Source organism: Methylobacterium sp. 37f, from assembly GCF_023093475.1.
Taxonomy (GTDB): domain Bacteria; phylum Pseudomonadota; class Alphaproteobacteria; order Rhizobiales; family Beijerinckiaceae; genus Methylobacterium.
In genome coordinates this window covers 1-57,386 of sequence record NZ_JAGHKN010000022.1, presented here as the reverse complement: position 1 = coordinate 57,386, position 57,386 = coordinate 1, and the positions used below count along the sequence as shown (strand labels likewise).

The window sequence follows — 57,386 nt, the reverse complement described above, 5'->3', positions numbered from 1 at the left end:
GCTCGGGCGCTCCTTCAGGCTGATTCGGATGGTTGCACGGCGCGCCACGCGAGGTCCTCGGACAGAAGACGGCATGGACGAAGCCGATGATCTCCCGCGACCCATCGGCGTAGCCGTTGGAATGCATCGCATCAGAGTGGCTCCAACGATGGATCTATCGGGTCTAGATCATTGCCACCGGCCCCGTTCGTCCCTGGGGCCTGCCCCGATGCCTCCCGGAGTTCCCCCGTGTCCCAGACTCTCAGTGCCCACGCCACGCCCCTGTCAGGCGGCCGCAACATCCTCGCCTGGTCGCTCCAGGTCCTCCTCGCCCTCGTGTTCCTCGCTGCGGGCGGCGCCAAGCTCGCGGGCGCGCCGATGATGGTGCAGATCTTCGATCAGATCGGACTCGGACAGGGGTTCCGCATCGTCAGCGGCCTCGTCGAGGTCGTCGGCGCGGTCGCCCTGCTGGTCCCCGGCCTGGCCGCCATTGCGGCGATCTGGCTTGGAATCACCATGGTGGGTGCCGTGCTGGCCCATATCCTCGTCCTGCCGACACCGGTCGCCCCGGCCCTCGTGCTGCTCGGTCTCGCCGCCCTCCTGGCCTGGATGCGCCGGGGACAGGTGACGACGCTCCTGGCCCGCATCCGCTGACGCACCGTCCGGCTCCACGACCCCTCCGCCGGGAGGGATCGGCTGGACGGGATCGTTCCGGGGGGCCGCCCCCACGATCCCGACGCACAACCGTGACCCTCCGGCTCCGCCGGGTTTGGCGGAGCGCAACCGCCCGGCGGCGGCGGGCGTTCGAAGGCTCCCCTCACGGGCGATCGCGAGGCCGGGCGATGAAATCCACGAAGGCCCTCAGCGGCGCCGGCAGGTGGCGACGGCCCGGATAGTACAGGAACGGCCCCGGGAAGGGCTGCCACCAGGATTCGAGTACGGGCTCCAGCGTCCCGCTGGCGAGATGCGGGCGCAGCCAGTCCTCGAACAGGGTGATGATCCCGGTCCCGGCGATCGCCGCGGATACTGCCAGGTCGGTGGCGGCCCCGGCCCGGACGATGAGCGGTCCGCCGGGTTCGACGCGCACGACCTCTCCGTCGCGCTCGAACTCCCAGTCCGTCATCGCGCCGCTGGCGAAGCGCCCGCGCAGGCAGGCATGGGCCAGGAGGTCGCGCGGGTGGGCCGGACGACCGTGGCGATCGAGATAGGCCGGCGCGGCCGCCGTGGCGAAGCGCTGCCGACGCGGGCCGATCGGGATGGCGATCATATCCTGCTCGAGCCGGTCGTCGTAGCGAATGCCCGCATCGCACCCGGCCGCCAGAACGTCGACGAAGCTGTCCTCCGCCACCACGTCGAGGCGGATCTCCGGATAGGCGGCGAGGAAGGCAGGCACGATCCCGGGCAGGACGAGGCGGGCCGCGCTCACCGGCACGTTCAGCCTGAGGGTGCCGGCCGGGCGATCCCGAAGCCCGTTGACGACGTCGAGGGCCGCTTCGATCTCACCGAGCGCCGGGGTCAGCCGCTCGAGGAGGCGCGCGCCCGCCTCGGTCGGCGCGACGCTGCGGGTGGTGCGATGGAGCAGTCGGACGCCCAGCCGGGCTTCCAGGCGGCGCACGGCTTCGCTGAGGCCGGAGGCACTGAGGCCGCTCGCCCTGGCGCCTTCGCGGAAGCCACCGGCACGGGCGACCGCCACGAAGGCCGCGAGGTCACCGAGATCGGCCGCCATTGTTCGCCCTTTCGCACAGCCCGTGCCGATTGGGGCATGTTATCACGCAACCCCCATCGGCCTACATCCGCCGTCACCACGACGGAGAGAGACCATGACCGACATCGCACGCGCCGGGACCTATGCCCTGGGGGACCGCACCGTGAAGCGCCTGGGCTATGGCGCCATGCAGCTGGCCGGCCCGCAGGTGTTCGGGCCGCCGAAAGACCGGGCCGAGGCCGTCGCGCTTCTGCGCGAGGCTGTGGCTTCGGGCGTCGACCATATCGATACCAGCGACTTCTACGGCCCGCACGTCACCAACGAGATCATCCGCGAGGCTCTCCATCCGTATCCGGACGACCTCGTGATCGTCACCAAGATCGGGGCGATGCGCGGCGACGACGCTTCGTGGAACCCGGCCTTTTCGCCCGAGGCGCTGACGCGCGCGGTCCATGACAACCTACGCAACCTCGGTGTCGAGGCCCTCGACGTGGTGAACCTGCGTCTCATGTTCGACGTCCACGGTCCGGCCGAAGGCTCCATCGCGGCGCCCCTCGCCACCCTGGCCGAGCTTCAGCGCCAGGGCCTCGTCCGCCGGATCGGGCTCAGCAACGCCACCGCCCGGCAGGTCGCCGAGGGGCGGACCATCGCGGAGATCGTCTGCGTCCAGAACCAGTACAATCTCACCCACCGGGCCGACGACGCGCTGATCGACGACCTCGCCGCCTCGGGCACGGCCTACGTACCGTTCTTTCCGCTCGGCGGCTTCACGCCGCTCCAGTCGGCGACCCTGGACGCGGTCGCGGCCGATCTCGGCGCGACCCGGATGCAGGTGGCGCTCGCCTGGCTGCTCGCCCGCGCGCCCAACATCCTGCTGATCCCAGGCACCGCGTCGCGTGGGCACCTCCGCGAGAATCTGGCGGCGGCCGGGCTGACGTTGCCGGACAGCGCCCGTGCGGCCCTCGACGGGATCGCCGGCCCGGTCGCTTGAGGGCGGGCCCCCGTTCCACGGGCTGTGGCGCCGTCCGCTGCAAAGCACGCCATGGCCGGATTACGAGCCGACGAGAAGGCTCGCCGACTGGAACATGACGAAGACGAGGGTGCAGAGGGCGGCCGCGGCCAGGGCGTAGGACAGGCCCTTCATGAATTTGGTCACGTTCGGAGATCCGTTCAGCGAAGGCGGGCATGGCCCGGGAGGCGTCCCCTCCTGGGCCGTTCGCACGTATCGGAGGGGATGAGAGGTGGATCCGCCCCCTTCCGGCCGGCGCCGCGCGGCGCCGGCCGGGTCGGGAGGGAAGCGTCAGGCGGGCTTGCGGCCGTCGGCGGCGTAGCGGTCGATGGCCGAGGGAAGTTCCCGCGAGAGGCGCGCCAGCAGGGCCGGACGGCTCAGACCGGTCTGCTGGGTGAGATGGTCGAGGGTGTCCGGGCCGATGGCGCGCTCGAGATCGGCCTCGGGGATGTCGCGGTTGGGGCCGTGATTGACCCAGGAGGTCGCCGTCTCGCCGTGGCCGCCCTTGGTGAAGTGGTCGACCAGTTCGCTGAGGCCATTGGCGATCAGGCCGCCGATGCCGGCCGTACCGACGCCGCCGAGGAGGCTGCCGAGATTGCCGAGGCCGCTGCCGCCGGACTGTGTGCTGGTCGAGGAGGTGTTCGGAAGGTGCGGGATCGAGCCCTGCGTCGGGGTGCTGTCGTGACCCTTCAGCAGTTCGGCGAGCTTGTCGCGGTTCTGGTAGCCGGCCACGGCCAGCAGGCCCAGCAGCGCGGTCATCGAAGGATAGCCCTTGCTCATCGTCGGTCTCCGTTTCGGGTCTGTAACACTTGGTTTCGGGATCGGTTGGTTTCGGGATCGTTTGGTTTCGGGGTCGGTCCGGGCTGGGGCGCCCGGGGTCTCGCCGTCAGCCCGCCGTGGCGGCTTCCGTCGATGTCGTGCGCCCGGCCAGATCGCTCGGTTCGGCGGCGTACTGGCTGGCGGCGATGGTGCGCTTGACCGTGGAGCGGGCCGCGTCGATGGCGATCGCGGCCGCCGACAGGGTGCGGGCCTCGGTCGGGCGCTCGAGCGCGTGCTTGGCGATCTCGCCGGCCAGATCGTCGATCTCGCGGGCCAGATGCTCCAGGCGCGGGGCGTCGGTGGTGTCCTGGGCTTCCTGCCGGATCTCCAGCAGGCGGTCGGTGGCCTCCTCGATGCGCTCGCGGCGCAGGCGCGACAGGCGCTGGCCGACCCAGGCGAGCGCCGAGCCGATGCCGCCGCCGAGAAAGGCCACGAGGTAGATCCAGGTCTCGTAGCGTTCGATGAAGCCCTGCTGCTCACGCTCGAAGAAGTCGACGGCCCCCGGATGGATGGGCAGCCGCGCGCTCGTCGCACCCGCCGTGCTGTCGTAGCTCGGGGCCTGGAGGTAGTCGGCGGCCGGCGTCACGTTGGCCATGCCGCTGCGCATCTCGAACAGGTGCTGGGTCACATCGGCCGCCACCGGGCGGGACAGGCTGGCGCGGGCCATCAGGCGATAGGACGCCCCCACCGTATGGACATCCTCGGCCGGGACCTTGGGACTGCCGCCGAAGGTCTCGGCCGGCATTGTCACGGCCTGGAGGCGTGGCAGGCGCGCGATGATGGCGTCGGCGTTCTCGACATCGACGAAGGCGACCCTGCCGGTACGGCTGACCCGCTGGACGATCCCGACGATGCGTTGCGCGGTCGGCGAGGTCGGAGCGATCACCGACACCACCGCGTCGATGCGCTTGGCGGTGAAGGCCGCGCCGAGGTCGGCCTCTGCCATCTCGACCAGCACGACGTGACGCGGCGGAACCGGTCCCTCGGGCTCCTTGTCGAGCAGCACCAAACCGTAATGCTCGACCATGGACCGGATCAGCGCCTGGTCGGCGTCCCGGTGGGCCAGGATGGCCAGGCGCTTGCGGTCGAGCTGGGGGAACCGGGTCAGGCCGGACCCTTCGGGCGAAGCGATGATCATGGCCTGGTCGCGCAAGATCGCGAGGGTCAGGCCGTTATCGGGCAGATCGACGTCCGGACGCACCACGGCAAGGTCGGCGCGGCCCTCCTGGAGGGCGGCGGCGCTGTCGCGCACGTCGTCGAGGTCCAGGACCTTCAGCCGGATTTCCTTGTGGCGCTTGGCCAAAGCATCCGCATAGGCATGGATCAAGGCGGGCTCGGTGCCGTCCCGCGGGGCGACGGCGACCGTCAGCACCGTGGCTCGCGAGACCCAGTAGGCCACCCCAGCCGCGAGGCAGAGACATACCGTGAGCATCAGGAACACGAGTTCCGGGCGCAGGACGAACTTGGCGAACTTCATCGGTCGGCGTTCGCTCCCTCTCGGCGACCGGCAGGTCCACCTGCCCGGACCTTGCCGGACAGGTGCAGGATGCGAGGCACCGGCCCAATGGGCAGGCGCAAGGCGCGACGCGCCAGCCCTATGGGCAGGCGGAAGGCGCTCGGCGCGGGCTACGGGCAGGTATGGCGGTCGCCGTCATTGCCCAGGTAGGTGCCGCTGGCCGCGTCGTACGAGCGGAAGCGGCGGGCGCAGGCGGCCACCGCCTCGGCGGGGATTCCGCGCGGGGCGGCTTGGGCCTGCGAACTGGCGATGGCGCCGCCGATGATGGCCCCGGCGGCGAGACCGGCGACGCCGGCACCGACGGCCGCGCCGACGCCGGGTCCGCGGCGATAGCCGTAGCCGCGACGATAACCGTAGCCCCGGCCGTAGCCTCGTCCGCCGCGCCATCCGTGGCGGTGACCGAAGCGACGGTACTGGGCGTAGCCGGTCGGAAGGTCACCGCGTACCAGCGCCTCGACCGGCGCAGCCGTGGTGGGCGAAGCCTGGGCCGGCAGCCCGACGAGGGTGGCGACGACGGTCGCGGCAAGGGCGAGGGTCAGCTTCATCGTGGATCGGTTTCCAGGCTGGGTTTCGTGGGAGCGCGGCGGATCAGAAACGCGGATGCTCAGTAGCCCCGACGGTTCGGCGGGGTGGAGGCCCGGCCGCCGAAGCGGCGGCTGACATAGGCGATGACCTTCGGGAGCAGGAAGGCGGTGAGGAGCTTGCGGATCATGGGATGGTCTCCGTGGTGGTAGGATCGTCGGGCGGGGATCAGCGCCTTAGAGATCAGCGCTTCGGACGGGCGAGCCAGCCGACCGCGAAGGCGACGGCGGCAAGTCCGAGCAGGGCCGAGGTTCGGTTGTCGTCGGCGTAGCGCGCCGCCTGTCGGCCGTAGGTCGCGCCGCGGCTGCGGGCCTGACGGGCGTAGTCGCGCCCCTCGTCGATGAGGTTTCCGGCCCGGTCGCGCGCATCGCCGACAAAGTGGCGGCCGCCCTCGATCAGGTTTCCGGCACGGTCCCGGACCTCGTGGGCGAGGTGACGGCCGTCCTCGGCCAGATCTTCAGCCCGGTCGCGGGCGCGGCCATAGGCGTATTGCGCGCCGCCCGCGACCTGGTTGACGGCACCGCGGACCTGGCGGCCCGGATCACCGGTGACGCCGCCGAGGGCAGTCTGGGCGCGACCCTTGAGGTTGCGGGAAGCACCGCGGAACTGATCGCGATTCATGAGTTTCTCCTGATCGTTCGGATGGGATGGGATGGAGCGGCGAGGCCGCCCCATCGGAGCGCGGAGGAATCCGCATAGTGAATGCGGTCGGCGCCTGCCTGCGCCTCAGTGCTTGCCGGTGACCTTGTCGACCACCGAGGCGACGCCGTCCTTGGCCTCGCCGACGGTGCGCTGGGCCTCGCCCTTGAGTTCCTGGGCCTTGCCCTCGGCAACGAGCTTGTCGTTGCCCGTGACCTTGCCGACGCCTTCCTTGAGGTTTCCGACGGCTTCGTTGGCGAGGCCCTTCAGCTTGTCCGTGGTGCTGCTCATGGGATGGCTCCTTTGATGTGAGGGATCGCGATCTTCGCAGAGGGACCGGCCGGTCGCGGGGACCGGCCGGGGATGGGCTCAGACGCGGCGGGCGTCGTAAGCGTCGGCGAGGGTGTGGAGCTTCGGGGCGCCGATCCGGCCACCGAAGAAGCCGGCGAGCGCGCCGAGGATCAGGGCGAGCGCGCCGTAGAAGGCACCCTGGGTCGCGGCGGACTTGGCGGCCACGGCGGCGGCCTCGGCCTTCACCTTGGCGGTGGCGACGGTCTCGTCGTACTGCTTCTTGTAGTCTTGGATCTGAGCCTTGGCCTGATCGACCGGGATGTTCTGCGCCTTGGCGAGAGCGTCGGCGGCGCGGTTCTCGGCCTGGGCCTTCTGGGCCGGGTCACCCGTGAACAGGGCGCGGATGGCGGCCACAGCCGCATCCTTGGCGGCCTGCGGGTCCTGGCCGGCGGTCTGGTTGCGGACCGACTGCTCGATGCCGTCGAGCGGGTTGGTGATCTTCGACAGCGAGGGCGCTGCGGCCTGGGCCGCCGTCTGCACGGTTCCGCCGACGAGCGAGCCGGCGCCGCCGAGCGTGCTGGTCACGCCCGAGAAGGCGCCGCCGATGAGGCCACCGGCCGCCGAGGTCAGCAGGTAGAGCACCACGAGCGTGGTCACCGCCCAGGAGACGAGGCCGTGCAGGCCGGCCGCACCGGTGACGGGCTTGCCCGAGAGGCGGCCGGCGATGAAGCCGCCGGCGAGCGAGGCGACGATGCCGGAGCCCACGAACCAGATGCCGGCGCTCATCGACAGGGTCGAGGCGGCCGGGTTGTCGGCAGCCACCGGGCCGACGCTGGACAGGCCGACGCCGACGCCGACCATGTTGAGGATGACCTGGGTCACCAGGGCGGTGACGGCGCCGGCGAAGATGGCGCCCCAGGAAACCTGGTTCAGCAGGACGGTGCGGGTGTCGGCCGAGGCGCCGGGGGTGGCGAGGGTGGGGGAAGTGGACACTTAGAGGTACTCCGGGTGGTCGGTCGTCCGAGAAGTTCGGTCGTTCGAGGGGGGCGTGAGGGTGGGAGGGCTGCACGACCGCGCGTCAGGCGCGGCCGTGAAGGTCGGGTGCGGCGCTGCGGATCAATCGCGGCCGTGAATGAGGAGGCCGAGGCCGTAGCCGAGAAGGCCGGCCACGAGCAGGGCGGCGACGGGGTGCTCGCCGATCTGGGCAACGGCTTCGCGTCCGCTCTGGCGCAGGGTGTGGCCGCCGTTCTCGTAGGCGTCCTCGGCGTAATCGTAGGCTTCGCGGCCGGCATTTCGGACCGAACGCTCGGCGCGCTCGTAGGTGTCGCCGGCGGCGTCCTGTGCGTGGCGGGCCCGATCCTTGATCGCGCGTCCGTCGGACCCGGCGACGTCGTCGACGGCATCGCGGACTCGCGCACCCACGTCGCGCGCCGTATCGGCGACACGGTCGGCCGCATCGCGCACGGCGTCCTTGGCCTGGCCGTAGAGGTTCTCGGCCGTGCCCTGAACCTCGCGGGCGCGGCCCTCGACCGAGTCCCGGTTCGAGCCGGTCAGGTCGCCGACGGCGCCCTGGATCTTGCCGCCGAGTTCCTGTGCGGCGCCGGTGATCCGGTTGGTATCGACCATGATGTGTCTCCTGTGTGTGATGCGGGTGGATGGGGTGAAGGTCTGCGACGTTCCGGCAAAGCTACGACTTAGGGGCAGTCTTTGTTTTCACGTCGGAGTTCGGTGGTTTCTGGCGAGGCTCGGCTTCATGCCGCGTCGTCAGGTCTTGCTGGGACTTGAAGTCTTGCTGGGACTTGCCTTCCGCCTCGACCCGACCGTCGCCGATCAGCTTGCCGATGGCTTCCTTGACCGAGCCCTTGAGCGTCTCCGAGGTCGGCCCCACCCCAATCTTGTTCTCGGTCCCGGTCTTTATCTCCGTCCCGGTCCTGCGCCCGGTCCTGGATTTCGGCTCGTTCATGAAGGCGCGCTCCTGAAGGACTGTCAGGATCGAGACCCCTGACGCGGGATGGCCTGGACGGGCTGGGCGACACTCGTCCGCACCCCAGGTGGCATCGGAATGACGCCAGACAATGGTTCATTCGTACTAGTACAATGAGTTTTATTAACTAGGTGCGGCGGTCGGAAATCCATTGTTCCGCCCCCACACGATGGCCTCGGAGCGCTTGTGGACATCGAGTTTCCGGTAGAGCGCGGCGGAGTGATTGCGCACCGTGTTCTTCGACAGGTTGAGACGCTTGGCGATGACGTCGTCGCTGAGGCCCTGGCAGATCAGGTCCAGAATCTGGCGCTCCCGCACCGTCATGTTGGGCGAGACCGCATCCTGGTGGTCGCCGCCGGGCTGGCGCAGGTTGGCCAGCTTCTCGATCAGCCCGCGGCTGAACCAGGAGGTGTCGGCCATCACCGCCTCGATGGCCTCGAACAGGTCGCGCTCCGTGCGCTTGCGGTCGGTGATGTCCTGCAGGACGAGGAGCGCGAAGGCCTCCTCGCCGATCTCGACCCGCTCGGCCGAGATCAGGCAGTCGAGATTGGTGCCGTCTTCGTGCTTGAGGCAGGCCTCCAGTCCGAGCACGTAGCCGGTGCGCGCCACCGCCGTCTCGAACCGGATCCGGGCCGCCTCATGGACCCAGAGGCCGAGATCCGCAGGCGAGCGTCCGCTCACCGTGTCGCTGCCGTAGCCGAAGACCCGCGCGAAGGCCTCGTTGACGCCCGTGATGGCAAAGCCTTCCGCCCGCGCCAGGAGGGTCGGCACGGGTGTCAGGCGAAACGCCTTGGCGAAGCGCTCCTCGCTCTGGCGCAGGGCCGTCTCGGCTTTGCGCCGGAGGTCGAGGTCGGCGAAGGTGAAGAGCATGCACGGCTCGTCGCCGAGATCCATGGGCTGGCCGGCTACGATCACGTAGCGGCTTCCGCCATCCGGCAGGTCGAGGCAGGCCTCCATCTGGGGAATGGTGCCGCCCTCGTTGAGCCGCGAGATCGCCAGATCCCGGCTGCGGGCATTGGCCAGGACGTCGACCTCGTAGACGCTGCGGCCGATCACGGCGTCGCGGGTGTAGCCGGTCATCTCGAGGAAACCGAGATTCACCTTGACGTGACGCAGGTCCGAAAGCCGGCAGATCACCGCCGGGGCCGGGTTGGCGTTGAAGGTGGCCTCGAAGCGCGCCTCTGCCTCGAACTGCTCGGAAACATCCTTGAGGATCAGCGCGAGGCAACTCGGGTTGCCCTCGCGGTCGGTGGCCACCAGGCTGCGCAGCGAGTGGACGAAATCGACGTCCGGCCGATCGGTGCGCTTCACCTCGACGATGACGTCATGGAAGCGCTCACCCGAGACCACGCGCTCGATCGGATACTGGTTCGGAGCGTGGTTGTTGCGGTAGCGCAGGGCGAAGCGCTCACGATAGGCGTCCACGGTCTCGCCGAGCTCGCCGACGGTCTCGGCTCCGTGCATCGCCAACGCGGCCTCGTTGGCATACGCGATGGTCTGGTCGGGCTCGACCAGGATCACGCCCTCGCTGAGGCCGGCGATGATTTGCCGGAGTTCATGCCTGTCGACGCCGAGGGTCACGGTGGCTCCCTGGGGACGCTGCCCCGCACAATGGTCCCGCTCGTAACAAGAACGCGGGATCGCAGTTCCGCATCCGAAGCCCGAATGTCTGGTATATCTGGATCATTGACGTGAACGTGATGGCCCAATCACAAGCTGAACGCGGTCTTGTCCCGTAAAGCGACAGGCGATCTGGATCGTGCTCCAGACACAAGGGCGGTCGTTCGTGCTGTCAGATCTCCAACACCAAAATCCTGTTTCGGATGAAGCGGGATTGTCCCGGCACATCCAGGATCGCATCGGCCGACGACTGAGCACGGTCTTCCCATGTCCCGATGCTGTTGAGGACACCTCGCGCCTCGGTCAGGTTCTGCTTCGGCTGGCGCAGGCCCTGGCGGCGGCGCCGGCGGGCAATCCGGTTCCGGATTCCTTCCGGACCGATCTGATCGCCGCCGTGCCGCAACTCCGGCGCTACGCGCTCGCGCAGTGCCGGAACGCCGCCGAGGCCGACGACCTCGTCCAGACGACCCTGATGCGGGCCTGGGAGAACCGGTCGCGGTTCGAGCCGGGGACCCGGCTGATCGCCTGGCTCTTCACGATTCTGCGCAACGCGTTCCTCAACCAGCGCAAGCGCCTCCGGCGCGAAGTCGAGGATGTCGACGGCGCTTTCGCCGCAACTCTGAGCCTGGAGCCCGAGCAGGAGCGCCGCGTCGAACTGATCCAGCTCCAGGCCGCCCTGAACACCCTCACGGCCGAACACCGCGAGACCCTCCTCCTCGTGATGGTCGACGGCCTGCTCCACGAGGAGGCCGCCCGGGTCCTGGGGTGCCGGACCGGCACGGTGAAGAGCCGCATCAGTCGGGCCCGCGAACGCCTCGCTCTAGCTCTGGGCGCGGATTGAGCGACGCCGGGCGCGCCCGGTGGGCGCCGTGGAACTGGTGGGGACGCCGCTTTTCTGACTCGACGCGCCGGTCCCCGACCCCGGAATCGAAGGAGGCGGGAATCGCACAGCCTATTCCGCCCGATCGGCGTGGTCGTTCAGACCGAAAGCCGGAAAGCCGGCTCCAACAGTCCGCGACATCCAGATGCAACCACGAGGGTGCGTCCGTGCTCCGGGTCAGCTTCCCGCTCCTTGGGACTCATGCCCTCGTAGGCACTGGTGATGAGCAGGCGATCCAAGTCGGGGCCTGCGAAGGTGGGGCACGAAGGACGCGTCACCGGCAGGGGGATCGTGCGCACGCGCACGCCTTCCGGGCTGTAGGCATCGATGCAAGCGGCGCCCCAGCGGACGCACCAGATCCGGCCTTCGGCATCGACGGCGGCTCCATCCAGGCCCCCCTCCCCACCGCGATGATCGTAGAGCGTCGTTGGCTCCCCCGTCGGCAGGCCGGTGCGGGAATCGAGGGCCACGCGCTGGAGCAGGCCCACGTTGGTGTCGGCGAAGTAACCGGTTCTGCCGTCGGGCGAGAAGCAGATGGCGTTCGGGATGGTCAGGGCACCGAAGAGGCGCGTCACCTGGGTGCCGGCGACGTGGTAGATCGCGCCGCGCCCCGACTCGGCGTCCCGCCCCATGGTGCTGATCCAGAGGGCGCCGCTGGGGTGGACCCGGCCGTCGTTGGAGCGGGTGCCGTGATCCTCTGCCTCCAAAGGGCAGAGCAGTGCAAGCGCACCATCCTCAATGCCGCGCAAGTAGAGCCCGTTCTCGGCCGCCAGAAGGTGCCGTGTCTTGTCCACCGCGACTACGGTGCTCACCCTGATAGGCAGGCCGTGTACGCGGGCCGCCCCTCCCCCTGCCAAGGGCGCCTCGAACAGGCGCCGTTCAAGGATGTCGACCCACCAGGCAGTGTCGGTTCGCGGGTCGTAGCAAGGCCCCTCACCGAGGTGGCAGCGGGGTGCGTCCAGGATCCTTAGACCGTCCCGGGTCTCCTTGGTCCTCACATCCATCCTCCGGTCATCGCGCTGGCTCGGATCATCATACTCGAGACGGAGGCGGAGAGCCCCTCACCAGAGAACCTCCGACCGATCGGCTCCAGTGCAGGGCTATCGATTTTGTTCGGTAAGCCGCACGACCGGCTGTGACCCCAGTCTCCTACCAGGTCGCGTCGGATGCAGTCATTGCCTGTCACATTTGGCGACGAACGGCTTTAGAATGCTGGGAAAAGTCTTTGTGCGTTTGGCGTCGCGTTGCATCGGGTTGCGAGCCCAACCCTTCCGTCCTCAATTGGGTTCGTTCTGCCAAAACGGTCATCCGCGCGCCTCTATGGAATCTGACTGGCAAAAAGAAAATGAGGCGTGCCATGTGTGGAATATAGAAACGCCGTAATTCTATGATTTTTTTGTGCCAATCGTAAGTCGCGATGGTACGAAAGCCTAAATACGATAAATTCTGTAAAATAGAGATATTAAGTATTGACTTTATAATTGATCTTAAATAATGAGAAATGAGTCCAAGACATGCATTGGGTATAGACTACTTAGACCTCGAATGCACAAAATATCGTATGCTATTTGCAGTAATAAAAAGTCTTTATTGTAGATCTACATTAGTACTTTTATCGAGTTTTATGATGATAAATGATGCTCCGTTTCTACGGTTGTATTATTGATCGCTCGTGGAGGCCTTTAACAAGTCGCGTAAGCCGCGTGTCATTAGCTCGCCAAGCTCAAGGTGTGAGGTTTTTGAGCGTTGGGCAGGCGAACGTCGCCGTATGCGTAATGCTCAAGACTGGAAGCGAACTTCGGAGCAGCGCGTCCGGGTAGCGGTCGGGATCGGATGTCTGGAGGCGCAGGAGTAGCTGTCCTCCCGTTTGCGTAGGATCCGCCTCGAACCAGGATCGCAGGTCGTCGGTGACTGCGATGAGGGGATCCGGGCGACGGCGTCCGCGCTTCGGCTTCAGCGCGGGCTGTGCCGTCGGTCGAACCTCACCCATCCGCCAAGCCGTGCGCAGCCCCGCCAGGAAGTCGGCGACCGGGATAGGCGCGGCCGACGTGTCGAGCGGCAGTATGACGGTGCCCTCTCTGGTTAGTTCGGACTCGATTTCCTGCTGGAGATTCTGCTGACGATCGCGACGCTGAACATCCTCCTGTCGCTGATCGTCACCCGCCGCACCTTCGGCGCTCAGGTCCGATAGGTGGCAGAGGTTGCGCGCGTCGGCTTTGGAAGGCCGCGCCGTGCGATCCAGGCGCACCGCCGGATGCTCAGCCGCAACATTATCCGTTTGCAGCAACTGGCCGAATTACTGGAATCGACGGACGACGGTGCGTTCCATGAGCAAGCCTAGGCAGAGAGATCCCGAACCCCAAGCCATAACGTAGAAATAATCGACCGTGATTCCGAGCGAAGGATTGTAGGCGAGCCGGACCCACTCGATGATCTGGACCACCGGATTCCACTTTAGAAGGTCATAAATTTCGGTTGGAAGCATATGTGGTAAGAAAAAAACGCCGGATGTCATGTATAATAGAATACTTAAGACAATATATCCCCATAGCCATCCGGGGAAAAATGACATGATGCCGATGTTGATGGCACCCATACCAAGTCCCAGGAGAAGGGCCATGAGATAGCCTTCGATTGCTCGAGCCGGATCTTCTGGCATAGGGTCGACACCCAGCAGCAAAAGTATCCCGATGATGATCAGCAGGCCCTGGAAGCCTTTCACAGTTTCGACGATGAAACGCGCGATCATGATGTCGAAGGATTTTACCTGCGGGTAGTACATCAACGGTCTATTGACAAGAATCGCCTTCATCGCTTCGCGAGACGTGTACTGAAAAACTAGAGCTGGAACGGCGCCCGTCGCAACGAACAGGATAGGGTTGTTGCCCATTGGAGATGGCATGTTGCGGAACAACATGATCGTAACCATCAGAAAGATGTGCGCTACGGGCCACAGAACCACGACGACGTAGCCCCAGTAGGACGCGCCGAACCGCGTGCGCATGTCTCGCAGCATCAGGGCGCGAATGACCTCCGCGTACACCGCCAGATCGCTCCGTTTGGTGGAGATGGGTGAGGTCGGTGGCAGCATGTCCGGTCCTGATTGGCGCGCACCGATCAGCATAGATCGGCACTTGGACCAAATTGTGGGTCAGGCACGAAGGCTGACGGCACCTCTGAGGGTCGACGACGCCCGATGGAGACCGGAGTTTGCAGGGTTATGGGTACGCGTCCGGTGATGGCCGCGGTCGACGGCATCGCGCATTCGGCTGAAGCCTGACCTTAATGCTGGCGTTAAGGTCAGCGGGTCGGGGCGATGCGGGTCGAGGTGCTTGAGGGGGCCGAACGACGGCGGCGCTGGTCGTTCGAGGACAAGGTGCGGATCGTCGAAGCTTCGTACGAGGCGGGAGTGTCGGTGTGTTCGGTGGCGCGCCGGCACGGGATCGCCCAGGGCCTGCTGTTCACGTGGCGACGCCAGGCTCGGGAAGGCCGTTTGGGCGGGGACGAGCAGGCCCCGGTCTTCGTGCCCGTCGCGATCACCCCGGAGCCGTCGCCGGCGGTTCCAGTTCTGCGGTCGGATGATCTTGATGTTGCGCCCCAGCCTCGTCGAGCGCGGCGCAAGACCGGGATCATGGAGATCGATCTCGGTGGTGGTTGGCGTCTCACGGTCGACCTAGACGTCGATGCCGCGGCACTGCGTCGGGTGCTCGATGCCCTGGAGGGGCGATGATCCCGCTGCCGACCAACGTTCGGGTCTGGCTGGCGACCGGCCACACCGACATGCGCAAGGGCTTTTCCAGCTTGGGGCTGATCGTCCAGGAGACGCTCAAACGCGATCCTCATTCCGGGCACCTGTTCGTCTTCCGCGGCCGGCGCGGTGACCTGATCAAGGTGATCTGGCACGATGGCCAGGGCGCGTGCCTGTACGTACACCAAGCGGCTCGACCGCGGCCGTTTCCTGTGGCCCTCGGTGGCGGACGGAGCCGTCAGCCGGCCGAGCGTAGGCGTACTCCTTGCCGCTCGTCAGGATGTGCCAGATCATCACCGCGAGTTTGCGCGCCGTGGCGACCGCGGCCGCAGATGCACCGCGCTTCTTCTGTACACGGTTGAAGAAGGCCCGCAGCGGACCTGGCGCCGTCTTGGCCGACCAGGCCGCTTCCACCAGCATCTTGCGGGCGTCGCCGTTGCCTTGCTTCGAGATCCTGCCGTGCCGTGCCGGATGATCTCCGGACTGCCGAACCCGCGGCGTCAGGCCGAAGTAGCTGCTGAGCTTGTCCGGCGATGGGAAGCGCGCGATGTCGCCGATGGAGGCCAGCACGGTCGAGGCTACGACCGAACTCGCGCCGGGGATCGTCATCAGCTTGAGAGCTCGCGGATCGTCGAGCGCCTGCTGGGCCACGACCTTGTCGATCTCCGACAGCTGTTGCGACACACGTTCGAGTTCGGCAATCAGGCGCTGGAGCATCCCGCGCTCCTCGGGTGGGAGCGGCAGGGCATCGAGCCAGCGTTGTCCCGCCTTGCCGAAGAGGTGCCCCTTGTAGGGCGGGATCAGGTTGGCATGCAGGATCGCCTTCATGCGCCCCTTGATCCGGACGACTTGCGCCAGGACGCCGGAGCGCTCGGCGATTTGGCGGCGGCGGCCGTACGTGTCCTCGTCGGCGACCCAAACCTCCGGCAGGAAGCCGGCGGCATGCAGCTTCGCCAGGGTCGCGGCATCCACCTTGTCGGTCTTCACGCGGGCGTAGGCGATCGCACGGACGAGCCTCGGGTTGGCTACGGCGACCCGTTTGACATGCGGGCGCAGGAGACGTTCGACCGCGGCGCTGTTGCCCGTGACCTCAATGACCACTTCGTCGTCGAGGCTGAGTGTCTTGGCGAAGGCGACGAGCGGCTCATGGACGAGTTCGACCCGAAGTTGTTTGGTGACCGTGCCATCCTCCAGGATCGCCACCTGAGCGAACGACCGGTGTATATCCATACCGACGATCTTCATGCTGGATCTCCATTCTTCCTGGAGCCAGTGGCTTGCACGACATCTACGGATCCGCGCTCGCAGCGCAGCCGGGCAAGTCGTAGGGGCGGCCACGTAACAACACGAGCTCACAGCTCATCGAAAGGACGGCCTGCCACCGTTTCATGCTCCAAACGCCCCTATCCCGGCCTGAACAAGCTAACCCAGAAGGATCAGCCCGCGCCACCGAACCGAGGCGCCGGGAGCATCATGCCCTTTAACAATGCTGCCGAACGCTCCATCCGGCCCATCGCGGTGGGCCGCCGCAACTGGACCTTCGCCGGCTCGGATGCGGGCGGCCATCGCACTGCTGCCCTCTACACGCTGATCGAGACCGCCAAGCTCAACGGCATCGACCCGCAGGCGTGGCTTGCTGACGTGCTCGCGCGGCTACCCGACCATCCCGCCGGGCGTATCGACGATCTGCTGCCGTGGAACTGGACCCAGCCTCAGCGCCGGCAGATCGCCGCCTGACACCCCGCCGGGACCACGAACGCGGCCTTCACCGAATGCGTACGATCAAGGCTCTTGGCTTTGCCAAGCTGTCGGTGCGCCCGCGCTACTACGAGCAGGATCCAGCCGCCTCGGCGGCCTTCAAAAAATCCTGCCAGCTGCCGTGAACGCGATCCGCGTGGGCCTACCCCCCCTGAAGCAGCCGTTGGGTAATTACCCACCCCCTTGCGCAGGCCGGATTTCGCTGATTCCTTCGTGGGATGGGCCGAAGCGATCTTGAGCGGCTGAGCCGCGAGGAGCTGATCGAGCTGGTGCTGCGATTGCAGCGCCCTTCGATACCTCGCGCACGTCTTCGAAGCCGCCCGCGACCGACCGCAAGGAGCGACGCGAGCAGGCCAAGCCGGGCGGTGCCAAGCCCGGGCACGAGGGCCATAGCCGCGTGATGAGCGGGGATCCCGATGCTGTCGTCGATCATCGTCCAGATCGCTGCGCGTGCTGCGGCGACGCCCTGCATGAGGATCTTCCCGCCGAGATCGTGAGCGTGTCCGAGCGCGTCGAGTTGCCCAAGGTGGCGCCGACCGTCACCCAGCATCGGCGGCTGGCCGTGCACTGCCCGACGTGCGGAATGCGGGTCGTCGCGCGCGCGTCGGAGGCGGCACGCGGGACGCCCTTCGGCCCACGGCTGCATGCCGTGGCGACGTATGTGAAGACCTTTCAGGCGCTCTCCTACGAGCGGCTGCAGGCGGCGCTGTCGGATCTGTTCGGGCTCACCCTCAGCCAGGGCGGCCTGATGAACCTGCTTCGTCGGGCGCAAGCGCAGTTCCGTCCCGGCTGCGAAGAGGCCGTCTCGACCCTGCGCCGGGCCGCGGTGGTCGCCTCGGACGAGACTGGCGTGCGCATCGAGGGCAGCAACGCTTACCACTGGGTCTTCCATTCAGCCGAAGCGGTCGTCCATCAGGCTTCGCCGACACGCGGTGCGGTCGTCGTGCGGGAGATGATGGACGGGCATCGGCCGGCGGTTTGGATCTCGGACCGCTACACGGCTCAGCAGGGCCATGCGGTCTCTCACCAGACTTGCCTTGCCCATCTCGTCCGCGACGTCGCCTACGCCGTCGAGACCAGCGACGATCCCGTGCCCTGGCGCCTGCAGCTCTGGCTGCAATCCGTGTTCGCCCTGGCCGACCACGTCACCGACTTGGCCGCCTCGACGCTCGCCGCCAAGCGCCGGAGCCTGGATCGCCAGCTCGGCGCCATCCTCGCCACACCGAGCCGCTGCGACCTGACCCGCGATCTGCAGGCCAAGATCGGTCGGGCTCGCCATCAGCTCCTGGTCTTCCTCGCCCACCCCGGCGCGGTCGAACCGACTAACAACGGTTTCGAGCGGCTGCTGCGTACGTCCGTAGTCCAGCGGAAGGTCACCAACGGCTACCGCGCGATGTGGGCCGCCGAGGGCGAAGCCGCTATCCGCACAGTGGTCGATACCGCCCGCCTCACAGGCCGCAGCCCCTTCGGCACCATCCTCAAAACCGTCGGCGCCTGAAACCTGCTCTCAGACGGGTGGGTAATTACGCCGTTGAGCTGCGGTGGCATGGTGAGGCTCGGGTCGGCAAGAAGAACACCTTGCCGCGTCAATGGGCGCGCCGCGGGACGCATCCCTCGGCACCCAAGGATCAGCGTACGGCCTAAACCTACCTCCTAGACGCAATTTGCTCGGAGAAGTGCAAGGGCGCCTGTCCTGCCCCGCTGCAATAGCGAGGCAGATGAGCCTGCATCTGGCCGAGATCAGCAGAAGCATCGCGCCGCGCGCCCATGCCGTGATGATGCTGGACGGCGCAGGCTGGCACGACGACCACGACGTCGGCGTAACTACTCGTGCGTTCATCAACTGCTTCGGATCGAACGTAAAGAGTTCAATCGACCATAAAGAAGCCTGGTAGACGCATTAGATCTATTTCAATGTATTTCAGTAGTAAAAGAAAATTTTCGCCGGTTTATTTTGTGGTAACCTGTCTTTCTCGGAACCGTACTCCAGATCCCCCTCCATTTTCGGGGATAAATTCAAGACCAGCATGTTCAAATGCATTACGGATCGCTCGTGCATTTGCGGCTGTAGACGTAATGGGTCCATCCTTTAGTTCTGCGCGTCTGATGGTAGCAACGCCGAGTCGGGAAGACTCAGCGAGTTCATCTGCGCTCCATCGAAGGAGAGCGCGAGCTGCGCGCACCTGCGCACCTGTGATTATGCCTTCATCTGAAATAGCCATCTTGATCTCCTGGCGATCAGGTGATATAAAATCGATCACTGGGTCGCAAGTGGATCAACGTCATGCCCTCATCCCGAACTCTATCGTGGTCCGTTGCCATACGCGATATTCGTGCAGATCGCATCTATTTCGGTCCAGGTGAACGACAGGCCATAAGCCGGCACCGCGGGTTTGCAGAAGTTGCATTCCGCCGTGCGCAACGCTCTGCTTACGGTCGTTCTCTCCATGTTTCTGGAGCCTACGATCGCAGAGTTATCATGTGCTTAGCCGCGGCTGCTGCAAAAGCTCGTCGTGCTGTGACCGGTGAAGAGTGGCGGGTCTGTATCTCTGCCGCTCTAGAGGGAACGTGGCGAGCCGCCAAGGCGGCTCGCTTAACGGCCGGGTGGCACGGGAGCGGTCCCGTTGTGAGCACGCACAAGACATCGGTTCGTACCGGACCTCAGGCGACGCTGACGGCATCATGCCTGGATGGTGCTTCTAGGGCTGCTAATACGTCAGCAATGCAGCCGCCTGTGATGCGATTGAAGTGCAGCTCCTGGTCGAGACCTGTTTCGGCGGAACGGATCCCCAACTCACGGTTCTAGGCGGGACCGTTGTCGTTAGCCTGGTCGGCGGCTGAATCGACAGCCGGCTGCACCCCTGTCTCGCCTACGCAATCCTCTCAGCTCCACAATCTTTGCCGGAGGCTTCCAATGCCCCACAAGAAACCGCGCCAGCGCGTGGCTGACCCCGTACGTCCAACGGTGACTTCCCTGGGTGTTCAGGTGAAGCTTGTCGCCCGTGAGGAGGATGAACAGCTAAGAGCGCTAATCGAACGATATGAGCAACTTCTGTGCGACTGGGAGCACCTATCCTATCAGGCATTGAAGGCGCTCGCGGACTGTCCGACTTTTAAAAGTGAGCGTCATGATGCCGTACGTCGCGCTTGAGGACGTCGGCACAACAAGACGCGGAGCCTTGTCGAGTCGCCGTCGGCTCCAGGCTTGGGAGCGGACGGGCGGAACTTGTGTGGTTTGCGATCGCCGCATCGACGGTGTGCGGGACCGCTGGATTGTCGAGCATATCCGCGCCCTTGAGCTTGGTGGTCCGGATGAGCTCCAGAACCTCGGGCCGGCGCATGAGGCGTGCGGCCGTGAGAAGACGCGAGGCGATCATGCCCGCGCTGCTGATGCGAAGCGACAAAAGCTCCGGCATCTTGGAGCAGCAGTCATCACGCGTCCAATGCCTGGGTCCCGGGCCTCTGCTTTCAAGCGGAAGGTCGATGGAACCGTTGTCTCTCGAGAGGAGCACCTACGGTCTCGCCGTTCTACCGAGCCCGAACTCGAGAGCAATGAAGCGGCAGCACTTAACGCAAAGCCGATCGTGATAGACGCCACGACGATTCCGACAGATCGCCTTTGTCCGAAAACGATATTTTCAGGTAAGGAGGTCGAGTCAGGAGCAGTGTATCAAATGGCGAACCGAGCGACAACGAAGGCAAAACTGGGCAGCCTGAGCCAAGAGGATGCCTCGGCCTCAGGTGACGTCCTACCCGCGATCCCCGCTCACCTCGACTTTCTGTTCAGCGACCGTCCTCTGCTGCCAGGCGATGACCCGGATCAGTACGAGGCCCTCCTGCGCAGCATCGTTCAACAAATTCGCCCTGTTGATGTCATCGAGGCAATTTGGGTCAAAGACATCACTAATCTCATCTGGGAGGCGAATCGGATCCGACGGTGGCGGAGGCAGATTTTGATTCAGGCTCAGTTGCAAGCAGCGGAGGATTTAATCCGCCCTGCCCTCCAAAGCACGGATCCTTATGGTGTTAGCCACGACGCAGCTTCATCACCTGATTCCCTCGCGGCGGGCTGGGTGGCTGGGCGCAAAGGGCCACAGATCCGCGTCGACGATCTTCTTGAGAAGCGTGGTCTCACAGCAGAAAACGTCACAGCTCACGGCTTCCTATTAAACCTACCTTCTATCGAACGCATTGATCGAATGGCTTCCCTGGCCGATCAACGGCGAGATGCGCTTTTGCGGGAAATCGAGCGCAAGCGAGAAAACTTCGGCCTGCTTGCCCAGAAAGTTGCCGCTGACGTCCTTGACGTCGAGGACACCGACGGGCGGTGAGTCGCTTTATCGAAGCATGATGCTGCAATGACCTCTGAGCGCGCCCGCCTTGCCAACCGACTTAACGCTAAAAAGAGCAAAGGCCCACGAACATCCGTGGGTAAGGCACGATCAAAACAAAACGCCCGCAAGCATGGTCTGTCAATTGAAGGTCTCGATCCACAGACGGAAGCGGATATCGAGATTTTAGCGGGACTTATTGTGGAGAAGTACGAGTGCGATGTCGCCCTCTATGAGGCAGCACGTTCCGCTGCTGAGGCACAGGTTCATCTCCAGCGGGTACAGGCATTCAGGACTGCCCTGCTGCGAAGCGGCGTCGGGGATGGAACGTCGGGAATTGAAGCAGGTCAGCGCTTGACGAGTGAGATCGTGCTGGAAACATCTGTTCAGCTTGAGCGATTAGATCGATATGAGGCTCGAGCTTTGTCGCGACGAAAATTTGCCTTTCGCCGCTTTCTTGTGCTCGCTAATCGTTAGTTGATCCTGGCTCACCGTGCCAGGAGGGTGGCCTGATCTTCCTTGGCGAGCTTGAGCAGGTTCTGGCCGTAGGCGGTCTTGGAGAACAGGTTGCCGCGGGCGATGAGCTGGTCCTTGCCGATGAAGCCCTGCAGGTAGGCGATCTCCTCCAGGCAGGCCACCTGGAGGCCCTGGCGGTGCTGCAGGGTGCGCACGAACTCGGCCGCCTCCAGCAGGCTGTCATGCGTGCCGGTATCGAGCCAGGCATAGCCGCGGCTCATCCGCTCCACGTGGAGCTGGCCCCGCTCGAGATAGGCCTCGTTGATGCTGGTGATCTCGAGTTCGCCGCGCGCCGAGGGCTTCACGGTGACGGCGATGTCGAGCACCTGGTTGTCGTAGAAGTACAGTCCCGTCACCGCCCAGGGGCTCTCGGGCTCCGCCGGCTTCTCCACGAGCCGCAGGGGACGCCCCTCCGTGTCGAGGGTGACGACGCCGTAGGCTGCCGGGTTGTCTACAGGCACCACCCCTTGTCCATCAGCGCATCCAGGGCGAACTGAACCGCCCCGGGTTTCCCGGAGGCTCCAACTCCTGAGAGGATGGAGCCATGACGAAGCGAACCCCACCGTATTCTCCTGAGGTCCGTGCCCGCGCGGTGCGGATGGTGCTGGACCACCAAAGCGAGCATGCCTCGCAATGGGCGGCGATCAATTCGATCGCGGCCAAGATCGGCTGCTCGGGCGAGACGCTCCGGAACTGGATCCGGCAGTCCGAGCGAGACAAGGGCGTGCGGGGCGGCCCGACCACGGACGAACGCGAGCGGATCAAGGCACTGGAGCGCGAGAACCGCGAGCTGCGTCAGGCCAACGAGATTCTCCGGAAGGCCAGCGCGTATTTTGCGATGGCGGAGCTCGACCGCCCTTTCAAACGATGAAGGCGTTCATCGACGAGCACCGCGATGCCTACGGGGTCGAGCCGATCTGCAAAGTGCTGCCGATCGCCCCGTCGACGTACCATGTCTATGCTGCGCGGCGTGCCGATCCCGGGAAGCTACCGGCACGGGCCAAGAGCGACGCGGCGCTGATGGTCGAGATCCGGCGCGTGTTCGAGGCGAACTTCCACGTCTACGGGGTGCGCAAGGTCTGGCGGCAGCTCGGCCGGGACGGGATCGTGGTGGCTCGGTGCACCGTGGCGCGGCTGATGCGGGCGATGGGACTGAAGGGTGTCGTGCGGGGCAAGACGGTCCAGACGACGGTCCCCGATCCGGCAGCGGTCTGCCCGCTCGATCGGGTCAACCGCCAGTTCAAGGCACCGCGCCCGAACGCTTTGTGGGTCAGCGATTTCACCTACGTGGCGACCTGGTCTGGCTTCGTCTATGTGGCTTTCGTGATCGACGTCTTCGCCCGCCGCATCGTCGGCTGGCGGGTCTCTCGGACGGCTCACGCTGCCTTCGTGCTGGATGCCTTGGAGCAAGCCCTGCACGAGCGTCGTCCCGTACAGGGCGGTGGGCTCGTGCACCACAGCGACAGGGGCTCGCAATACCTTGCGCTGCGCTACACCGAGCGGCTCGCCCAGGCTGGTGTCGAGCCGTCCGTCGGCAGCGTTGGCGACTCCTACGATAATGCCCTCGCGGAGACGATCAACGGCCTGTTCAAAGCCGAGGTGATCCATCGACGCGGCCCGTGGCGGTCTTTCGAGGCCGTCGAGTTCGCCACCCTCGAATGGGTCGACTGGTTCAACACCCGCCGCCTGCTCGAACCGATCGGGAATATCCCGCCCGCCGAGGCCGAAGCGCGCTACTATGCCCAGGCCGAGGTCCAAGCCTTGGCGGCCTGACCCAAACCAAATGGCCTCCGGGAAACCCGGGGCGGTTCAGGCTCGTGATTCTGTCCTCTGGTTTTGGAGCCTGAGGATGCGATGGCTGCTCCGGTGCCGCTGCGATCGGATTTTGATGCCGAGGCCCTGCGCGTCTTGGCCAAGGGGTCACGTGATCCGGCCCAGACCCGCCGCCTGCTGGCGCTGTCTGTGATTGCCGCGGGTGGCTCGCGTTCGGAGGCGGCCGGGATCGGCGGGGTCGGGCTGCAGACGGTGCGTGATTGGGTGGGGCCTTCAACGCCGATGGCCCAAGCGGACTAATCGACGGCAAGGCCCCGGGTGCCCGTCCGCGCCTAAACGCCGACCAGCGCGAGGTTCTCAGGGCCCTGGTCGAACAGGGGCCGACTCCCGCCGCCCACGGTGTGGTCCGCTGGCGCTTGTGCGACCTGGCCCAGATCCTGTGCGAGGATCACGGCGTGTCGGTCTCCGAGCAGACCTTGAGCCGGGTCTTGCGGACCATGGGCTACCGGAAGCTTTCGGCCCGTCCACGCCATCACGCCCAGGACCCGGACGCCGCGGCTGTTTTTAAAACGTATGGCCCGCCCCGTCTGCAAGATGCGTTTTGATGGCGATGCGGTCTGCATCAACGTATCCGGTCTCAGGATTGCGTCCTGGCCAAGATGGATATTCGCGCGCCTCGGGTCCTCATAAAGCCTGCGGTGTCCGGCACCGCATTTAAAACCAGGATCACCACGACGCCGGTTCGACCGTTATGCCATCTGTCCGTCACCTCACGCAGACTGCTTCAACGCCGGCCGGAAGGGCCGGTCGCTGTCGATGTGCGATCAGGCCGCCGCAAGCGTGCCCTGATCGAAAGCTTGTTTTCGGCGCAGTAGCGCCCACACGATGCGGGCCAGCTTGGCGGCGAGTGCCACTACGACCACGTTCGGGTGAGAGCGCGCGAGCAAACCTTGCAACCAAGCCCCGAGCGGTGTCGGTTTGGCGGCCAGATGGGGCATCGCGGCGCGAGCCCCATGGATGAGCTGCTTGCGCAGATAGCGATTTCCGCGCTTGCTGATGCCCAGCATCTTCGTCCGACCGCCTGTCGAGTGCTGACGCGGGGTCAGCCCGAGCCAGGCCGCGAGGTCCCGAGCTTTGGCGAACGCACTCGCGTCGCCGACAGCGGCAAGGAGAGCGGTCGCGTTGATGATGCCGACACCCGGGATGCTTGCGAGGCGTCGCGCCTGCTCATCGGTGCGCGTCAGGGCGGCGAACTCCTCATCATAGGCTCTGATCCGCTCGTCCAGGGCCGATGCTTCTTCGCAGAGATCCTCAATCAGCCTGCGGGTTCGACCGCTTACGGGCAGCTCGTCCATTCCGATCTCTCGCAAGCGACGCATCAGGACGAGGCGGCCCTTCGGCAGAACGATGCCACGCTCCAGAAGCACCGCGCGTAGCTGATTGATCAAGCTGGTGCGTGCGAGCACGAGGCGTTCGTGGGCTCGATGCAGGACCTGCAGGTCCAACTGCGTCTCGCTCTTGAGCGAGACGAACCGCATGGTCGGTCGTGTCGCGGCTTCGGCAATCGCCTCCGCATCGCGGTCGTCGGTCTTCTGCGCCTTGACGTAGGGCTGGACGTACTCGGGCGACATCAGCCGGATCGTGTGGCCCCGTGCAGGGAGCGTGCGACCGAGGAAGTGCGCGCCGCAGCACGCCTCCATCGCGACGATGCAGGTCGGCAGGCTCGCGGCGAAGGCAATCACGGCCTCGCGCGTCATGCGGCGCCGAAGCACGACGGCTCCATTCCCGTTCAACCCCGCCAAGCTGCAGGTATTCTTACCCAGGTCGATCCCGAGTACTGCAATCGGTGTCTTGATCATCGATCCTCTCCTCCTGTCGCCAAACAGCGTCGTCAGGATGTGAGGGGCGGGCCATCCCATAAAGCTTCCCCGACCGTTTGGCGCAGATCGCGCAAGCTATCGGGGCCAAGCCCGTAGAGATCTGGTTCTGCGACGAGGCCCGTGTCGGCCAGAAGAACACGCTCACCCGACGCTGGGCCAAGCGTGGAACGCGTCCCTCGGCGCCAAAGGATCAGCGCACGGCCTCGGCCTACCTCTTCGGAGCGATCTGTCCGGCCCGAGGCGTCGGCGCAGGCTTGGTTATGCCCCGTTGCACCACGTCGGCCATAGCCTATCATCTCGAAGAGATCTCCCGAACCGTGGCTCCGGGTGCTCACGCTGTGCTGCTGCTCGATCAGGCCGGCTGGCATACGACCAAGACGCTGCCTGTGCCCGACAACATTACCCTGCTGCCCCTTCCAGCCCGCTCGCCCGAGCTGAACCCCGTCGAAAACCTCTGGCAGTTCATGCGGGACAACTGGCTCGGCAACCGCATCTTCCGATCCTATGCCGACATCCTCGACCACTGTTGCAACGCCTGGAACAAGCTCATCGCCCAGCCCTGGCGCATCACGTCCATCGGACGGCGCCAATGGGCTCATGCATGCTGATCAATGAGAGTTGGTATTAGCCTTCTGGTGCTGATCGAGTCCAGACCCTAGATCTCTCAGCTAAGTCAGTGCAATTGCTTGAGGCGCGTCTTAGGGGGCCAGGGGGCGGCCTGCCGCTAGTCCACTCCATGTCTTCTGTTGCATCATGAACGTTCATAACTGTCAGATGTTGTTATGGAATCTGCGAACCTGACGTTGCAAATCCTCCAACCACGAGAGAACCGTTGGATCCAGCTTCGGCAACGACCCGTCATCGCGTGGCTCACGGGCCTGTCGGGCTCCGGAAAATCAAGCCTCGCCAATGCCGCCGACCAGACCCTCACTGCGCATGGGCGCCACACCATGGTGCTCGACGGCGATAATCTCCGCGTTGGCCTCAACAGCGATCTAGGGTTCAGCGCGGCCGATCGCGACGAAAACGTGCGGCGGGCGGCCGAAGCGGCGGCCCTGATGGCGGAGGCCGGACTGATCGTTCTCGTCTCATTGATCTCGCCCCATCGTGCCGAGCGTGCGAATGCACGCCGCATTGCCCGCGACTTGTCCTTCCTTGAGGTGTTTGTCAGCACTCCTCTGCAGGTCTGTGAGGCCCGTGACCCGAAGGGACTGTACCAGCGCGCCCGCAAGGGCCAAATCCCGGAATTCACAGGGGTTTCCGCGCCTTATGAGCCTCCATGCGGCCCGGACCTGACCATCGTCACCGAAGGCCGCAGCATTACAGACTCCGCCCAGCCTCTGGTGGATGCACTCTTGCGCTTGAGCAAATTGCCCTGATCGATGCCGTTTGGGTTATGCAGCTCGAGGCGAAGGCAAACGGCCGGTCAGGCGATAGTCGCAGGATTAAACGAAAAAACTAAGCGCCATTACGGGGGCCACTGAGTATGATAGCCCAGATTCAATCATGAATTTTTCATTAACAAGCTCAGAATCATGACCGAACAACCTTTAACTGATCTCGTGTTCGTCGGCGGCGCTCCAAGAAGCGGTACGACAATCTTGCATGCGGTTATCTGCACAAGTCCAAATACCAACGACTACATTGCAGAATGTAGCTATATTACAGGTATGCTGCTACCTTATTTCCGAGGATTGGAGTCATGGGATATTCATACAAAGCATTATTTCGAGAATCATGACAAATTTCTATCTTTCCATTCTGGCATCATGTCGAATATTATCAGTATGATACATAATCAACTGGATCGGCCCGCGCGCTTAACTCTCAAAGATCCAATTATGACGAGGTTTTTTCATCACGTCGCTCAAATGCTGCCTCAAGCTCGATTTGTCGTAATATATCGCGATCCTCGAGATGCAATCCTTTCGCGTCTGAACGTCTCTCGTCGACTCCAGAGCGGTTCAGAACCGTCCAAAGCAGAAATCGAAAGCGCCTGTCTTGAATATAATATAAGCTACAGTGGTATCATAGCGCATCCGCATATTTTAAACCACCGGATGATAGTCTTAAATTATAATGACTTTGTAAGCGGAAAAGAACTGTCGAAACTTGAGTCGTTTGGAATTTTCGGAATGGAGCCAGCGAAAGTCTGGTCCAGCGGTAGAACACAAATAAGTGAATACCGCGCTGATCCTTGGTCGACAGATTTATACGGTGTCGCACTAAGCCCTCGCTCTATTAATCGTCATCAGTGTGAGCTTGATTCGCAGGTAGCAGATTTTATCATGGAACAGTGCGGATGGGTTGGCAAAGCATTCGGTTACTAGCGTAGTAAGATAGGTTTAGCGCCCGCGATAATGGAGGCTGCAAGCTATACCATGTCCTCGACGAATACTTCGGACAATCGATCGATGACTCCATGGCTACCCTTCGGTAGCCTGCGTGCTGGGGTGGCCTGCGGACTGTCGAGAAACTAGCGCACTGACGCATTCATATGGTGCACGTTGCACCCTGAAAAGCGTCAACAGGACAGTGAGTTAGCGAGGTACCCATGGAGCGCCTGTCCGTGTCAGTGCACTAGTGTGCTGACACGGCAACCTCCGGTCTGAGCGGAAGCGCCCCTGCCGCCCGTCGGAGCAGGTTCATCAGGGCGCCTTGGCTGAGGTTGAGACCGAACAGATCGGACGGCGTCGTCTGCAGCCGCTCGTAGCACACTGCCTGTAATAACGTTTTTGGTTTGGATCGCTGTGGCCACCAATGGAAGAGGCTGTTTAGGCGTAGGGTGCCGGGATCGGCTTCGAGATCTCGGCATCGTTGCTAGATTCGTTCTTGGATATGGGCCAAGCAGTCGAAGTGTCGGTCGACGATGGGCTCGTCGACGAGCCGCCAGAGATGCTCGGTAGGCTGCAGTTCGGGCGTGTAGGACGGCAGGTAGATCAGCCGCAGGCCTTCGGGCACGCGCAGGCCGGGCTCCGTGGGCCAGCCCGCGCCGTCGAGGAGCAGGATGACGGTGCGTTGCTCGCCCGCTGTGGCTCGGCCGAATGCTGGCGCGTAAGCCTCCGATGCTCGTCATCGTGGCCGTGGCCAAACAAGAACGCACGCATTGCGTGGGCCCTTTTGACGAAGGACGCGATCTACCGAGCTCCGGCCGCCACCGCTTATGAGGGACGGACGCGAGGCAGCCGGAGGGTGTGAGGAGGTCGAGGGATAGGTATGGCGCAACGTCGGTGAGGCGCGGTCGGGAAAACCAGCCGTTCGGGTAGCGCTTCGAGCGCGTTTCAATGATGTGGACTTGACCCCCGTATTTCCATACCGGTCCGCGGCATGTGATCCGCCGCATCAGAGGTCGGACAACAAGGCAGTACCCGATCCCGCGCAGCGCCCGTCCAGAGGTTCTGCTTGCATCCAAAGGAGCGTCCACACATGTCCGAACGGCACGGCCACCTAGCAGCGCTTGCCACGTGGCGCCCGCCCGAAGCGACGCGCCATTTTTGCGTTGGTCGCAGTCTCGTCCAGAAACACGAGCCCGTCCGGATCGAGAAGCAGTGCCGGTTGCACCCAGCAAGAAAGTGACCACCTCAAATCTATCGTGGTCAGGTCGGTCGAACCCCATGAGCCCTTCAGAATCCAGGTAGCTGTGCTAGCCACAGAATTTGCCGGGATTGTTCGAGGTTTCCAGCACGAACTCGAGGATTTTCATCGGCCGAGCTCTGAACTCTGTCGATGAATAGCTCTACTCGGTCGGCAGTGCGTATGGCGATGACCTTTCGAGCGTCAGGTTGACATTTGAGACATCAACAAAGGCACCGACAGTACCAGTAAGATCGCACGTTTGCTGATCCGAGCCACCTACCGCGGAAACGTCGCTCCATTGACCGTCCGGGATGTTCTGTGCAGTTGGGGTGCCCTGGCTTTCCCAGACGAATCCGACCGTGCCCCAGAGGCCGCCCCAGTTATTGGCGCCGTAGCCCGCCTTCCAGGTCCCCGGTGCGCCAATCTTGTCACCTTTGATGCGAAGAGTGATGCGGGTTTTAGTTGGTGTGACCGGAAAGGACTGAACGTACGAGCGGCCCAGTGTGGAGATCGACTTGTAGCCCAACATCATCATCGACGCAGTGCAACTCGGCAGCCCCGAAGAGACCACGTCGAAGGCCAGCCACGCATCTCGCGCTTCGGGTGTTCCATAGCGGAAGTCCACCGCGTCGGTGGTTTGGACGTCCTGATACAGGTAGTTGCCCTGGTTGCCGTAGAACGTGACCAGTTGCTCCTGGATGACGGACACACCAGCCGGTGCACCAGCTGGCGAGATGAGGGGTTGGCTTAGCGTGACGGTCGTATCAGTTTTGCTGACCACGTAGGTGCCACGACGTATCCCGTTGATCGACCTGAACTTGGCGTCAAAAGCGAACTCGACGTTAGCGCCGATCTGCACGCCGGCCGTGTTGGCAAATGTGAGCGTGGTGCTCCCGGCTGGAGATGCCGCGGTCGTGATAAGCTTAGTTTGGCCCTGCTTCGTCGTACCCGGCGCTCCAATCGTCCAGTCGGCAAAGGTGCCGGAACCGGTGACTGCGGTGACGTTTAAGACAACCGCAGTGCCGCTGTACGATACGATCGTGCCGCTCATCGACTTAGATAGATCGCCGGCAACGACTGCCTTAACCGCGAAGCCGGCGGCGAAGTTTAAGCCGCTGGTCACCGTGAACGTCTTGATGCCGGTTCCGATGGAGTTCGAGCCCGAGGCCGCGTAGCCGTTCAGCATGCGAACAGCGCTGCCGACGTCCGCAGCTTTGACGCGCTTCCCCGTTACGTAGGGTGTCAGCGTGACCTGCTGGAAAATCCAGCGCCGAGGCCCGTAGACGCTCAGGCCGTCATTATAGACGATCTTAGGCGCGCCATCTCCGAGCGCACCGTCCGGGTTGTACCAAAGGTTGGGTGTTGCGCCATCAATCTTACTTCGCCTGAGCAGCAGGTCGGCTTGGACAGGAGGGGGGAGCAGGAGGGCGGCGAGCGCCGCAGCGACGAGCTTGCGCATCAGACGATCCACAGGTTGGCGCCTCTGGGATTGAAGGCAACCCAAAAATAGCAGCGACGATTAACCCTTGGACCACGAAAATTCCGTCGTGGCCGAGGCCGAAATGGCGAGCCTTCTATGAGCGATGCAACCGATTCTGACGCATCTGGCCTCATAAACGAAGCTGGATGCGAGAAGGAAATTCGACGCCCAAATCAGTTTCGCAAATTCGTCGACATGCCTCATCAAAAACGAAGTCGGTTATCTTGCAAGTCTAGGCGCCTTGGACGGAAACGGCGCCCTGGTTGAGGCCGAGGCGCTCGCCGGTGTAGCGCCCCGCGCGGATCGGGCGCCACCAGGACTCGTTGGCCAGATACCAGCGCACGGTCTCCTCCAGCGCCTGCTCGAAGTCCTTGGTCGGGTGCCACCCCACCTCGGCCTCGGCCTTGGACGGGTCGATGGCGTAGCGCCGGTCGTGGCCGGGCCGATCGGTGACGGAGGTGATGAGGCGGTCGTGGGGCGCGTGCTCGGGGCGCAGGCGGTCGAAGGCGGCGCACAGCGCCTTGACCACGGCCAGGTTGTTGCGCACCGAGCGCCCGCCGAGCAGGTAGGTCTCGCCGAGCCGCCCCTTCTCGAGCACGGCCACGAGGCCGCGGGCATGGTCCTCGACATGGATCCAGTCGCGCTCGTTGAGGCCGTCGCCGTAGACCGGCAGCGGTTTGCCCTCGAGCGCGTTGAGGATCATCAGGGGAATGAGCTTCTCGGGGAAGTGGCGCGGGCCGTAATTGTTCGAGCAGTTGGTCACCAGCACCGGCAGGCCGTAGGTCTCGTGCCAGGCGCGGGCCAGGTGGTCGGAGGCGGCCTTGGAGGCCGAGTAGGGCGAGCGCGGATCGTAGCGGCTGTCTTCGGTGAAGAAGCCGTCCGGCGGCAGCGAGCCGTAGACCTCGTCGGTGGAGACGTGGAGGAAGCGGAACCCCGCCCTGGCCGTGCCCGAGAGCCCGTCCCAATGGCTGCGGGCGCCGTCGAGCATCACCTGGGTGCCGACCACGTTGGTGCGGATGAAGGCGCCCGGATCGGTGATCGAGCGGTCGACGTGGCTCTCGGCGGCCAGATGCATCACGGCCTCGGGCCGGAAATCGGCGTAGAGGGCGTGGACCGCCTTCGGGTCGCAGATGTCGGCTTCCACCAGGCGGTGGCGGGGATCGTCGGCCAGGGGCTGGAGCGAGATCGGGTTGGCCGCGTAGGTCAGCGCATCCAGGGTGGCCACCTCGTGTCCGAGATCCTGCACCAGGTGCAGCACCAGGGCCGATCCGATGAAGCCGCAGCCGCCGGTTACCAGGATGCGCATGGGATGAACGGTCTCTCGTGAAATCGGGACGGGCGGACGATCGGGCGGTGCGGCGCTGTCGTCTCCGGCCGCGTCCCCCCCCCTGTACAGGCTTCAGAAAAGCGGCGGAAGATCGGCCAGCCGTGGGGCGATCCGGTCCTTGGCCGAGAGCTGCGCGTCGGCGTCCGTCACCGGCCAGTCGATGCCCAGCGCCGGATCGTTCCAGAGCAGGCCGCCGTCATGCTCGGGGCTGTAGACCCCGCCGGCGACCTTGTAGGCCACCATGGTGTCGGGCTCCAGGGTGCAGAAGCCGTGCCCGAAGCCGACCGGGATGTAGAGCTGCTCGCCGCCCTCCGCATCGAGCCGCACGGCCACGTGGCGGCCGTAGGTGGGCGAGGCGCGCCGCAGGTCGACGGCCACGTCCAGGATGGCGCCGGCCAGCACGCGGATCAGCTTGGCCTGGGCCATCGGAGGGCGCTGAAAGTGCAGGCCGCGCACGGTGCCCTGCGGGGCGGAGAAGGATTGGTTGTCCTGGATGAAGGCGTCGTCGATGCCGCTCGCGGCCAGGATGTCCGCCCGGTAGGTCTCCGAGAACCAGCCCCGCGCATCGCCGAAGCGCGTCGGCACCACGCGCCGCACCGCAGGAATGGTCGTCTCGATCACCTGCATGCCAGCACTCCTCGGAAACGGGGGAACCAGTACGTTCTTCAAGAAGCCTAGCTCGCCACTACCCAATTCCAATCTGGCGAAAGATGAGTTGATTGGTAGAGGCAATCGAAACTTTGGTGCATGTCGCTTGTGGATAGCCGTGAGCACCGAGAGGTTCGCAGATGCCGCGGGACCGAAGATCGGCTTCGTATAGCCGTGGACTGCTCGACCTCACAAACCTTCGTTGTCAAAGGCTTTATGATTCGTCGACCGGGCACCGCGAACCAAAGCGGCTCGAACACCTAGAAAGCTGACAGTTAAACCGATGCGATTAACCGTTCCTGACTCATAAGGGCATAGACCCTGGCCGTACAGCGGGAACCCACACCGTCAAAGTCTCCTGGACGCAGCACGAAAGCGGCCACCGAAGCTTTCAATCATGAGGCGAAAGATCGTGGCCTCTTGCCGAAAATCCCGCCTTGGTGATCAGAAACCTTGTAATGATAGAGGGAGACCGTGAAGTCTCTAATGGCGAACCCTAGATAATTGTCGGATCCAAGAATATTCTTCTCGCCGCCATAGTATAATACAATATGTGAAGCCAATCCTATGGGTAGAATTGCCCTCAAGGTGCGTAGATGGCAATCACTCGACGGCTCGACAATTCATGATACATCATCCCGATCGGACACCTCGAAATACCCCCTTCCGTACGGGGCGGTGGCGTGATTCCCTGATGCTGTCGGCGTTGGGGAGGCTCGGATGGGTCAGCCAGGGCTCTTCGATCTGGATGAGCGCTATCAGCGTCTGTCGGAGAACGGCGACCCGCTGGTGAAGCTCGCGGCCCTGATCGACTTCGAGGCTTTCCGCCCGAAGTTGGCCACTGCACTGAAGCGGTCCGATGGGTCGAAGGGGGGCCGCCCGCCCTACGATCCGGTCCTGATGTTCAAGATCCTGGTCCTTCAGACACTCTACACGCTGTCGGACGACGCCACCGAGTTCCAGATCCGGGATCGGCTCTCGTTCATGCGCTTCCTTGATCTCGGCTTCGAGGATGGCGTGCCCGACGCCAAAATGGTGTGGCTGTTCCGGGAGCACCTGACCCGGGCCGGCGCGATCGAGGAGCTGTTTGCCGCCTTCGACGCCTGGTTGAAGGGTAAGGGTTACCTCGCGATGTCGGGGCAGATCATCGATGCCTCGATCATCGCGGCTCCGCGTCAGCGCAACACCGATGCGGAGAAGGCGGCTCTCAGGGAGGGCAAGATCCCTGACGCGTGGGCGGCCAAACCAAAAAAGCTCGCGCGAGATGAGACCGCGATGCCCGCTGAACCCTAAAGCGGGCCAAGGCGCGGCCCGCAAAGGCGGACGGCACCAAGGCCAAGGTTGAGATCGCCGTTCCGATGTTCGGCGACAAGACCCACGTCTCGATCGACCGCAAGCACGGGTTCGTCCGCCGCTTCACCGTGACCAGCGCGGCCGCCCACGACGGGGCACAACTGGCCAACGTCCTCGACGCGACCAACACGGCGAGCGACGTCTGGGCCGACACCGCCTACCGCTCGAAGACCAACGAAGCGCATCTCGCCAAGAATGGCCGGCGCTCGAAGGTCCACTTCCGGCGGCAGCCCGGCCTCGATCTGACGCCGGCGCAGCGCAAGGCCAACCGCGCCCGCTCCAAGGTCCGCTCGGCCATCGAGACGGTGTTCGCCGGGCAGAAGCACCGCTTCGGCCTGTTCGTGCGCACGATCGGTTTGGCCCGTGCCCGGACCAAGATCGGGCTCGCCAACCTCGCCTACAACCTTAAGCGCTTCCTTTGGATCGAAATCTGGCCGGTGGCGGCCTGAGGGACGCTCGGGATAGCCCCCTGAGCCCGTTCACGGCCACCGCCAGATTACCAGAACGCCAGTCCAATCACGCCAAAGCTGCGAGTGGCGTCAAATCGACGGCCAAACCCCGCAATTACGGGGTTCTTCGAGGTGTCCGATCGGCACGGTCGCACTAAACAGGGAGCATATTCACAGGTTAAATGTATTCTCAAAAACGAAAATTGATCCATCGAACCCACCTTGGATCATAAAGTTCAAGTCTATCAGCAAACGACTCAGGTAAAATCGAGTGCAATTGAGCAGCCGCTGCTCATCTATTTGATAGCCATGGGATAAGGGACCGCGCCTTCCGATAGGTTCGTACGGTTGAGCGGCCAATGACCTTTGATGTTTTCTGGGTGAGACTGAGGGGGGGGCTGTGGTGAGGCACCAGCGGCGGTATCGCGGGCGCGGCAGCGGACACGACGTGGGTGGCGCGATCGTGCCGAATGCTCAGTCCGATCGCCATATCCTCTAGATAGGAGAAATGAAGGGACCGATCGAGCATATCAGGATGATGTGGATAGAGCGGAGCTGGGCGAGTCGTGGAAGTACCGTTGCAGATCCGGTTGAGTTCCTCCTCCAAGCCGATTTCCTCGGTACAATGGTACTTCAAATAATAATCTCGCGACCGCTCCCCGTGTTCCCGTAAATCCTCCACTGTGATTTCCGATATCACTTTGATAAATTCATGTGGGTACTGCCAGAGGAAGTGGCCTGCGTAAGCAATGTCCCTACTGCTGTGAAAACGCGTGAGATAGTTCTCGTGCATCAACATTGGCACTCCCGCACCCATCACTTCGATAGCCGTGCGAGCGCCTCCGATTGGGAACGATCCAATGAAAAGATCGACGTTGTTCTCAATTAAGGCTTTCCAGAGATTGGCAGTCCAGGGAATGTAGACGAGTCGGGAAGGATCGATACTCCGCTCGATCATCTTGCTGTGCATATGCTGGAGAGCACCCTCGGACATAACACCAATATGGACGTGGGAGCCGTTTCTTGCTTCCAGTCGGTCGATTATGAGCTCATGATACGGATAAAAGTAAAAATTCGAGAATTTATGCGGACTGGCAGATGAACAGGTTGTTAATCGATTTTTACTTAAAAAATCCTGCCGTACAAAATCACTACCCAGATCATTGACCGTCATAGGGATGTAAAAATTATTTCTAACTTGCTCTTTCTCGCGACAATTGCAGAAGCCTACATTGTGTATGTCGACGTGTATAGCACCCTTTAGATGGACGCCGAGGCACAGGTTGTGGTCTGCATGATGATAAAAGAGAACCTTAGTCTTCTCTGTGAACGGGCGAGCAGCAGCTATAACCACCGAATCTTGGTGATGGTTAAGTAGAATGATTCGGCTTGGCTCTAGGCGCGTGATTTGCTGTACAAGCCAGTGCAGCCGATCCAGCAGATTTCCCTTGTCGCATACAATAATGTTGGCATCGATTTCGCCGAGCCGAGACATAGCGAGATCGTCAGCTGACATCGATCCGAGGGAATTGGTCGCCAGGACCGTCGATTTGCGGCGACCCTGAGCTCGGACGATATCGCCGATCAGAGGAGACGTACCACCAGATTTGAACAGGCCAGTACAGATTATGACGGTAACGTCGTCATTTGGGATAAACTCATCTTTGTGAGCTATATTTTGATAGAATTCCTCGTGAAAAATGAGTCCGATCTTTTCACAGAGCCGATCTAATTTTTTTGAACCAATTAGTTCTCCAGGTGGATATTGGCGGTTCATCACAAGCGTAACAAAGTTGAGAAGGTCTTCTAGCGCGCCATTGTAATCTTTGTCTCTCAGGCGGCCGACTATCAGTGATTCGAGGTTGTAATACTGCGAATATTCGACAGGCTTTTTAATGTCTTGAGCCACTGGTCACCCAATCAAAGTAAGGTCGACTTTTGTAGGACACTAATTGATGCAAAACTGCGTGTCGGATTAGGTCACCGTCAGCCAGCCGTCCAAGCACGATGGTGTCAAGCATAGTAATTTTCGCAATCCGGATGCGCGATAAACTCGTATGCCGCGTAAGGAGCTATTCACAACCGTCCTGTCATCGTACAAAGAGGTAAAGCCTGCACCAACATCCTGGGAAGCCCACGTAATTCGCTTCTAGATTCAAGCCTAACCCAGAACCGCAGAACCTGCCGCAGCCATGACGGCGCAGCAGTTTGAATTGGAACCTTGACAGGGTGGAAGCCGTCCCGCGGTTTGGTTTAGTACCGTGCCGTCTCTGGAGCGACTCCTTCGAGCGGTACCCAGGAAGCTTCTTAGTCAGCCTGGTCAGAATCAGTGCCAGACGGCGTCGGTTTGCTTCGCCCGGCCGTAGACCTGATCTTCTTCTGCCGGACGGAATTCAGCGGTTCGTCGGTAATGATGATCTTGCTGGGCGCCTTGTATGGCGCTAGCACCGCCTTGCAAGCAAGTCGGACGCGCAGCTTCAGTGATTCGACGGTTTCCGGCTCTCTGACCCGGATCTTGGCCGTGACGACCTGCCCAAGGATCTTGTGCGGCTCTGCCAGCACGACCACGTCCTCGACGTTGTCGATGCCGAGAATGACTTCTTCCACCTCAACTGGATAGACCTTTTGGCCACCGACATTGATGATGTCCGTCACTCGACCCAGAATTCGCAGCCATTCTCCGTCGACCTCGACCCGGTCCTGCGTGTTGAACCAGCCCTCTTCGTCGAATCCGCTGGCAGCGTTCAGGTAGCCCTCCATCCGGTAGCTCGACTTGATCCAGAGAACTCCGTCCCGGACCTCAGTACGGAAGCCCTCGCCACCGACCCTGAGCCACAGAGAGCCATCCGGACGCGATTGGGATCGCAGGACACCGACTTCAGAGAGACCATAGGTCTGCTGCAGCTGCACGCCGGGGAACGCTGCCCGCAGACGGTCGAGGGTCACCTGCGGCATGACTTCGGTGCCGTACGTGATGCGCTTGATCGACGACATGTCGAATTCCTCGTGCGCTCGCACCATCAGCATGATGTTCAGGAACGAGGGCGTCACGGGAAGCAACTCGACTTTGTAACGCTCGATGGCCGCCGCAACCTTCGCGATGGAGCGGTCGTCAACGGTGACCACCGTTCCGAGGCTCGAGGTGATCGCGAGGATCGTGTTGATTCCCCCGAAATGGTCGATCATCAGGAATGGGATCGTGACCATCGGCGCGCGCTGAACCCGGAATTTTTCAGCGACCTGCTCGAAGTCGTGGAGAATCCCCTTCGGTGCGCCGGTCGATCCGGAACTGAACAGGATCAATCCAGCCTTTTCCTTCGCAAGGAACTGGCTGAGCAGGGCGTTTTCCACCGGGACCTGCTTTTCGGACAGGCTGAACTCTCGTCCGGCGGGATCGAACTCGGCGATCCAGTCCGCCCCCGAGACACCGAGGGCGACATCCTGCTCGATCACCGACTCGCGGGTGAGCGGGATGACGATGCAGCGATCGAGGCCGAGGGCCAGGATGAGACATACCACTTCCGGCGAAAAATCGCCGACGACCACCACCTTGTGGCCCGGCCGGACACCTGCCTCCTGCGCGCGGCGGCTAAAGCCATCGACCAGCGCGACCACCTCCCCATAGGTGACCTTCCGGTCGTTGTGGATGAAGGCGATGGTGTCCGGATGCTCTCCGAATCGCTCGAGAAGCCAGTTCATCCCTTGTCCTTTACCAAGTCCGCGACGACGAGCTTGATCAGCGCATAGGAGGTGAGATCGGCGGCCTCCTCGTCCGGGACCGAGACACCAAACTCTTCCTCGACAGCGAGGATCAGGTCCATGTGCTTGATGGAATCCCAGCTCTCCACGTTGTCCATGCTCGTATTCTGATCGATCGAATTCTCATCGATTTCCAGAATCGCTGCAATTACCGACTTAAGCTTCATCTCATCCAGCATAATGAATCTTAATCCATTGAGATTGTTGCTTTTCCAGCGTCGCAAGTGGGGTTACGTAGGTCCGCTCCCCTTCGCTGGTTTCCTCCGGTGCAAGCCCAAGCCGGTCGAAGAAATCTTCCACGAGGTTGTTCTTCGCGGACCGGACGAAGCGCCCCCGGAGGCGTGAGCAGCCCCTGCGCGCAGCATCCCGCGCAATGTAAGGCCAGATACTGAATTCGACCCCGCGGCCGATGACACGACAGCTCATGAGGAAGGCCTCAACCTCGACGACGTCATCCTCGTAGCGAACGACCCCAACCCCGGTAAGGCCGGCGCTGCCAAACTTATCCTTCACCGTCAGCGAGTAAACCTCCCGGTCTTCACTTGCCATGGCAGCAAGAATCTCAGCCTGTGTGTACCGGCGTGTCGTCAGGTTGAATTGGTTCGATTTCTGCGTCAGCTCGCTGATCCGCGCCACGTTCGCCTCGGCGTTACGCAAAAGCTCGACCTCCAACTCCAGAGAGACGATGTAGTCTTCCTGGGACGAGAACTGAGCCTTAAGGGCTTCGGCGGCAGCCTTCTGCTTATATTGCTGCGTCTTCGCGCTGCTCTCGGCCGAGACGCCACCGGCAAGGAACAGCGCCTTGATGTTCCCGACAACGTCCGGGTATTCGGTGAGGGCCTTGGGCACCTGAAACACCGTCACTGCGGGAACCTGCGACTGCACGCCCTCGAGTTCGAAGGAGGAATCGTCGAGGAAAACGATGCTGTCGAGGCCGACATTGAGCTCCGTTGCGATGGCCCGGAGGTTCGTCGATTTATCGTCCCAGTTGATCTTCCTGATGGTCAGATTCTCCGAGCGGATCGGCATGTCAGGATGTCGAGACAGCACTTCCTCGACATCCGCGGGATTGTTCTTGGTACACAGGCAGAGAATGACACCGGCCCTTTCGAGCCCGAGAAACTCCTGCTGTGCCCTCCAGTACACGTTCCCGGGATACTCGAACGGAGACAGCTTGATCCCCTCGACGAGGTCCTCCCCGACAACCCCACCCCAGAGGGTGTTGTCGCAGTCGAGGGCCAGCACCTTGTAGAAGTAGGTGCCGTAGGCCCGGGTGGCCTTTGCAGTCCGGCGTCCAATCTCGTTGAGCATCGGCAGCGCGTAGGGCGCCTTGGCCTGGGCGTAGAAGCGGCGGTCGATCGCTGCCGATAACCCGACATCGGTCAGGATCCCGGGCATGTCGAAGAGGGCCGCGGGCGTGGCCTCCGCGACCACATTGGCGAGCATCTCCCGAAAAGTCTGCAGGACGGCGGACACCCGGTCCGGCTGACGCGGCTGTGCTGAAGGCCAGGTCCTGTGGAACTGGCCGACGAGCACCGTCGGGATCGGGTGCGTGGCGGCGAGAGCAAGACGATAGCGCTCGGCCAGCTCTTCGCCCTTGGCCGCGATAACCGAGTCGTCGAGCCCGGCAGCAATTTGTGCCTCGAAGGCAGGCATCAGGTTATCGAAGAAGGGAAGGACCAGCAGCACGTCCACGCCGGCCTGAACGAATGTCTCGACGTCCTGTGCAACGCTGTCGTAGAGGCCAACCTGAACTTGCAGCCGCACCCCAGCCAGCAGTGCATGGCGACGCAGGTAGAGGGCGAGGCGATCCACCTGCACGTTGGAGGAAAGACCGAGCGTGACGTCCTTGAGGCCGTCTTCGGTCTTCTCCAGAAAGGCAACGCTCTTCTGGACCTGGAGGAAACTGGCTGCCGGATCGGCCAGGAGGGCTCGGGCGCTCGCTCTGTCATTGGTGCTCATGACATCGTCAGTCCACCATTGACCGCCAACGTGTGTCCAGTGACGAAGGCGGCCGAGTCCGAGGCGAGATAGGCAACGGCGGCTGCGACGTCCTCCGGCGTGGACAACCGGCGAAGGGGCGTTTGGCGCGCCACCATCATCTGTACCTTTTCGGGGATGTCGCCGATCAAAGTCGTCTCCGTCATTCCCGGGGCGACGCAGTTGACCGTCACGCCCGACGGACCGAGCTCCGCCGCGAGGTATCGGGACATTGTCGCGAGGGCGGACTTGCCGACCGCATAGGAGGTCCAGGACACGGACGGGTTCCCCTGCACTACCTGGGACGTGATGTTTACAATCCGCCCTGCACGCACCTCGGTCATCTGAGGCAGACAGGCCTTGATCATTTCAAAGGCGCCGCGGACCTGCACGTCGAGGTGCTTCTGCATGTCCGTCCAGGCCAGTGCCTGTATGGGCTTCGCATCGATCGGCGGGGCCGCGTTGTTCACCAGCACCCCAACACCCCCGAAGGCCCGGATGGCGGCTTCCGCAATTGACCCTGCGGTGCCCGGCACGGTGAGATCACCCTGCACGGCGATAGCTCCTGGACCGTTCGCCGACAATTCACGCACTAGTGCCTCGGCCCGGTCCCGCCGGCCACGGTAATGGACCACCACTGCATGACCTTCCGCGGCCAGGCGGCGGGAAATTGCGCCGCCGATCCCGCCCGAGCCGCCGGTCACGATGGCGACCCGGCGCCGATCCGCTTCGGGAGCCACCTCGGCCACTTGCCGGGTTACCAGAACTTTGACCTTGGCGCGTCCCGACAGGATCAGATCACCATTCTGGTTCGTGATCCGGGTTTCGAGGTCGAGCAGTCTGTCGCGCTCGTGCTTCTTGAGGACGGTGCAACCAATCTCCAGGGTGTCCCCGAGTCGCACCGGGCGGTGGAACTCCATGTTTTGGGAGACCCAGAGAGCCCCCGGTCCCGGAAGCTTGGTTCCGATCACCGTGGAGAGGAAGCTTGCGCCGAGCATTCCATGGACCACGATGTCTTTGAATGGCGTCGTCTCCGCGTAGACGGGATCGACGTGCAGCGGATTGTCGTCACCGGTCAACTCAACGAAACGGCGGACGTCGTCCGCCGTGATCGTCTTGCTGAGGGTTCGGACGTCGCCGACCTGGATCGCGTTGAAATCGTGGAACATGTCAGCCGACCGAATTGATCTCGTGGCTCACGGCCGTAACCGGAGACCAGCGCCAGACGCTCGCACCGAAGCTGAAGCCGGCACCGACCGCCGCAAAGACGACCGTGTCGCCGTTCTTCAGACGGTTGTGCGCCACCGCCTCGCTCAAGGCAATCGCCGTCGAGGCGGCCCCGGTATTTCCGATGCGGCCGACGTTCGTATAGGTCTTCCCCATATCCCCGCCCATCTTGCGGACCAAATATTCTATCAGACGAAGATTGGCCTGATGGAACACGAAGAAGTCTGCCTCGCGATAATTAATGCCGGACTTTTCGCTCGCGCGACGAATGACCGTCGGCAGATGCGTGATGGCCTGCTTCCAGGTCGCGATCCCGTTCAGCTCCATCGTGTCGATCGCCGAGTCGAAGGGGCGATCGGGACGTGTGAAGGTCGAGCCACCGCCGCGCACCCGGACGGCTTCGTAGTTGGAGCTGTCCGTATGGAACGCCGAACTTAGAATACCGGCGCCGGGTACCCGACCCAGCACCACCGCCCCAGCTCCGTCACTGTGATAGATCGCGGCGTCGGCGTTGCTGCGCGAGATGAAGCGGCTATTCATCTCGACACCAATGACCAGGGCGTTACGGACCTCCGGATCGAGCCGCATCCTGTCGCTGGCAACGGTCAGCCCCGTGACGAAGCCGGCGCAGTTCGCCTGGACGTCCAGCATCTGTCCACCCTTCACACCGAGATCCGCATGGATCTTGGAGGCCAACGCGGGGAAGCGGTAATCGGCGGAGAAGGTGCAGCAGATGATCAAGTCGATCTGCGACGCATCAATCCTGGCACTCGCCATCGCATCCCTAGCCGCGAACAGGGAAAGGCCCGAAGCCGTTTCGTCTGGGGCTGCTAGGTAGCGCCGCTCGATACCCGTCTTTTCGAGGATCCAGTCGGGTGTGATCTCGAGGTTCCGGCAGAGGGTCTCGTTGTCCTCGACGATGGAGCCGAGACGATGGCCGACACCGGTGATCGCGATCCCGCTGGGTTCAGCCAGACTCATGCCGCCATTCCCTCGTTCCGTGCCGCCATGAATTCTACCAACTCCGTGTTGTGTTCGCGAATTTCGGCGAAGATCGCCGTACGACCATGACCGGGGCAGACCAGGGTCGCCGGATCAATCGTATCCCAGACTTTCCGGAGGCTGCTGCGCAGCACGTCGGGATCCTCACCGGGTATCTTCGAGAGGCCGAGGCCGCCACTGTAAAGCGTATCACCCGAGAAGCAGGTGCCGTCGATCTCGATGAGACAGCTCCCGGGTGAATGTCCGGGGACGAGGCGATGGCGGATCGACACCTCGCCAATTCGCGTCTCGCCGACCTCGTCTTGAAGGAGGGAGAAGCGCGGAAGCTTTAGCTTGGCGGGAATTTTGAAGGCCATCATGAGAAAATTGGCGACCTTGGCCGTCTTCGCGTCGGCGGCATGAAGATAAACGTCCGACTCGAACGCATTCTGCAGCACGGAAGCGGAGCCGATATGGTCGAAATGTCCGTGGGTGCAGAAGATAGCCGCCGGACGCACGTCGAGGGCCTTCAAGCCAGCCAGGATCGGTCCCGGGTCGAGGCCGGTATCGACCACGATGGCGCCCCCGGGAACGGGGCCCGTCCAGAGGTAGCTATTTGCGGGGAACACGCCCGCACAAATCTGCCACACGTTTTCCGATATCTGCTTCATCGGCCCTAGTTCACACCACCCAGGAACACCGTTTGCGCCGTAATGTACGAGCTCCGCTCCGACGCGAAGAAATCGATGACATTGAGGATGTCATCGATGTCGGCGAACCGGGCCACGGGAAGGCTCTTGATAATTTCTTCGATCTTGTCTCGCGGAAGCTGAGCCAGCATATCGCTATCAATCGCCGAGATCCCGAGAGTGTTGCAGGTCACGTTGAACGTGCCGAACTCCTTCGCCATCACGTTGGCGAGGGTACTGAGACCCGCCTTCGTTGCAGCGTAGACGCTGTCGCCTATCGGCTCCAGGCTCGCGGCCATGGATCCGATATTGATGATCCGTCCCCACTTGCTCTTGCGCATGAACTTGGCCGCCTCGCGGGAAATCAGGAATGGCGCCAGAAGATTGACGTTGACCATGGCTTGAGCGGCGGCCGGGGGCATGATCATGGCGTACTGAGACGTCAGAACACCCGCGTTGTTAATGACGATGTCGATCCGGGAGGTCTTCTTGCGGACCTCGCCGAAGATGGCCGTCACGGCGTTTGCGTTCGCAAGATCAACTTGGAAGTGCGTGTAGTTGGCATTATCGATGTCGGATGCATGTCGCGCGAAGCCGAGCACCCGCCCCCCTCCTGCGAGCACATGGTCGGTGATCTGGCGACCGACGCCTCGGGTCGCCCCGGTTACAAGGACCGTCTTGTCTACGTAAGCCGTCATCATACCTTCTCGGTCAGCAGCTCGACGACGAAATCAGTCAGGGTGCGCACGCTCGTAAACGGCGACGGTTCCCGGCTCATGGCCCGGTCATCCGTGAGCGCTACGGGACGATCGAACTGCGTGCTAATCGCGGTCTCGACATCCACGATGACCGACACGAGAGAGAGGGAGTCGATCGTCGATTCTCCACCGAACAACAAAGTGTTTTCGGAAAGGGCGACTTGCTGATCCGTCGGTAGCTCCTCATTGAGGCTCTTCAAGGCCTCAAAGATGATCTGCAAGACGTCGTTTCGAAGATCCATTACGTTCAGCCTCCAGAATCTATCCACTCCGCCAGTGATGTCCGGCGGTCAGCGGCGGGTCGTGATTCTTGTGTTAAGCGCAGAGCCGTTTAGGTCGTGGGAACTGGGACTTTGCCCGCCGCCATTAGGACTTTCGCCCGCGCGAGGAACACCGTCCTGTATTCGTCCTCAAGGATGCCCATCGCGACGGCGTCCTGAAACTCGCCACCGATTCGGTAGTGGTTACGCAGCACACCCTCTTGCTTCATCCCAAGAAACTTCTGCCACTTAATCATCAGCGTATTGCTGGCAGCGATGGTCCCATACAGTCGCACGAGACCAAGGTCGATGAATGCGAAGTGGTACAGAAGTGCCATCGCCTCGACGGCGACAGGCTGCCCCTTTACCTCGTCTTCCTCGCCGATGAGGAAACGCCCGGTCTCGGCCCTCGAATTCCGGTTGTCGACATCCACCAGCGACAGCATCCCGACAGGCTGACCGCTTTTAAGCTGAATAATGAAATTATGTTCGCTCTGTGGCCGCGATGCGATCCAGAGTGCCTGATCCTCTGGGGTCTGAGCACCTTGATTGAGATGGCGTGCCCGCTCTGCGGCGCGCCACTTGCAGGTCACGGCTGCATCGCCTTCGGCGAGAGGGCGCAGGTCGACAAAAATCCCCTGTAGAACTCTGGATTCAGCCGACATGACACATCCTATTTAACTGCGCCGAACTTCAGTGCTCCTGAACGGCTTGCCAGAAGCTCTCCGGAATTCCCCACGCCTCGGTAGTGGCGGCCTAATTTGCCGTGCATATTGAGGTTTTGACCCTCAACCCGACTCGACGCCGGCACCGTCTGCCATGGAAAATCGCCCTCGTCCAGAGCGCATCGATTGGACCCGGCTCTCCGCTTCTATCGCAGGGTGATGCTCCTACGTCATGACCAGAAGATGTCACTGGGGCTGTATAAGCAGGCCCGGGGGTTCAAGCGGACGGTCGCTCCTCCTGGTGCATATGGATTCGGCGCTGAAAAGCGCGATCGATCCGGGTGACGCGGGAGACCTCCGTTGATCCAGACACGTCGCGGCCGCCTGGGCATTGCTCAGCGTCAGGTATTCTAAGACGCGCTCCTCGAAGCCGTACCCCCGCGAGACGAGAGCGTTGCATTTGGCAACGCTGGCAGTTCGCTCGGCTTCGTGCTCAAGGTAGAATTGACACTTACTAGCTAGTTCTTCGAGGTTAGAAAAGGTTTCGATGGAATTTTCCTTGCCGAATAGGTAAGATAGGTCAGTTCCGTCCACGTATTTGGTGAGTAAGAGGCTTCGCGATGCAAGTACATCAAGGACGCGATACTGAATCCCCGTGCCGGCTTGAGCCTGTGGCAAGTTGATCGAGATCAGAGAGTTGTCGTAAATTTCCATCAGATCTGCGTGCGAAGTCAAGGACTTTGCGCTATGAAAAGATGCCACGACAGCTGTATTATACGGCATAAGTTTCTTCCAGCGGTCATTGCCGTACAATCGTAACCCCAGGGGGGCGAGCCTGTTTACGATGTTGACACGTCCGTGGTTCGTAACAATATTCTGTAGCTGCTGCTCGATCTGCTCGGCGCTCCAATTCGAAGCCGCAATTAGAATGCCGAGGGCCTCGCGAGTCGTTTGCTCTCCCCGGACACAACCATTCCGTTCGATCTGCTTCACACAGACGCGGAGCGCATCTTTCAATTCTTGTGACTCACCGATCCTGTAGAGAAGATCATCGAGTCGACCGTCGCCCACAAGGCTCGCGATCCACGAAATCGCGGCACGCTCGTTAACCGCCCGTGCGGTCCGCCGCTTCCCAGCGTCCGTCGCAGCAGGGATAAAAGTAAAGTTGCTTGCCTTGTCTGGATATGTCTTCCGCAATTCTTTTTCAAGAGACTTGTAGATTGGAGCAAAAATGGCGTCAAGGGTGTAAGTCCGGCGATTATCATCATTATAGTGATCAAAGAGGTGGCCCTTCGAGTCAACAATGATAGACACGATACGGCAGCGAAGTGCTTTGACTACGCGTGGCAACAACAACGAGTTGTTGAAGGAAATTGCGAAGTCATAGGGTTTGTTGCTCAGCCAATCTGCAAGGCGCTTTTCGTCGGCAGGATCTCTTAGTCCCTTGACGCCGTCGTGATGGGCGAAGTCGCTCCCGAGGAAAACGTCGACGTTTATACCAAACGAAGCAATCGTCGACGCAATCCGCTTGATATATGGGTCCAGATCCTTCTCTGGGTTCCATGAGTAAGCGAACAATGCCATCCTTGACCGCCTTTCACGGAATCGACGAGCGATATAGTGGATTAGTCCATTCCCATCCGACTGAGAGATGTCTTGGTTGTGGGCCGCGTACCACCGGGTGCCAAAGTCGGGTGACGGATCTCTGTTCTCTCTGTGCCCATGAGCAAGATAATGTAAGAGAGGGTCCGCACGTGCTCTTTTTACGTCTGGATATTGCGCTACGTACCATTTGGAATCGAAGACATTTAGCACGTCTTCCGGCGTAATGGGATAAGCATCCGGTAAATAGGTATTTGAGAGTGCGGTGATGGGCTCGCGAGAACTGTAATGGTGTTTTTCGAAGCCTGCCCTTAATCCAGAACTGTCGAAAGGTCTCGGAAGTGTGGCAAAAATTGCCCGGCGAATGGCATTGAAGAGTGACATGGCGACTTTTGCTACTAAGCAATCCGGTGTTGAGGGACCGCAGTCGAGGTTCGACTGCACCGAGTGTTCATCTGCTCACCACCACGAGCTTTCCGCAACTGTGCGATCGCAGACGGGATCGGCGTCTCTTTGCATCCGGGCATCCGCGAGAGTCCAGATCAGGCCCTGGCACCCGATGATTCGAGGCAACAGGAGCTCTCTACGGTTGTCTTCGTAGCCCTGATGCGCTCCCATGAACGCTCGCTGCGGGACCTGAGATTTGTTCTCTCGGCGCAGAAGGCGAAGGATTCCGGGGGTAAACGACCTCTACCCACTGGGTCATTTTCATGCGGCCTCGACGAATCGCCTTCCTTTCGCCTCCGTCTGGGTGCGTGCAATCTTTGCCTGTGAGGGGGATTGGAATCTGCGGTGACGGATCGTCAGACCTAGTGAAGTGACGCGGTCATAGGATTCGCGGATCGGGTGATGCATGCGAGTCTGAGCGATGGCTCAGACCGTCTGCGTGCTCCTCGACGATGCTACCCAGTCAGCGCTTGCCGCGATCGCCGGCGACCGATCTTGACCCCTCAAGCACATCCTGCGGGCGCGCATCGTCCTGCTTTCAGCCGAGCGCTTGCCTGTGCAGGAGGTGGCTCGGCAGGCCGGCGTCAGTCGGCCCGCCGTCTGGCGCTGGCAGCAACGCTTTGGCGAGGAGGGCGTCGAGGGTCTGCTGCGCGACAAGACCCGCCTGCCTGGCACTCCACACATTCCACGCGGACGGTGGCGAAGGTGCTGGCACTGACCTGCTCGGAGCCGCCCGACGAGGTCACACACTGAACCGGACGTGCCATCGCCGCGCGGGTCGGGATCTCACTGCGCTCCGTGCAACGGATCTAGCCCGTCTTATTCATCGGGCATCGGCATACGCTGCGTTATGGGCTGATGGCGCGCGGGATCGTTCGTCTGTTTTGACGCGTGTGGATCGGAATTGTTCGGTCGGCGCCGGAGGGACGGGAGCGGGTTCGTTGGGGCGTCGCATCCCTGTCGTTCAGGCCGGTGCCGGGGCGAGCGCAGTCGCAAGGTGGCGGATCAGGTCGGCTTCTGGACAGGCGGCAGCGAAGGCGAGGCGGACGCGGGCAGCGGTCTCGCGGATACGGGCTCCGAGCTTGAGCAGCCGAAGGCGGATCGTTGCAAACTCGGCCCTGGCGAGGCAGTGCGCGGTCGGGATGGCCTCGCGCACGGTGAGCATCAGCCAATAGGCAGCGGTGCGCAGGACGAGCCGCATCTGGTTGGCGGCGGGGTTCCGGCACGAGGTACGGTCGGAAGCGAGCTGGCCCTTGTGGAGCTTGATCAGATTCTCGGCCTATCCGCGGGCGCAGTACAGCTCGGCGTAGAGCCATTTGGGCGTGCCGGTGGCGATGTTCGTGACCACGTAGCGGATATCGAGGCTAAGGCGGGTCGCCTTGATGCGGACGGCGACGCGGCGTTGCTGCCGCCAGGACTTGGCTGCGTGCGTGGTTTCGGCAAAGCCGCGCACCGCATCCTTGTCGCCGATGGCCCGCACCACCCGGATGGTATCGGCGATATCCTCGACCTTGGCGGCGAGCGCCTTGGTACCGGTCAGGCCGAAGACGTAAGCGACGCCGTTGTCTTCGCACCAGTTCATGGCCTCTGGCCGCCCGTAATCGCCGTCGCCCCGGATGGTGATCGCGGTCTTGGGCCAGTGATGGCGGATCGCTCGGACGAGGCGGCGCAGATGGCCTCGGACCTCGCGGCCAGAGGGCGTCTTACTTGGACGCAGGATCATCGCCACCGGGCGTGAGGTGGCCGTGTCGTAGACGTGGATGGGGAGAAAGCAGCGCGCATCGCGGTGGGCGTTGAACAGCGAGAGTTGCTGCTGGCCGTGGACTACGTCGCAGGTGTCGTCGATATCCAGCGTGACGGCTTCGGGCGGCGTGGCATAGATGGCGCAGTACAGGTCGACCAGCACCCGCCCGAGCCGGATCAAGTCGCGCAGGTCGGGGGTGTTCTCCAGCCGCGAGACAGTGGGCTGGCTCATTAGGTCAGCGCAGGTCTCGGGCAGCCGGCCACAGGCGAGCTTGAACGCAGGATCGGCGCGCAGGTGGTCGAGGTCGTCGGCGTCCTCGTAACCGCAGGCGATGGCCAGGATGCGCGCCAGAAGGATCTCAGGAACCGGATGCACGATCCGGCTCGGATCGCGCCGGTCCGGGATCACCGCAGCGAGCTTCTCGGCAATGCCCAACCGTCGCGCGGCCTGGGCCAGCAGCAGGACACCGCCGTCCGAGGTCCGGCGTCCGCCATCGAAGGCGGCTGTGAGCTTCTTGCCTCGGACGGATGGAAACGGGAACGGGATACACGTAGGATCAGACATGGCGGGCGTGGCGGGCTCGATCAGGTGGAGAAGGTTGGTGTCAGCACCCAATCCCTAAGCCCTATCAATGCTTTACGCTACGCTCGCCACCACAGATCCACTGCCCTCGTGAATAAGGCGGGCTAAGGAAACTATGGTGAATCCTGTCTGCCAACCGGGACCGGCGTCTATAAATGCCTCTCAGCGGGCTGGAGCGTAACAGGCCCAGACAGAGCCAACTGGACCTCGATATCGGAAAAACACCGCTGAAGATTGGTCTTCCGCGAGGTGTTCATTGGGCCTGCTTGTGGGGAAAGTGTTGCAAGGTGACGCGCAGGCTCCATCCGGCGTTGAGCAGCGGATGGCTCATCGGATTTGCGGAAAGCAAACGTGTTTCGACCCCACCCGGGGGGGTGGTCATTTTTGACTGCGGGCGCTGGACCTCCGCCGGGGGATTGGCTAGACGTCCGCCGAACGTAGATGCGTGCGAGAGCGCTTATTCAGGAATACCCCCGGTCAAATCGCCGATTGCTTTCCCTCTCGCCGACATAATTTTTACGACGTTTGAATCGTAAATTTTATATCCGACAAGTATTGTGATGCAAGTTTTAATCGAAAGAATGTCGGTGATGGCGAGTGCGGAGGTAAACGCTCTATGTGGAAGTTTATAAGCCTGCGAAAGATTGTCGATAGCCGCGGCAACCTGACGCCAATCGAGGGTGGGAACGACACGCCGTTTCCGATTGCCCGCGTTTATTACTTGTACGATGTTCCGAGCGGTTCGAGCCGGGCTGGCCATGCTCACACAAAGCTCCAGCAGGTTTACATCGCCGTTGCCGGTAGTTTTGATGTTGGACTTACGAACGGATATGAGAGTGAAGTTGTCCGACTAAATCGACCAGATCAGGGCCTGTGGATAGGCCCTGGTGTCTGGCGCGACATCAATAATTTCTCTGCCGGCGCAGTCTGCTTGGTTCTCGCTTCCGCGGTATACGATGAAGAAGAGTATATCCGCGACAAGGCCGAGTTCGATCTCTTCGTCGAGAACCAAGCAAGAGAAAGTCTTTAACAATCATCCCGGGGGCAAGTGCCGTGAATCGCGTTCCATTCTTTTCCTTGCAAAAAGTCCACCATGACGCACAGCGGGAGCTGGAGAACGCCTTCAAGCGAGTGTTTGAGAGTTCTTATTACGTCCTTGGTAACGAGGTCTCTGCCTTCGAGGCTGAGTTCGCGCAGTTTTGCAACGTCCGACATGCGATCGGTGTCGGCAATGGTCTCGATGCGCTGACTCTGATCCTGAAAGGCCTCGGCGTTGAACCGGGCGACGAAGTGATTGTGCCGGCTCACACGTTCATCGCGAGTTGGTTGGCAGTCGACCAAGCCGGAGCAAAGCTCGTCCCGGTCGAAGTCGATCCGTCGACCTTCAATATCGATCCCGAGGGGGTCCGTGCGCGCATTGGGAAACGAACCAAAGCCATCCTGGCCGTCCACCTCTATGGACGTCCGGCGCCGATCGACGAACTCCTGGCGATCGCCGAGCCGCACGGCATCGCCGTCATTGAGGATGCTGCCCAAGCTCACGGCGCGGTCAATCGCGGGCGGCGTACGGGAGGGCTTGGCTTAGCCGCAGCCTTCAGTTTCTACCCGACGAAGAACTTGGGCGCCTTGGGCGATGGAGGGGCGGTCACGACGAACGACGACGAACTCGCTCGCCGCGTGCGGATGCTCAGGAATTACGGGTCGCAGGAGAAATACGTCCACGAGATCAGCGGAACCAATTCACGCCTCGATGAGCTGCAGGCGGCCTTTCTGCGCGTCAAGCTTGCCGCCGTCGATGGGCAGAACGCGACCCGTCGCGACATTGCTGCCCGCTACTCTCAGGGCCTGAAGGATTGCCCGAATCTGACTCTTCCGGCTCCCGTCGGAGATGGCGACGAACACGTTTACCACCTCTACGTCGTGCGGTCGCCAGAACGCGAAGCCCTCCGGGCCAAGCTGGATAGCCGCGGGATCTCGACGCTGGTCCACTACCCCATCCCCTGTTTCAGCCAGGACTGCTACAAGGGCGCGGCCTTCTCCGAGTCCTTTGACCTCTCGAAGCAATTGGCGGACGAGGTTCTAAGCCTTCCGATGTGGCCGGGCATGTCGGACGATATGGTGGATCAGGTCATCGCCGCGGTTCGCGAGGCCTGCGCCTGATCCTGAAATCGATGCAGCGCCTGGGAACCCCGATGGGACATACGGGTCTGTTCCTAGGGATCATGGAAGGGCGCGGCAAGTCTCGCCAAGCTCCAAACAAACTGTGGTGACAGCGAATTTTCACCACGGTTGAGAGGTTTGTCGCTTTATGCAGAAAATGCCCGCCTTGGCGCTGTCAATTGCCGCGGCTCGCAGCATCCAGGTAATACGCGGGCTTCTGATTGGCGCTCAGAGTGCGCGAGCACGATCAGGCCGGCCGAAGACGCAAGTACAGCTCGAACTCCTGGCGCTTATTCGTCCGCTCTTCGACGATGCCTGGTATATTGGTGCATATCCCGAGGCAGCAAAGCAGGGGAACGATCCCCGCATACACTACTTGAGCGAACCCGAAGCGAGGTACGACGCGCCGCATCCACTCTTTGATGGTGCGTGGTACCTCGCTCAGCATCCCGACGTGGAAGCTGCAGGCACTCATCCCCTCCTGCACTATCTGCAAACCGGAGCGGCTCTCGGCTACGCACCGCACCCGCTGTTCGATGGGGCTTGGTATCTCGAGCAGCATCCCGAGGTGGAGAAGGCGGCCGTGAACCCGCTCATTCATTACCTGCGGGAGGGGGCGTGCCTGGGCTTCTCGCCATCCCTTGCGTTCGACACCGCATGGTACCTGCACAGCAATCCGGATGTCGCCGCAGCGGGTATCAATCCGCTGGTCCATTTCGTCGTACACGGCATACACGAGGGGCGCTGCCCCAATCCCCTTGCAGAAGCCGCTGCCTTCGAGACGTTCGCGCGGTCGGGCGATGCCGTTCGGGCCATTCGCCTCCTCGACTGGCGCCAGCACCTCCTCCCCCAGGACGGGACTGTGCCTTATGTCGCAACGTTTCGCGGGGGGCAGCTTTCGGATGTGTCTGATACAAGTGCGCCGGCTGCGGGAATGGCCCCTGGATCGTCGGAGGGCCTATACTACCTCGTGCCCCTGACGGATGCGACGGTCATCGGCGGAACGACATCGCTGATCGTCTCAGACCGCTTCATCCCGACGAACATGCCCGGCACGAGAGACGCGGAGTCTTCGCCTACCGATTATCCTGAAGCCTGGAAGGCCGGTGAGACCGTCGTTGTCAGGTTCGGCCGGAGGAGCCGAACGTATATCCCACAGGGTATCCATCTTACGGGTGGGGACCGGACCTTCGCAGACTTCCTCACCTCGCTCCTGCCGCGCCTGATCGCGGTGCAGTCCAGCGAATTTAGTCCGGAGCTCCCGCTCCTTGTCAGTGCTTCGGCGGGTGAGCGAGAGCGCGCGGCTATCCGGCTCCTAAGCAGATTTGAGCGAACACTCATTCCGCTGACTGACGGCGTGGCTTACCATACAGAGCTGCTCCACTACCCGGTCAGGCGCGATCGTGAACGCCGTGATCGAAGGTCCGACGCCGTCCTGCACCCCAGCGACGAAGTCGCGGCATTGCGACAGGTCCGCGAACAGGTTCTGTCATCCGTGACCGGGACCGCTCCAAAGAGGATGCGCCGGCTCTATGTCAGGCCGACTGCTCCGCTGCATCGTTCCTTCGATAACCAGGCGTTTTTCGGAGCCCTGATCGACCGGGATTTCGAGATCGTCGACATCGGTGATCTGTCGTTCGAAATTCAGGTTCGTCTTCTGGCTGCGTCTTCGATCGTAATCGTGCACGCGGGTGACGACTTCACGAATACCATCTGGTGTCACTCTGGAGCTCATATTCTCGTCATCGAGAGCCTCGAGGGCGAGAATTGGCGCAGTTCCCCAGTGGGATGCGTCGTCGCCGAGTTGGCGACGATCCACACCATTCCATCAAATTTCAGCCCCCTCTCTAACGATGAGGAGCCGCGCCAAGCCGTGAGCCTTGACGCTATGACGCCAATTTTAGACGAAATGATTTCGGCGCTCAGGCTCCTCCCGGCGAGTGTCGACCATAATCGCAATCGTCTATCATGAGTAATCCAGCGCCGATCGTCAGCTTCATCGTGACGTTCTATCAGCAAAAGGCCTTTATCGGTGAGACAATCCGAAGTGCACTTGAGCAGAAATTGGATGACATTGAAGTCATTGCCGTTGATGACGGCTCGACGGACGGCGGTGCTGAAATCGTAAAGGAAATACGGGATCCAAGACTGAGGCTGATCATTCAGGACAACCGCGGTCCAAGCTTGGCCGCGAACACCGGTATTAACGCTGCTCGGGGCGAATACATCGCCCTCTTGGGCGGTGACGACATCGCCCTACCGGAGCGCGCTCTCCGCCAGTATGACCTCGTCTCGAAGGGATACACCGATATCGCCTTCGATGTTCCGCAACTCATCAACGAGAATGATCTTCCCCTCGAAGATTCATTTTACCCTGCGTTTTCGCAGTTTGATTTAGGCCGTAGCGATCGCGTAAGCTTGGATCATCTGTTTTCTTCTGGTAACTTCCTATGCGCGCCTTCGGTGTTCATGCGTCGGTCGACTTTTTTGCAAGTGGGGCCGTTCAGCCCTGGCCTTATTCAACTTCAAGACTTCGATTATTGGATTCGCTGCCTGAAAGAAGGTTTCGTTCTCAGGGTTGTCTGCGATCGGCTCACAGCCTATCGCCGCCGGGGCGCTGGGCTCAATCTTTCGGCCACCTCGAATATGGCCCGCCTGCTGATCGAAGACGGGTACATCATGCGGCATTTTTTCGACGGCATGGACGTGACGTCCCTGAGGCGGCATTTTGCCGAGCACGTTCCCTTCCATTTCACCGACACGCCCGGTGACATCGCCCTCGCGAAAGCCCTGATCTATCTTCGGAATAGCCGTCGGACGGTGTCCAACATCGCTTTCGAAATCCTGATCGATGCCCTGCAAAAAGACCCCTTAGTACAGGAAAGGGCCGCCTCTGTCGGATTGACGATGCCTGTCATCTTCAGCGAAATGCTTCGACGGGGCGATCCTTCGGAGTGAGGCCGCCTTCGTCCAGCATAGATAGCCATTCTCGCTACTTAGTAAGTCTTATTTATTGTGATAAAAATAATTTCTAAGATAAAAATCAGTTTGATTTAATTTTATTTGCCCGGAGTTATTGATAGTCGCCACTCGGAAAAATTATCGAATCATATGCTCGCGTTCGCTCGTGAAGTTCTGGTCATTCGGGCAACGCTTACGTCCCGGCAAGGTATGCGATACACAAACGATGCATGTTCTTCTAATTCCTGGCTTCATGACGGATGCTTCGCTCTGGGACGATATGTTGCCAGCGCTCGAAGCGGTCGGATCAATCACGCACGGCGACACAACTGCCAGCGCGACAATCGCTGATATGGCGCGAGACATTCTGTCCGGAGCGCCGGAGCGGTTCGCCCTAATCGGCTTCTCGATGGGCGGCTATGTCGCCCGGGAAATCGCTCGCATGGCTCCAGGACGCGTCCTGGCCCTCGTGCTGGTAGCGACGTCGGCTCGCGCGGATACGCCGGAGCAAACGCGACGGAAAGCTGTGGCTGTGAAAATGGCGGACCTAAAGCGCTTCACCGGTTTTAGCCGACCTGGTGTCTTGATCTCTCTGCATCCAGATCGCGCGAATGATGAAGCTCTCATCGAGCGCGTGAGGGCCATGAGTGAACGGGTCGGAGGCGATGTCTTCCAACGTCACACCCAGCAATTTCGGGAGACCGATTTATCTCGCCTCGCTGCTGTCCGGTGTCCGACCCTTATCGTCGCGGGCGACCAGGATGCACTGCGTAGCTGTGAGGAGTCTCAAGAACTTTGCTCAGGTATTAGTGGCTCAGAACTCGTCCGCATTGAGAACTCTGGCCACATGATCCCGATGGAACAGCCAATCGCGCTTGCTAGGACAATTGTCCCTTGGCTTCAGGAGCATGCATCGCAGAAGTAGCTGCTTGTTCCTCATGTGCATGCTGCTATGAGCCGTGTAGTCCCTGCGGTCTAACCTCCTCCTTGTGAGGCTCTCAGCAAGACAAGTTATTCCGGTATAGAGAAGCGTGCACCAGCCCCGAGACCTGCCGTCGAATTTGGGATAAGCCTCGGACGACAATGACCACGTGCCTTTCCTCGGTCGTGAGTTGGCTGGAGCGCGATGTTTGCGGTTCCATTGCTGCGTCATGAAGGAAGGTAAGTCAGCCGCCATTCCCTGTGGCGGTCCAGACCGTGAGGCGAGATACCTGCGGCTCGTCGGAAAGTGCGCGCTCCACCCAGTAAACGAGGCCATTTTCTGTCAGGCGCACCGCCTCGTGTTCGTGCGGCGGGACGGAGCCAGGATGAAAGTGGCCGAAGCGAAGGGCGATAGCGCGACTGCCGTCCTTGCCAGCCAGCCAATGATAAACCATCGCCTCTCCGTCTTTCTTGGCTTGCACGTAGGTCTTATCAGCCTCATCGACCCCGCTATGCGGGTCGACCGTCACTGAACTGGCATAGATGAAGCGTGGCGTGTCAGCTGTTTTTAAGGCGACGGCAAGCATCTCGATCGATTCCTGCGCGTCCGTAAAGTCGACGGCTAAATGGATGACGGCGTCAAAGGAATTTAAACCCGCAAGATTGCAGCCTTCATCTTTGTCGAGGAGAGTCATATCGTGCTTGCTACGCAAGGCCGCGACAAGGGTGCGGCCGATACGACCGCCGGCTCCATTGATAGCAATTTTCATCCGACCGTCATCCCAGCTTAGGCGCCCTGAATCCAATTGCCGACGATCTTAGGCCGTCATTTGAAAGGCTAAAATGTTAGAGTCCATCATCCTGCCCCCTGCCTGCCCGCACGAAGGTACTTGGTTGGACGTGGGCTACAGCGCTGTGTGACTTCGTGGAGTGCACGGCGATCGCCGCCCGGAACAATGCTCCCTGAGGTCGTGCAACGCACGTTTTGAACGCCCGGCTCGCCATTCTCTCTCGGCGGGATCGCGCCGATATGGCGCGTAAGAGTAGCCTCATACCAGACCTCTTTGAGCGTGACTAATGTGGGGTAGCGCGGCGGTCTGAGTGAGGATTCTCTCATCAGGTTCCCAAGCCTGATGAGGATACGATGACTGCTCCGGTGCCGATGCTGTTGGATTTCGATGCCGAGGCCCTGCGAGCCCTGGGTAATTACCCAGGCCTGTTGACCTGACCGGTATTTTGGACCGAGCCGATTAAGAGGCTACTGCATGGTGGCGACCATGGGTAGCCGGAAGGCCAGATCCGGGAATGTGACAGGCGCGGGTGGCCGGTAGCCCAAGGACGAATGCGGTCGAACGCGGTTGTAGGTATTTTGCCAGATTCCGATCACGGTCTGTGCCTCCTTGAGCGAGTAGAAGATCTCTTGGCGTAGGCACTCGTCCTTCAGCTTGCCATTGAAGCTCTCACAATAGCCATTCTCCCATGGCGATCCTGGTGCAATGTACTGGATCTGCGGGCCGGTTTTGACGACCCATTTCCGCAAAGCCTTCGAGATCATCTCTGGGCCGTTGTCGCAGCGGATGTTGTCGGGGATGCCATGCAGGCACATCGCATCTGCCAGCGCCTCGATCACACCCAGACTGCTGATGCGCCTCGCGACCTTTAGCGCCAGGCAGGCGCGACTGTGCTCGTCGATCAGCGTCAGGATACGCAGGCTTCGGCCGTCATGGGTCTGGCCCTGCACAAAGTCGAAGCTCCAGACGTGATTGCGATGGAGAGGCCGCAGCCGTACGCAGGAGCCATCGTTCAACCAGAGACGGCTGCGTGGTCGATGCTTTTGCGGGACCTTGAGCCCCTCACGACGCCAGATCCGCTGAACCCGGTCTTTCCCCACCTGCCAGCCCGCTGCCTGCAGCAGTGCGGTGACGCGGCGGTAGCCGTAGCGTCCGTACTCGGACGCCAAGGCGATGATGGCGCGGGTCAGCGCATCCTCGTCAGCCGGTACCGTGGGCACGTAGCGTTGCGTACCCCGGTGCTGGCCGACGATCCGGCAGGCGTGACGCTCCGAGAGGCCGTACTTCTCCTGGATGGCGTCGACTGCCTGCCGGCGTCGCTCCGGGGCTATAAGTTTCCCGAGGCGACATCCGCCAGCACCTGCTTCTCCAGGGACAAGTCAGACACGAGCCGGCGCAATCGAGCGTTCTCGCGCTCCAAATCCTTCATCCGACGGGCCTGGTCGATTTGCAGGCCGCCGTACTCCTTGCGCCAGCGATAGTAACTTTGCTCGGAGATCTCCGCCTCCCGGCACGCTATCGCCAAACTCTTACCCTGCGCTGTCTGCACCTCAATCTGGCGCAGCTTCAGCACCACCTGCTCCGCACCCGTCTTCTGACCTCGCTTCATGTCCAACTCCTTCAGTCCTGGCTGATCCTCTCAATCAGCCCGGTCCAAAGCCAGCCGGTCAGGTCACGTGTCGGATGATCGACGACTACGTTGCCGAAAATCTCAAGTGGACGTTGGCCCACGGCATCCCGACCCTCGTGTGCAATCTTATGGTGCCGCAATCTGACCTGACGGGACGCCTTCTGCCCAGGTACGATCTGCGCAACACGATGTATTTCGTCGAGGAATTGAACCGGCATATAGGCCGGGCGATTCAGCAATACGCCAACGTCTACCTGCTCGACGTCGACAAGGTCTCGGCTTCGTTGGGGCGCCGATATGCGCAGGATGACGGGGTCTTTTGGTTCACCCACAGCTCGCTCATGCCGATGGGTTCGGATCAGGATG

General features: G+C 62.0%; 46 protein-coding genes, 13 pseudogenes and 1 other annotated feature. Of the genes and pseudogenes, 24 read left to right on the top strand and 35 right to left on the bottom strand.

From position 1 onward, the window contains the following. The first annotated feature begins 228 nt into the window (after window positions 1-228). Entirely contained in the window at window positions 229-633 is a 405-nt protein-coding gene (locus J7U37_RS15555; protein ID WP_056480851.1) for a DoxX family protein, read from the top strand. Window positions 634-796: 163 nt separating this feature from the next. On the opposite strand, the gene J7U37_RS15550 is transcribed toward J7U37_RS15555, so the two are convergent. Beyond that, complete coding sequence (locus J7U37_RS15550) at window positions 797-1,705, bottom strand: LysR family transcriptional regulator (protein ID WP_247636305.1); 909 nt, start codon at window positions 1,703-1,705, stop codon at window positions 797-799. 94 nt (window positions 1,706-1,799) lie between these two features. Between J7U37_RS15550 and J7U37_RS15545 the strand changes: the two genes are divergently transcribed. Next, a complete protein-coding gene (locus tag J7U37_RS15545) occupies window positions 1,800-2,675 on the top strand; it encodes an aldo/keto reductase family oxidoreductase (protein WP_056480855.1) in 876 nt (291 codons plus the stop codon). A 309-nt stretch (window positions 2,676-2,984) separates the two neighbouring features. On the opposite strand, the gene J7U37_RS15540 is transcribed toward J7U37_RS15545, so the two are convergent. The 9 genes from J7U37_RS15540 to J7U37_RS15500 form a co-directional block, all read right to left on the bottom strand. Then, window positions 2,985-3,473, bottom strand: a complete 489-nt coding sequence (locus J7U37_RS15540) for a YidB family protein (protein WP_056480857.1) — start codon at window positions 3,471-3,473, stop codon at window positions 2,985-2,987. Window positions 3,474-3,579: 106 nt separating this feature from the next. Beyond that, window positions 3,580-4,989 (bottom strand): TAXI family TRAP transporter solute-binding subunit, encoded by a 1,410-nt coding sequence (locus tag J7U37_RS15535; RefSeq protein ID WP_056190481.1) that lies wholly within the window; start codon window positions 4,987-4,989, stop codon window positions 3,580-3,582. Window positions 4,990-5,138: 149 nt separating this feature from the next. Then, window positions 5,139-5,573, bottom strand: coding sequence for a BA14K family protein (locus J7U37_RS15530; RefSeq protein WP_247636304.1), 435 nt, complete (start codon window positions 5,571-5,573; stop codon window positions 5,139-5,141). 220 nt (window positions 5,574-5,793) lie between these two features. Then, window positions 5,794-6,231 (bottom strand): CsbD family protein, encoded by a 438-nt coding sequence (locus tag J7U37_RS15525; protein ID WP_247636303.1) that lies wholly within the window; start codon window positions 6,229-6,231, stop codon window positions 5,794-5,796. Window positions 6,232-6,336: 105 nt separating this feature from the next. Further along, a complete protein-coding gene (locus J7U37_RS15520; RefSeq protein ID WP_056190475.1) occupies window positions 6,337-6,540 on the bottom strand; it encodes a CsbD family protein in 204 nt (67 codons plus the stop codon). Window positions 6,541-6,618: 78 nt separating this feature from the next. Next, window positions 6,619-7,533, bottom strand: a complete 915-nt coding sequence (locus J7U37_RS15515; protein ID WP_247636302.1) for a PhnA-like protein — start codon at window positions 7,531-7,533, stop codon at window positions 6,619-6,621. A 123-nt stretch (window positions 7,534-7,656) separates the two neighbouring features. Beyond that, window positions 7,657-8,166, bottom strand: coding sequence for a CsbD family protein (locus J7U37_RS15510; protein WP_056190470.1), 510 nt, complete (start codon window positions 8,164-8,166; stop codon window positions 7,657-7,659). A gap of 61 nt (window positions 8,167-8,227) precedes the next feature. After that, window positions 8,228-8,434 carry a hypothetical protein gene (locus J7U37_RS15505; protein ID WP_156634383.1) on the bottom strand — a complete coding sequence of 69 codons (207 nt, stop codon included), beginning with the start codon at window positions 8,432-8,434 and terminating at the stop codon, window positions 8,228-8,230. Window positions 8,435-8,647: 213 nt separating this feature from the next. Beyond that, on the bottom strand, window positions 8,648-10,105 hold the full coding sequence (locus J7U37_RS15500) for a helix-turn-helix transcriptional regulator (RefSeq protein WP_056480869.1): 1,458 nt from the start codon (window positions 10,103-10,105) through the stop codon (window positions 8,648-8,650). Window positions 10,106-10,358: 253 nt separating this feature from the next. Here J7U37_RS15500 and J7U37_RS15495 point away from each other — a divergent pair, with 253 nt between their 5' ends. After that, the gene (locus J7U37_RS15495) at window positions 10,359-10,985 is read left to right on the top strand and encodes a sigma-70 family RNA polymerase sigma factor (protein WP_247636300.1); all 627 of its coding nucleotides are present in this window, start codon (window positions 10,359-10,361) and stop codon (window positions 10,983-10,985) included. A gap of 137 nt (window positions 10,986-11,122) precedes the next feature. On the opposite strand, the gene J7U37_RS15490 is transcribed toward J7U37_RS15495, so the two are convergent. The 3 genes and pseudogenes from J7U37_RS15490 to J7U37_RS15480 all read right to left on the bottom strand — a co-directional run bounded on the left by J7U37_RS15490 (window position 11,123) and on the right by J7U37_RS15480 (window position 14,115). Further along, window positions 11,123-12,028: an SMP-30/gluconolactonase/LRE family protein gene (locus J7U37_RS15490; RefSeq protein ID WP_247636299.1), complete on the bottom strand. Its 906-nt coding sequence runs from the start codon at window positions 12,026-12,028 to the stop codon at window positions 11,123-11,125. A 794-nt stretch (window positions 12,029-12,822) separates the two neighbouring features. Continuing rightward, window positions 12,823-13,044: pseudogene (locus J7U37_RS15485) on the bottom strand (ISNCY family transposase); the annotation flags it as partial. A 276-nt stretch (window positions 13,045-13,320) separates the two neighbouring features. Next, window positions 13,321-14,115 (bottom strand): ABC transporter, encoded by a 795-nt coding sequence (locus tag J7U37_RS15480; RefSeq protein ID WP_247636298.1) that lies wholly within the window; start codon window positions 14,113-14,115, stop codon window positions 13,321-13,323. A 225-nt stretch (window positions 14,116-14,340) separates the two neighbouring features. On the opposite strand from J7U37_RS15480, the gene J7U37_RS15475 reads away from it, so the two are divergent. Together J7U37_RS15475 and tnpB are read left to right on the top strand one after the other, a co-directional pair. Further along, on the top strand, window positions 14,341-14,754 hold the full coding sequence (locus J7U37_RS15475; protein WP_247636297.1) for a transposase: 414 nt from the start codon (window positions 14,341-14,343) through the stop codon (window positions 14,752-14,754). Continuing rightward, window positions 14,751-14,897, top strand: a pseudogene (tnpB, locus tag J7U37_RS25300) (IS66 family insertion sequence element accessory protein TnpB); the annotation flags it as partial. The gene J7U37_RS15475 and the pseudogene tnpB, both read left to right, overlap by 4 nt. Window positions 14,898-14,910: 13 nt before the next feature. On the opposite strand, the gene J7U37_RS15465 reads toward tnpB, so the two are convergent. Continuing rightward, complete coding sequence (locus tag J7U37_RS15465) at window positions 14,911-16,002, bottom strand: IS110 family transposase (protein ID WP_348772998.1); 1,092 nt, start codon at window positions 16,000-16,002, stop codon at window positions 14,911-14,913. A gap of 252 nt (window positions 16,003-16,254) precedes the next feature. On the opposite strand from J7U37_RS15465, the pseudogene J7U37_RS15460 reads away from it, so the two are divergent. The 6 genes and pseudogenes from J7U37_RS15460 to J7U37_RS15430 all read left to right on the top strand — a co-directional run. After that, window positions 16,255-16,509: pseudogene (locus J7U37_RS15460) on the top strand (transposase domain-containing protein); the annotation flags it as partial. Window positions 16,510-16,544: 35 nt separating this feature from the next. Further along, the gene (locus J7U37_RS15455; RefSeq protein ID WP_247636296.1) at window positions 16,545-16,655 is read left to right on the top strand and encodes a winged helix-turn-helix domain-containing protein; all 111 of its coding nucleotides are present in this window, start codon (window positions 16,545-16,547) and stop codon (window positions 16,653-16,655) included. Window positions 16,656-16,748: 93 nt separating this feature from the next. After that, window positions 16,749-18,028, top strand: a pseudogene (locus J7U37_RS15450) (IS66 family transposase). 32 nt (window positions 18,029-18,060) lie between these two features. Next, window positions 18,061-18,332 (top strand): annotated as a pseudogene (locus J7U37_RS15445) (IS630 family transposase); the annotation flags it as partial. A gap of 1,428 nt (window positions 18,333-19,760) precedes the next feature. Further along, a complete protein-coding gene (locus tag J7U37_RS15435; protein WP_247636294.1) occupies window positions 19,761-20,861 on the top strand; it encodes an HNH endonuclease in 1,101 nt (366 codons plus the stop codon). Between the two features lie 27 nt (window positions 20,862-20,888). Next, a complete protein-coding gene (locus tag J7U37_RS15430; protein ID WP_247636293.1) occupies window positions 20,889-21,338 on the top strand; it encodes a hypothetical protein in 450 nt (149 codons plus the stop codon). An 11-nt stretch (window positions 21,339-21,349) separates the two neighbouring features. Here the strand turns inward: J7U37_RS15430 and J7U37_RS15425 are convergent. Continuing rightward, window positions 21,350-21,832: pseudogene (locus J7U37_RS15425) on the bottom strand (sugar phosphate nucleotidyltransferase); the annotation flags it as partial. An 89-nt stretch (window positions 21,833-21,921) separates the two neighbouring features. On the opposite strand from J7U37_RS15425, the gene J7U37_RS15420 reads away from it, so the two are divergent. Together J7U37_RS15420 and J7U37_RS15415 are read left to right on the top strand one after the other, a co-directional pair. Further along, window positions 21,922-23,150 (top strand): IS3 family transposase gene (locus J7U37_RS15420; RefSeq protein WP_247636292.1). Its coding sequence is split into 2 segments (ribosomal slippage): window positions 21,922-22,210 and window positions 22,210-23,150, totalling 1,230 coding nucleotides; the frame shifts between segments, so codons are not numbered across the junction. Then, window positions 22,203-22,319 (top strand) — a sequence feature (AL1L pseudoknot). Its footprint overlaps the gene before it by 117 nt. Before the next feature lie 81 nt (window positions 23,151-23,231). Next, window positions 23,232-23,719, top strand: a pseudogene (locus J7U37_RS15415) (helix-turn-helix domain-containing protein); the annotation flags it as partial. 255 nt (window positions 23,720-23,974) lie between these two features. Here J7U37_RS15415 and J7U37_RS15410 read toward each other — a convergent pair. Beyond that, the gene (locus J7U37_RS15410) at window positions 23,975-25,009 is read right to left on the bottom strand and encodes an IS110 family transposase (RefSeq protein WP_247636291.1); all 1,035 of its coding nucleotides are present in this window, start codon (window positions 25,007-25,009) and stop codon (window positions 23,975-23,977) included. Between the two features lie 107 nt (window positions 25,010-25,116). Here J7U37_RS15410 and J7U37_RS15405 point away from each other — a divergent pair. From J7U37_RS15405 to J7U37_RS15395, 3 genes and pseudogenes are all read left to right on the top strand, one after another. After that, a pseudogene (locus tag J7U37_RS15405) lies at window positions 25,117-25,638 on the top strand (IS630 family transposase); the annotation flags it as partial. 174 nt (window positions 25,639-25,812) lie between these two features. After that, complete coding sequence (gene cysC, locus J7U37_RS15400) at window positions 25,813-26,409, top strand: adenylyl-sulfate kinase (RefSeq protein WP_247636290.1); 597 nt, start codon at window positions 25,813-25,815, stop codon at window positions 26,407-26,409. Window positions 26,410-26,565: 156 nt separating this feature from the next. Continuing rightward, window positions 26,566-27,360 carry a sulfotransferase gene (locus J7U37_RS15395; RefSeq protein ID WP_247636289.1) on the top strand — a complete coding sequence of 265 codons (795 nt, stop codon included), beginning with the start codon at window positions 26,566-26,568 and terminating at the stop codon, window positions 27,358-27,360. Between the two features lie 490 nt (window positions 27,361-27,850). Here the strand turns inward: J7U37_RS15395 and J7U37_RS15390 are convergent. The 5 genes and pseudogenes from J7U37_RS15390 to rfbC form a co-directional block, all read right to left on the bottom strand. Next, a pseudogene (locus tag J7U37_RS15390) lies at window positions 27,851-28,048 on the bottom strand (transposase); the annotation flags it as partial. Between the two features lie 432 nt (window positions 28,049-28,480). Further along, window positions 28,481-28,579 (bottom strand): annotated as a pseudogene (locus J7U37_RS15385) (IS630 family transposase); the annotation flags it as partial. 187 nt (window positions 28,580-28,766) lie between these two features. Further along, a complete protein-coding gene (locus tag J7U37_RS15380; RefSeq protein WP_247636287.1) occupies window positions 28,767-30,065 on the bottom strand; it encodes a hypothetical protein in 1,299 nt (432 codons plus the stop codon). A gap of 253 nt (window positions 30,066-30,318) precedes the next feature. Beyond that, window positions 30,319-31,392 carry a dTDP-glucose 4,6-dehydratase gene (gene rfbB / locus J7U37_RS15375; RefSeq protein WP_247636286.1) on the bottom strand — a complete coding sequence of 358 codons (1,074 nt, stop codon included), beginning with the start codon at window positions 31,390-31,392 and terminating at the stop codon, window positions 30,319-30,321. Between the two features lie 93 nt (window positions 31,393-31,485). Beyond that, entirely contained in the window at window positions 31,486-32,040 is a 555-nt protein-coding gene (gene rfbC / locus J7U37_RS15370; protein ID WP_247636285.1) for a dTDP-4-dehydrorhamnose 3,5-epimerase, read from the bottom strand. Window positions 32,041-32,781: 741 nt separating this feature from the next. Here rfbC and J7U37_RS15365 point away from each other — a divergent pair. Continuing rightward, window positions 32,782-33,863: pseudogene (locus tag J7U37_RS15365) on the top strand (IS5 family transposase). 292 nt (window positions 33,864-34,155) lie between these two features. Here J7U37_RS15365 and J7U37_RS15360 read toward each other — a convergent pair. The 11 genes from J7U37_RS15360 to J7U37_RS15310 form a co-directional block, all read right to left on the bottom strand. Next, complete coding sequence (locus J7U37_RS15360) at window positions 34,156-35,772, bottom strand: hypothetical protein (RefSeq protein WP_247636284.1); 1,617 nt, start codon at window positions 35,770-35,772, stop codon at window positions 34,156-34,158. A gap of 398 nt (window positions 35,773-36,170) precedes the next feature. Next, complete coding sequence (locus tag J7U37_RS15355; protein ID WP_247636283.1) at window positions 36,171-37,562, bottom strand: long-chain fatty acid--CoA ligase; 1,392 nt, start codon at window positions 37,560-37,562, stop codon at window positions 36,171-36,173. Next, window positions 37,559-37,801: an acyl carrier protein gene (locus J7U37_RS15350; RefSeq protein ID WP_247636282.1), complete on the bottom strand. Its 243-nt coding sequence runs from the start codon at window positions 37,799-37,801 to the stop codon at window positions 37,559-37,561. The genes J7U37_RS15355 and J7U37_RS15350 overlap by 4 nt, the downstream gene beginning before the upstream one ends. Next, window positions 37,791-39,584: an HAD-IIIC family phosphatase gene (locus tag J7U37_RS15345; RefSeq protein WP_247636281.1), complete on the bottom strand. Its 1,794-nt coding sequence runs from the start codon at window positions 39,582-39,584 to the stop codon at window positions 37,791-37,793. The genes J7U37_RS15350 and J7U37_RS15345 overlap by 11 nt, the downstream gene beginning before the upstream one ends. Then, entirely contained in the window at window positions 39,581-40,771 is a 1,191-nt protein-coding gene (locus J7U37_RS15340; protein WP_247636280.1) for an SDR family oxidoreductase, read from the bottom strand. The genes J7U37_RS15345 and J7U37_RS15340 overlap by 4 nt, the downstream gene beginning before the upstream one ends. Before the next feature lies 1 nt (window position 40,772). Next, window positions 40,773-41,810: a ketoacyl-ACP synthase III gene (locus J7U37_RS15335; protein ID WP_247636279.1), complete on the bottom strand. Its 1,038-nt coding sequence runs from the start codon at window positions 41,808-41,810 to the stop codon at window positions 40,773-40,775. Next, window positions 41,807-42,481: an MBL fold metallo-hydrolase gene (locus tag J7U37_RS15330; protein WP_247636278.1), complete on the bottom strand. Its 675-nt coding sequence runs from the start codon at window positions 42,479-42,481 to the stop codon at window positions 41,807-41,809. The genes J7U37_RS15335 and J7U37_RS15330 overlap by 4 nt, the downstream gene beginning before the upstream one ends. 5 nt (window positions 42,482-42,486) lie before the next feature. Beyond that, window positions 42,487-43,200 (bottom strand): SDR family NAD(P)-dependent oxidoreductase, encoded by a 714-nt coding sequence (locus tag J7U37_RS15325; protein ID WP_247636277.1) that lies wholly within the window; start codon window positions 43,198-43,200, stop codon window positions 42,487-42,489. Then, complete coding sequence (locus tag J7U37_RS15320) at window positions 43,197-43,478, bottom strand: hypothetical protein (protein WP_247636276.1); 282 nt, start codon at window positions 43,476-43,478, stop codon at window positions 43,197-43,199. The genes J7U37_RS15325 and J7U37_RS15320 overlap by 4 nt, the downstream gene beginning before the upstream one ends. Before the next feature lie 110 nt (window positions 43,479-43,588). After that, on the bottom strand, window positions 43,589-44,182 hold the full coding sequence (locus J7U37_RS15315; RefSeq protein WP_247636275.1) for a GNAT family N-acetyltransferase: 594 nt from the start codon (window positions 44,180-44,182) through the stop codon (window positions 43,589-43,591). 246 nt (window positions 44,183-44,428) lie between these two features. Next, entirely contained in the window at window positions 44,429-46,168 is a 1,740-nt protein-coding gene (locus J7U37_RS15310; protein WP_247636274.1) for a glycosyltransferase, read from the bottom strand. A gap of 574 nt (window positions 46,169-46,742) precedes the next feature. Between J7U37_RS15310 and J7U37_RS15305 the strand changes: the two are divergent. Beyond that, window positions 46,743-46,981, top strand: a pseudogene (locus tag J7U37_RS15305) (helix-turn-helix domain-containing protein); the annotation flags it as partial. Between the two features lie 214 nt (window positions 46,982-47,195). On the opposite strand, the pseudogene J7U37_RS15300 reads toward J7U37_RS15305, so the two are convergent. Further along, window positions 47,196-48,539, bottom strand: a pseudogene (locus J7U37_RS15300) (IS1380 family transposase). A 634-nt stretch (window positions 48,540-49,173) separates the two neighbouring features. On the opposite strand from J7U37_RS15300, the gene J7U37_RS15295 reads away from it, so the two are divergent. The 5 genes from J7U37_RS15295 to J7U37_RS15275 all read left to right on the top strand — a co-directional run bounded on the left by J7U37_RS15295 (window position 49,174) and on the right by J7U37_RS15275 (window position 54,603). Continuing rightward, a complete protein-coding gene (locus J7U37_RS15295; protein WP_247636273.1) occupies window positions 49,174-49,587 on the top strand; it encodes an FdtA/QdtA family cupin domain-containing protein in 414 nt (137 codons plus the stop codon). Window positions 49,588-49,610: 23 nt separating this feature from the next. Continuing rightward, window positions 49,611-50,717, top strand: a complete 1,107-nt coding sequence (locus tag J7U37_RS15290; protein WP_247636272.1) for a DegT/DnrJ/EryC1/StrS family aminotransferase — start codon at window positions 49,611-49,613, stop codon at window positions 50,715-50,717. Between the two features lie 148 nt (window positions 50,718-50,865). Next, window positions 50,866-52,689 (top strand): glycosyltransferase 61 family protein, encoded by a 1,824-nt coding sequence (locus J7U37_RS15285; RefSeq protein ID WP_247636271.1) that lies wholly within the window; start codon window positions 50,866-50,868, stop codon window positions 52,687-52,689. Next, on the top strand, window positions 52,686-53,675 hold the full coding sequence (locus J7U37_RS15280; protein ID WP_247636270.1) for a glycosyltransferase: 990 nt from the start codon (window positions 52,686-52,688) through the stop codon (window positions 53,673-53,675). The genes J7U37_RS15285 and J7U37_RS15280 overlap by 4 nt, the downstream gene beginning before the upstream one ends. Window positions 53,676-53,904: 229 nt before the next feature. Further along, on the top strand, window positions 53,905-54,603 hold the full coding sequence (locus tag J7U37_RS15275; protein WP_247636269.1) for an alpha/beta hydrolase: 699 nt from the start codon (window positions 53,905-53,907) through the stop codon (window positions 54,601-54,603). 241 nt (window positions 54,604-54,844) lie between these two features. Here J7U37_RS15275 and J7U37_RS15270 read toward each other — a convergent pair whose 3' ends face one another. Then, window positions 54,845-55,369, bottom strand: coding sequence for a hypothetical protein (locus tag J7U37_RS15270; protein ID WP_247636268.1), 525 nt, complete (start codon window positions 55,367-55,369; stop codon window positions 54,845-54,847). A 488-nt stretch (window positions 55,370-55,857) separates the two neighbouring features. Then, a protein-coding gene (locus J7U37_RS15265; protein ID WP_247636267.1) for an IS3 family transposase occupies window positions 55,858-56,999 on the bottom strand; the annotation gives its coding sequence in 2 pieces (ribosomal slippage) (window positions 55,858-56,732 and window positions 56,732-56,999; 1,143 coding nt in all). Between the two features lie 74 nt (window positions 57,000-57,073). Between J7U37_RS15265 and J7U37_RS15260 the strand changes: the two genes are divergently transcribed. Continuing rightward, window positions 57,074-57,386 (top strand): hypothetical protein (locus J7U37_RS15260; RefSeq protein ID WP_247636266.1); only part of this gene is annotated, 313 nt, incomplete at its 3' end.

Bases quoted from the DNA above. Each gene is read 5' to 3' on its own strand.
- J7U37_RS15285 (WP_247636271.1), top strand. From the start codon at position 50,866: ATGCAGAAAATGCCCGCCTTGGCGCTGTCAATTGCCGCGGCTCGCAGC.
- J7U37_RS15270 (WP_247636268.1), bottom strand. From the start codon at position 55,369: ATGAAAATTGCTATCAATGGAGCCGGCGGTCGTATCGGCCGCACCCTT.
- J7U37_RS15295 (WP_247636273.1), top strand. From the start codon at position 49,174: ATGTGGAAGTTTATAAGCCTGCGAAAGATTGTCGATAGCCGCGGCAAC.
- J7U37_RS15345 (WP_247636281.1), bottom strand. From the start codon at position 39,584: ATGAGCACCAATGACAGAGCGAGCGCCCGAGCCCTCCTGGCCGATCCG.
- J7U37_RS15280 (WP_247636270.1), top strand. From the start codon at position 52,686: ATGAGTAATCCAGCGCCGATCGTCAGCTTCATCGTGACGTTCTATCAG.
- J7U37_RS15395 (WP_247636289.1), top strand. From the start codon at position 26,566: ATGACCGAACAACCTTTAACTGATCTCGTGTTCGTCGGCGGCGCTCCA.
- J7U37_RS15465 (WP_348772998.1), bottom strand. From the start codon at position 16,002: ATGGATATACACCGGTCGTTCGCTCAGGTGGCGATCCTGGAGGATGGC.
- rfbB (WP_247636286.1), bottom strand. From the start codon at position 31,392: ATGCGCATCCTGGTAACCGGCGGCTGCGGCTTCATCGGATCGGCCCTG.
- J7U37_RS15475 (WP_247636297.1), top strand. From the start codon at position 14,341: ATGCGGGTCGAGGTGCTTGAGGGGGCCGAACGACGGCGGCGCTGGTCG.
- J7U37_RS15355 (WP_247636283.1), bottom strand. From the start codon at position 37,562: ATGAACTGGCTTCTCGAGCGATTCGGAGAGCATCCGGACACCATCGCC.
- J7U37_RS15430 (WP_247636293.1), top strand. From the start codon at position 20,889: ATGACCTCTGAGCGCGCCCGCCTTGCCAACCGACTTAACGCTAAAAAG.
- J7U37_RS15350 (WP_247636282.1), bottom strand. From the start codon at position 37,801: ATGCTGGATGAGATGAAGCTTAAGTCGGTAATTGCAGCGATTCTGGAA.
- J7U37_RS15510 (WP_056190470.1), bottom strand. From the start codon at position 8,166: ATGGTCGATACCAACCGGATCACCGGCGCCGCACAGGAACTCGGCGGC.
- J7U37_RS15380 (WP_247636287.1), bottom strand. From the start codon at position 30,065: ATGCGCAAGCTCGTCGCTGCGGCGCTCGCCGCCCTCCTGCTCCCCCCT.
- J7U37_RS15520 (WP_056190475.1), bottom strand. From the start codon at position 6,540: ATGAGCAGCACCACGGACAAGCTGAAGGGCCTCGCCAACGAAGCCGTC.
- J7U37_RS15550 (WP_247636305.1), bottom strand. From the start codon at position 1,705: ATGGCGGCCGATCTCGGTGACCTCGCGGCCTTCGTGGCGGTCGCCCGT.
- J7U37_RS15410 (WP_247636291.1), bottom strand. From the start codon at position 25,009: ATGATCAAGACACCGATTGCAGTACTCGGGATCGACCTGGGTAAGAAT.
- rfbC (WP_247636285.1), bottom strand. From the start codon at position 32,040: ATGCAGGTGATCGAGACGACCATTCCTGCGGTGCGGCGCGTGGTGCCG.
- J7U37_RS15545 (WP_056480855.1), top strand. From the start codon at position 1,800: ATGACCGACATCGCACGCGCCGGGACCTATGCCCTGGGGGACCGCACC.
- J7U37_RS15340 (WP_247636280.1), bottom strand. From the start codon at position 40,771: ATGTTCCACGATTTCAACGCGATCCAGGTCGGCGACGTCCGAACCCTC.
- J7U37_RS15535 (WP_056190481.1), bottom strand. From the start codon at position 4,989: ATGAAGTTCGCCAAGTTCGTCCTGCGCCCGGAACTCGTGTTCCTGATG.
- cysC (WP_247636290.1), top strand. From the start codon at position 25,813: ATGGAATCTGCGAACCTGACGTTGCAAATCCTCCAACCACGAGAGAAC.
- J7U37_RS15275 (WP_247636269.1), top strand. From the start codon at position 53,905: ATGCATGTTCTTCTAATTCCTGGCTTCATGACGGATGCTTCGCTCTGG.
- J7U37_RS15525 (WP_247636303.1), bottom strand. From the start codon at position 6,231: ATGAATCGCGATCAGTTCCGCGGTGCTTCCCGCAACCTCAAGGGTCGC.
- J7U37_RS15335 (WP_247636279.1), bottom strand. From the start codon at position 41,810: ATGAGTCTGGCTGAACCCAGCGGGATCGCGATCACCGGTGTCGGCCAT.
- J7U37_RS15490 (WP_247636299.1), bottom strand. From the start codon at position 12,028: ATGGATGTGAGGACCAAGGAGACCCGGGACGGTCTAAGGATCCTGGAC.
- J7U37_RS15530 (WP_247636304.1), bottom strand. From the start codon at position 5,573: ATGAAGCTGACCCTCGCCCTTGCCGCGACCGTCGTCGCCACCCTCGTC.
- J7U37_RS15540 (WP_056480857.1), bottom strand. From the start codon at position 3,473: ATGAGCAAGGGCTATCCTTCGATGACCGCGCTGCTGGGCCTGCTGGCC.
- J7U37_RS15455 (WP_247636296.1), top strand. From the start codon at position 16,545: ATGCGTACGATCAAGGCTCTTGGCTTTGCCAAGCTGTCGGTGCGCCCG.
- J7U37_RS15325 (WP_247636277.1), bottom strand. From the start codon at position 43,200: ATGATGACGGCTTACGTAGACAAGACGGTCCTTGTAACCGGGGCGACC.
- J7U37_RS15315 (WP_247636275.1), bottom strand. From the start codon at position 44,182: ATGTCGGCTGAATCCAGAGTTCTACAGGGGATTTTTGTCGACCTGCGC.
- J7U37_RS15480 (WP_247636298.1), bottom strand. From the start codon at position 14,115: ATGCTGCCACCGACCTCACCCATCTCCACCAAACGGAGCGATCTGGCG.
- J7U37_RS15330 (WP_247636278.1), bottom strand. From the start codon at position 42,481: ATGAAGCAGATATCGGAAAACGTGTGGCAGATTTGTGCGGGCGTGTTC.
- J7U37_RS15310 (WP_247636274.1), bottom strand. From the start codon at position 46,168: ATGTCACTCTTCAATGCCATTCGCCGGGCAATTTTTGCCACACTTCCG.